Here is a 53,887-nt window from a genome sequence, read left to right on the forward strand (position 1 = left end):
CGCGCTGTCACCCGAATTTCGCCGCCCGAGGTCAGCGCCCGCGAGCGATGTCCAGCGCAGCCTTCGGGCGCGACAGGAGGTACTCGCGGGCCAGGTTGCGGACCCAGGCGCGGTCGGTGACCAAGCCCGTGCTGCTGCCGGACGGCAGCGTGGACTGTGCGAAGAGCAAATGCGTGGCGCTGACCTTCTCCGGCGGCCCCGGCCCCGTGACCCGGCAGTTCCTGCAGACCCTCGACGCGCACGGAGGCAAGGGCACGTTCTTCGTCACCGGCGCGCAGGTCAACCTGAACCCCGACATCATGACCGCGATCGCCGGCACCGGCAACGAGGTGGCCAACGGGACCTGGACGCAACCCGACATGACGACGCTGTCGGACGCCGACGAGACCGCCCAGCTGCAGCAGACCAACGACGCGATCCGCGCCTCCGTGGGCAGTACTCCCACGCTGTTCCGGCCGATGGGCGGGCACACCTCGCCCGCGGTCGTGGACGCCGGCAAGCGACTGGGGCTCACGCAGATCCTGTGGGACCTGGACTCGATGGACTACAACTACCAGGCCGATCCGGACGGCCTCACGCAGGTGCTGATGACGATGAAGCCGGGGCAGATCGTCATGCTGCACGACACCTTCGTCTCGTCCGCGACCGCGCTCGACCGCGCGATGTCGGCGCTCTCCGACCAGGGGTACGCCTTCGTCACCGTCAGCCAGCTGCTCCGCAGTCGCGCCGGGTAGCCGCGAGTACGGACCCCGCGCACGCGAAAGCGGGCCCGTCCCCAGGGGGCGGGCCCGCTTCTCGTTCGGCCGGAGCCGGACCTAGGAGTGGTACGGCTCCGCGCTGACCAGCGTGACCTTGACGGTGGCGCCGCTGGGGATGGTGTACTCGCGGGTCTCGCCGACCTTCGCGTTGATGAGCGCCGCGCCGAGCGGGGAGTTCGGGGAGTAGATCTCCAGCTCGTTCTCCTGCGCGCCCTCCTCGCGGGTGGCGATGAGGAAGGTCTCGACGTCCTTCTCGTCACCGTCGTAGTAGACCTTCACGACCGAGCCGGGCAGCGCCACGCCGGACTGGGTGGGCGCCTCGCCGACCTTCGCGTTGTTGAGCAGCTCCTGCAGCTGGCGGATACGCGCCTCCTGCTGACCCTGCTCGTCGCGCGCAGCGTGGTAACCGCCGTTCTCCTTGAGATCGCCCTCTTCGCGGCGCTCATTGATCTCGGCGGCGATGACGGGGCGGTTGGCGATCAACGCGTCCAACTCGTTCTTGAGGCGCTCGTGGGACTCGGGGGTCAACCACGTCACCTGAGTGTCCGTCATTTCTCTGTCCTTCGTCGTAGTCGGCGGGGCCCGCTGCGGGACATCGTTCCGCAGCCGAGCCGACCCTGGAACGGTGCCCAGGGCCCGCAAATGCAGCAATACACGGCTCCATACGGAACCGTGTATCCGCTCACCTTAGCACGAAAGCTGCAACCGGGTTGGCCGGGTCAGGCCGCCAGCAATGCCTGCTGGTACGACGGCTCGCGCCGCTTGAGGAACGCGCAGAGGGCGTAGCTCAGCGGCATGATCACGATCTCGACCAGCGTCTTCCACACGAAACCGAGGATCGTGTAGTTGAGGAACTGGCCGGGACTGGTGAACCCGAGTGCCGGCGCGGCGATCGAGCAGAACACCAGGGTGTCGAAGAACTCGCCCACGACGGTGGATCCGAGCAGGCGCGACCAGAGGTGCTTCTCGCCCGTCCAGGCCTTCATGCGCACCAGCACCCAGGAGTTCATGAACTCGCCCACGAGGTAGCCGGCCAGGCCCGCGATGAGGAACCGCGGGACGACGCCGGCCACGGTCCGGAAGGCCTCGTCGTTGGGCCAGTCGGGGGCGGCGGGGAGGGTGGTGGTGACCCAGAAGCACAGCGCGGCCAGCGCGAGGATCGCGAAACCGGTGAGGATCACGCGACGCATCGCGCGGAAGCCGTACACCTCGGAGATCACGTCGCCGAGGACGTAGGCGAGGGGGAAGAGGTAGAAGGCGCCGTCGGTGGCGATGCCGTCGACCTTCAGGCCGAGGAACTCGAGGTGCAACGACGGGGCGAACATCACGGCCTTGGTGCCGGTGATGTTGCTGATGATCATCACGCCGACGAACAGGCCGACCAGCAGCGGGAAGTAGGGGGACGAGACGGTGGCGAAAGCCGGCCGCGCGCGTTCGCGGACCGGCCGCCCAGACAGGGGAGAGGAATCGTCAGTGTTCACGCACGGTCAAGATACGCGGGCACGTCCGTTCCGCAACCGAAGACATCGCCGACGGCGGGGGGCTCGGTGGTGCGCACCTCACTGCTGACCACGACGACGGTGTCGGACGACGGGGGCACGTAGAACTCGCGCCGGCCGATCTCGTCGCCCGCCTTGTTCTTGACGTACACGATGCAGCTGACCGCCTTCGAGGGGTCCGTCCGCGTGACGGTGACCTGGACCTGCGCGGCGGAATCCGAGAGCACGCTGTACCCCGCCGTCTCGCCTGTCACGGGTTGGCGGGAGAACTTCTGATAGCCCAGCCACGCGATGAGCACGCCGAGGATCACGACCACGACCAGCCCGATGATGCCGATCCGGCGCGCGCGGGCCGGATCGCGCTCGTCGGGGTAGCGATCGGAAGGACGGACGGGGTCGGTCGACATGGATCCATCGAAGCACACTCGAGCGCGGCGGTCCCACGGCCCGCGCGGGGTCCGCGCCCGGCCCCTCGCGCCGGGCGGGCCCGGTCGGGTGCACCCGGCGCGCGCCCGGCCGCGCGGATCGTGGACACTGGACGGCATGACCGGATACCGCCTCCTCGCCGTTCACGCGCACCCGGACGACGAGTCGAGTAAGGGCGCCGCCACGATGGCGCGGTACGCGGCCGAGGGGAACGACGTGCTGGTCGCGACGTTCACGGGCGGCGAACGAGGGGACATCCTCAACCCGGCGATGGATGTCCCCGGGATCCAGGACCGGCTCCCGGAGGTACGGCGCGAGGAGATGGCCAAGGCCGCCGCGATCCTGGGCGTCGAGCACCGCTGGCTCGGTTTCGTCGACTCGGGGCTCCCCGAGGGCGATCCGCTGCCCCCGCTGCCCGAGGGCTGCTTCGCGCTCGAGCCGGTCGAGGTGCCGACGGAGACACTGGTGCGGTTGATCCGCGAGTTCCGCCCGCACGTGATGATCACGTACGACGAGAACGGCGGCTACCCGCACCCGGACCACATCATGACCCACACCGTCTCGATGGCGGCCTACGAGGCCGCGGCCGATCCGGCGCAGTTCCCCGACGCCGGCGAGCCCTGGCAGATCTCGAAGGTCTACTACTCGCACGGCTTCCTCCGCGGCAAGTTCCAGGCCTTCGCGGACGAGTTCGAGAAGCACGGTCTCGAGAATCCCTACACCGAGTGGCTCGCCCGGTGGAAGGACGAGCGCAACGACATGATGGCCCGCGTGACCACGCAGGTCGAGTGCGGCGAGTACTTCCCGGTCCGCGACGACGCGCTCCGCGCCCACGCCACCCAGATCGACCCGAACGGGCCGTTCTTCGTGGTGCCGATGGAGTGGCAGCAGCGACTGTGGCCCACCGAGGAGTACGAGCTGGCCAAGACCGTGGTCAGTAGCAGGATGCCCGAGAAGGACCTGTTCAGCGGGATCGAGCTGTGATGGCACCGCTGCTGCAGCTGGCCTCCGACGTGGCGGTGCTCGTCGCCGATCCGGAGAAGCCCAAGGGCGCCGAGTTCGGTAAGTCCGGCCCCCTCGGTCTCGCGGTGATCGTCGCGCTCCTGGCGGTCACCTTCCTGCTCATCCGCTCGATGAACAAGCACGTCAAGAACCTCCCCGAGTCCTTCGACGACGAGGCGCCGGGCGAGGGCGACGAGGCCGGCGGCACGGACCACGCGGGCATCGAGGCCGACGAGGCCTCGCCGGCGGAGGGCGACGGCGCACCGTCGGACAGCGCCGACGGTGCCGGGGGCGACGGGCCCCGATAGGTCCCGACGCGACCTCCCGGGCTCGGGACGGCTGGTGGCGCAGTCACGGCTCACGCATCGAAGGGCAGCAGCCGGAATGTCGAGCCGCCGCCGAGTGGCCTGATCGCGCGGAAGTGACGTTGGTCGACGGTGAACAGGTCGAGTGTTGTGAAGTCCTGCGCGTGGACGACGAGAGTGGCGTCGGTCAGGCCCAGCGGGAAGCCCCCGTACGTTCCCGCGACTCTCGCCGAGCGGACGGCGACCTCGTGGTCGAAGGGGAGGACGTTCGCGGTCTGGAGGACGTCGTCGATGACGGTGGCCCGGGCCTTCTCGCCGAGTCTGGCGCCGACGAGGTGGTCGAGCTCGGCGAGGACGAGGGCGGGGACCCACAGTCTCTCGGTGAGGTGTTGGAGGAAGGCCGCGGTAGCTGCGTGATGATCATCTGAGCGGTCGTAGGCGGCGTACAGGGCGCCGGTGTCCGCGATGATCGTCATGCGAGCCCGAACCCGGTCTCGGTCAGGACGTCATCGACATCGGCGGACGTGGTGGACGTGCCGCTGTGGAACAGGCCGAACTTCATGTCCTGCGCCGTCTTTCCGTGATCGCGGAGCTTCTCGGTCAGAGCCTCACGGATGACGTCCGACTCCGTGCGGCCGTCTGCCCGCGCGCGTGCTTCGAGCGCGGCCTTGAGCTCCTCGGGCAGATAGATCGTGGTGCGGACCATGCCGTCACAGTACGCCATATATGTATGGCGTGGCAGAGCTGAGGCGTCGTCGGCGGTCTGAGGCAGGATGGGGTCATGAACCGTCTCGGCGCGTCCACCAGCCCGTACCTGCGCCAGCACGCCGACAATCCGGTGCACTGGCAGGAGTGGTCCGACGCCGCGCTCGCGGAGGCGGCGGAGCGGGACGTGCCGATCCTGCTGTCCATCGGCTACGCCGCCTGCCACTGGTGCCACGTCATGGCCCACGAGTCCTTCGAGAACGAGGCGATCGCGGCCCGGATGAACGCGGGCTTCGTGTGCATCAAGGTCGACCGCGAGGAGCGTCCCGACCTGGACGCGATCTACATGAACGCCACCGTCGCCATGACCGGCCAGGGCGGCTGGCCCATGACCTGCTTCCTCACCCCGTCCGGCGAGCCCTTCTACTGCGGCACCTACTACCCGCCGGAACCCCGGGGCGGGCAGGCGAGCTTCCCGCAGCTCCTCGAGGCCATCTCCGACACGTGGCGCGAGCGCCGCGACGAGATCGGTCGGGTCTCCGCGCAGGTGGTCGCGCACCTGACCCAGGCCGCCGCCGGGCTGCCCGACGGTGCCGCTCCCTCCGCCGAGGATCTGGCCGCGGCGGTCCGGGCGATCTGCGCCGACGAGGACCCGTCGGGCGGCTTCGGGCGCGCCCCGAAGTTCCCTCCGTCGGCGACCTTGGAGGCGTTGCTGCGGCACCACGAGCGCACCGGCGATCCCGCGTCCTACGGCGTGGCCGTGCGCTGTGCCGAGGCGATGGCCCGCGGCGGGATCTACGACCAGCTCGGCGGCGGCTTCGCCCGGTACGCCGTGGACGCCGACTGGGTGGTGCCGCACTTCGAGAAGATGTTGTACGACAACGCGCTTCTGCTCCGGTTCTACGCGCATCTGGGCCGCCGGACCGGTTCTCCGCTGGCGCTGCGTGTGGCCGACGAGACCGCCGACTTCCTTCTCCGGGACCTGGGGGTCGACGGCGGTGGGCTGGCGTCCTCGCTCGACGCGGACACCGTGGTCGACGGGTACGGCGTGGAGGGCGCGACCTATGTGTGGACGCCGGCGGAGCTGGTCGAGGTGCTCGGCGAGGCCGACGGCGCCTGGGCCGCGGAGGTTTTCGCGGTCACCCCGGGTGGAACCTTCGAGCACGGTACGTCGACGCTGCAGCTGCGCGGCGAGCCGGATCCGGTGCGGTTGGCGGACGTTCGGCGGCGATTGTTCGAATCGCGTTCGGGGCGAGCGCAGCCGGGGCGCGACGACAAAGTGGTCACCGTCTGGAACGGGCTCGCGATCACCGCGTTGGCGGAGGCGGGCCGGGTCGACGAGGCCGAGGCGGTCGCGCGCTACGTGCTCGGAACGCATTGGGACGGTGAGCGTCTGCGCCGCAGTTCGCTGGGCGGGATCGTCGGCGCCGCCGACGGGATGCTCGAGGACTACGCGGCGCTGGTGACCGGCCTGCTGGCGCTGGTCCAGCGGGCCGATGGATCCGACTGGGCCGCAGCGGCGGCCGCGATCCTGGACGCCGCGATCGTCCGCTTCGCCGACGCCGACGCGGACGGCAGCTGGTACGACGCCCCGTCGGACGGGCAGGCCCTGCTGACCCGCCCGCGCGACCCCGCGGACGGGGCGACGCCGGCGGGCGCGAGCCTGATGGCCGAGGCGCTGACCTACGCAGAGGTCCTGCTGGGGGAGCGGTACGCCGGGCTCGCCGCCGCCACGCGGGCGCGGTCCGGGGAGCTCGTCCGCCGAGTTCCGCGGGGAGCGGGTCACCACCTGGCCGTCGCCGAGCAGGCCGCAGCGGGGCTCCAGATCGCCGTCGCCGACGGTGCCGGCACCGCCGCCCTCGAGGCGGAGGCGCGCCGTCTGGCCCCCGGCGGCGCGGTAGTCATTGCGGGAGCGCAGGATTCGCATCCGCTGCTGGCGGGGCGGGGGCCGGTCGACGGCCGGGCCGCGGCCTACGTGTGCCGGGGCAGCGTCTGCTCCCTGCCGGTGACCGGGGGTGAGGCGCTCGCCGCGGAGCTCGCGCCGTGAACAGGGGCGGGGGCGCTCGCGGGCCCGCCCCCGAGGGGTGTGCTATGTTCGCTGCGTGGGTATGAACGCGTATTGGCGCTTTACCGAGGCTCCGGGTGGGGCCGTCGGTGAGGCGCGTGTGCGCTAGTACCGAACAGCACGACCCGGAGCCGAAGGCAGCGAGAGCACTCGCTGCCTTTTTCTATGGCACCGGACGTCCCCGCTGGTGCCGCCACCTGAAGGAAGGCATCACATGACCATCGAACTCGATTCGCCGGCGTCCACCTCGAACCGTCGGGTCTCGGCGTTCCATGCCATTCCCTCGCCGGTGCAGCTGCGCGACGAGCTACCGCTCGCTCCGCGCCTGGCAGCGCAGGTCGAGGCCGACCGCGCCGCCGTCGCCGATGTCATCGCGGGCCGCGATCAGCGGCTCCTCGTGGTCGTGGGGCCCTGCTCCGTGCACGACCCCGAGGCCGCGCTCGACTACGCCCGGCGGCTCAAGCCCATCGCCGATGAGCTGGCGGACCGGCTCCTCATCGTGATGCGGGTGTACTTCGAGAAGCCGCGCACCACCGTCGGGTGGAAGGGCCTGATCAACGACCCCGGCATGGACGAGTCCTACGACGTGCCCCGCGGCCTGCGCACCGCCCGGCAGCTGCTGCTCGACATCCTGGAGATCGGGCTGCCCGTGGGCTGCGAGTTCCTCGAGCCGACCAGCCCCCAGTACATCGCCGACACCGTCGCGTGGGGCGCGATCGGCGCCCGCACCACTGAGTCGCAGGTGCACCGCCAGCTCGCGTCCGGTCTGTCGATGCCGATCGGCTTCAAGAACGCGACCGACGGGAACGTCCAGGTCGCGATCGACGGTGCGCTGTCGGCCGCGTCGCGGCACGTCTTCTTCGGCACCGACGACGAGGGCGCGGCCGCGGTCGTCGAGACCGTCGGCAACGAGAACTGCCACATCATCCTGCGCGGCGGCCGCGGCGGGCCCAACTTCGACGCCGCGTCGGTGTCCGCCGCCGTCGGTGCGCTGGAGAAGGCGGGCCTCGCACCGTCGGTGATGGTGGACTGCTCGCACGCCAACTCCGGCAAGGACCATGTGCGCCAGGCCGAGGTGGCCCGGGAGATCGCCGGCCGGATCGCCGCGGGCGAGACCGGCATCTCCGGCCTGATGCTCGAGTCCTTCCTGGTCGCGGGCGCGCAGCAGCCCGGGCCGGGCCCGCTCGTGTACGGCCAGTCCGTGACCGACAAGTGCATGGACTTCGCCACCACCGACTCGGTCTTGCACGATTTGGCAGCGGCGCTGCGCTGAGGCCCACGGATACGCCGTTGCGCGCCGGTCGCGCGCCTCGTATGGTTGGTGAGGTAGCCGCCCCATCGCGGTGGGGTTGGAAGTGAGCCGCAGGATTACTCGCCGGATGACGAGGCCTGCGGCTCGCGCCTTTCCCGATCAGATCTCGTGGAGGTCCACGCTGCCGCCCAGGAGGTCGAGATAGCGCGACTGTCCGATTCGGCTTTGGACGACTGCACCGCAAATGATGTCTGAGATCCAGAGGACCGGTTCGAGTCTTCCGACCGCATGCGCGATCCGGAGGGTGTTACTGATCGCTCGGCGATTGCGCAACAGCTGCATCGTTGCGAGGTCGCTCGCGTCCAATGAAGATCGTGACTCGAAGGTGATCTTCGAGCACGGAACGTCGGCGAGGTGCGGCAGGAGGTGCTCAAGGCACTTGCGGCGGTGTCGTCGGTCGGTGGCGTCCGTGTCGTGGTGGACGACCACGATCGCTGCAACCGGCAGTCCGATCACGGCTTCGACCAGCTCGATCCGCCGGGTCTCGCTACTGCCGTGCCAGTGGACTTTCGGTTCCTCGATCCGGAGCGATTCCATGGCGTCGCGTGCGGCAGATACGTCGTTCTCGTCGAGCAATGCTGCCGCGAGAAGGTAGGTACCCGGGTCGAGGTCAGGCCTCGACCCGCTCTCGTCTCCCCACGCCGTGAGCATTCTCGGACGATAGCGGCCGGGTCCGACACGCAATCACCGAGTCCTGCGGCACTGGAAGAGTGCTCTGAGCAACTCCAGTGCCGAAGAAATCGACAGCGGGAAGTAGATTCGACCCGTGGCGATCGAACCGGATAGCAAGGACTGGACGTGGGTCATCGAGCGGGCGTGTCCCGCCTGCGGATTCGACCCGTCGACGGTCCGCCGCGAGGACGTCGCCGACCGCATCGCGCGCTCGGCCGTCGGCTGGGACGCGGCGCTCGCCCGCCCCGACGCCCGCGACCGGCCGAACGATGAGACCTGGTCGGTGCTCGAATACGGCTGTCACGTGCGCGACGTGAACCGCATCATGCGCGAGCGCCTGGACCTGATGCTGGCGCAGGACGGCGCGGCCTTCGCGAACTGGGACCAGGACGTGACGGCCGTCGAGGACGCGTACGGCGAGCAGGACCCCGCTACCGTCGCCGCGGAGCTGGCGGCCGCGGCCGCGGCCTTCGGCGCGGCCTATCGCACCGTCGGCGATGATGACTGGGCGCGCACGGGATTGCGCTCCAACGGCTCCGCCTTCACCGTCGAGTCCTTCGCCGTCTACGCCCTGCACGACCTGGAACATCACCGCATCGACGTGGGAATGGAGAACACGCATGGCTGAAGTCGCCGTCGTCACCGGAGCGAGCAGCGGGATCGGGGCCGCCACGGCGCGGCACCTCGTGCGCGCGGGATTCGACGTCGTGATCGGGGCGCGCCGCGTCGATCGGCTCGAAGCCCTCAAGGCCGATCTCGAGGCGCAGCACCCCGAGCGGATCGTCACGGCGCTGCCGCTGGACGTCTCGGACCCCGCCTCCGTCACGGCCTTCACCGACGCGATCGAGAAGGTCGACGTGCTGGTCAACAACGCCGGCGGCGCGCTCGGCGTGGACCGGATCGAGACCGCCGACGAGGCCGACTGGTCGCGCATGTACGACATCAACGTCCTGTCGATTCTGCGGGTCACCCAGGCGCTACTGCCCAAGCTGCGGGCGTCCCCGGCGGCCTCCGTCGTGACCATCGGGTCCGTTGCCGCGCTGGAGGCCTACGAGACCGGCGCCGGTTACAACGCCGCCAAGCACGGTGCCCGCGCCGTGACCCGCGTGCTGCGCCTGGAACTCAAGGGCGAGCCGATCCGCGTCATCGAGATCGATCCGGGCCTCGTGGAGACCGAGTTCTCCGTGGTGCGGCTCGGCGGCGATCGGGCCGCGGCCGACAAGATCTACGAGGGCGTCGACAACCTCACCGCCGACGACATCGCCGACGCTGTGACCTGGACCGTTACCCGCCCGCCGCATGTGAACATCGACTCGATACAGATCATGCCCCGGGACCAGGTAGCCGCTCGGAACGTGCACCGTCGGACCTAACGATCAGCGAGATTCGAACGGTTCCCGTGCGAGCCTCCTCCTGACAGGGTCAACTGTTCGTGTGCCCGACAGGGCGCCGGAGAGGAACCCATGGCCGGAGAGCCCCCGCTGCTGCGGGTGAAGAACGCCGTCATCGAGCCACTGCCGCAGGCGGTCCGCTCGTGGCTCGTCCGCATCGTCGCCCTCGTGGTGTTCGTCGCGGTGTGGTGGCTGATCAGCGGACTGCACCTGATCGACGAGAAGTTCCTGCCCACCCCGAAGTCGGTGTGGGACGCGGCCGTCCGAGCCAGCACCTGGCATCAGGTCGCCCCCGGCGTCCCGCGCGAGGTCCTCGGCGAGCAGAACTACTTCCTGTGGGAGCACCTGGTCGCGAGCCTGCAGCGGATCTTCGCGGGCGTCGGCGCCGCGATCATCGTGGGGCCGATCCTCGGCTTCGCGATGGGCACCTCGAAGACGGTCAACACGATCATCGAGCCCTACCTGAACTTCCTGCGCGCGCTGCCGCCGCTCGGCTACATCGGACTGCTCATCGTCTGGTTCGGCATCGGCGACACCAGCAAGATCTGGCTGCTGTTCCTCGCGGCCTTCCCGGCGATCGCGATCTCCACCGTCAACGGCGTGCAGGGCGTGAGCGTCGATCAGATCAACGCCGCCCGCGCCCTCGGCGCCAACCGGCTGCAGACCATCCGCGGGGTCATCGTCCCGGCCACGCTGCCCGAGGTCATCAACGGCATTCGCATCGCCGTCGGGTTCGCGTGGACCACCGTCGTCGCAGCCGAGCTCAACAACGGCATCCCCGGCATCGGCGGACTCGCCTACCTCGCCGGCCAGCAGCTCAACACGCCCCTGACCATCGCCTGCATCATCGTCATCGGCATCACCGCGCTCCTGCTGGACTCGCTCATCAAGTGGATCGGCCTGCTGGCCGTCCCGTGGAAGGGGAAGGCATGAACCGCCTGAGGCGCCTCGCGCGCACGACGCTCGTGGTCGGCACCGTCGCTCTGCTCGCTTCCGGCTGCATCGTGGAGTCCGGCAGGGCCGAACAGTCCCGGTCGATCGGCGGGAGCACGCCGTGCCCCGTCGCCCCGGATTCGACGGTGCGCGGCACCGTCCGGATCGGTTGGCAGGAGATCCCGAACGGCGACCTGATCGTCAAGGACACCAGCCTGCTCAAGACGTGCATGCCCAACGTGAACGTCGTCTGGAGCAAGTTCGCCTCCGGCGGCGATGTCATCCAGGCCTTCGGAGCGAACAGCCTCGACGTCGGACTGCTGGGCAGCGCGCCCGCGGCGAAAGCGCTGAGCGCCCCACTGAACATCGACATGAAGGTCATCTGGATCCAGGACCGAATCGGCGCGGCGGAGTCGCTCGTCGCGCGTGATCGCAGCATCAAGACCATCGCCGACCTGCACGGCAAGCGGATCGCGGTGCCCTTCGCCTCCACCGCCCACTACAGCCTGCTGACGGCGCTGGACAAGGCGGGCGTCACCGACGCGCAGGTCATCAACCTGGCCCCCGACGCGATCCGCGGCGCCTGGGGCGGCGGGCAGATCGACGCGACCTACATCTGGGAACCCACGCTCAGCCAGCTGGGCGGCACCGTCCTCACGACGAGCGCGCAGGTCGCCGAGCAGGGCGCACCCACCTACGACCTCGAGGGCGCGCGCAGCGACTTCGTGCGCGACAACCCGGCCTTCCTGAAGATCTGGACCGCCGCGCAGGGATGGGCGGCCAACCTGCTGAACACCGACCCGAACAAGGCCGCCGAGCACATCGCCGGCCAGCTCGGTGTACCGCTCGACCAGGTCCTCACCCAGATCAAGGGCTACGCCTACTTCGACGCGAGGACCCAGGCCGGGCCCGACCACCTCGGTGGACAGCTCGGCGCCGACATCCGGAAGACGGCCGAGTTCCTGCTCCAACAGGGGCAGGTGCAGGGGGTCGGGCCGGCGCAGCACTACACGGACGGCGTGTACGCGTCGGCGGCACAGGAGGCGAAATGAGCGGCACCGAGCGCGTCCAACTCACGGGCGTCGGCAAGACCTACGACACCGCCAGCGGGCAGACCGTCGCGCTGCAGCCCACGGACCTCACCGTCGAGCCGGGCGAGTTCGTCTCCATCGTCGGGCCCTCGGGCTGCGGTAAGACGACCCTGCTGCGGCTGGTCGCGGGCTTCGAGGACCCGACGGCCGGGGTCGTCGAGGTCGGTGGCGAGCGGGTCACCGCACCGTCGGCCGACCGGGGCGTGGTCTTCCAGGCCCCGACCCTGTACCCCTGGCTGACGGTGCGCGGCAACGTCGAATTCGGGCCCAAGGTGAGCGGCGTGGGCCGGGCGGAGCGGCGCGAGCAGGCGCAGAAGATGCTGGAGCTGGTGGGACTCGGCGATTTCGGCGACAAGCGGCCCTACGAACTCTCCGGCGGCATGCAGCAGCGCGCGCAGATCGCCCGTGTACTCGTCAACGACCCGGCGATCGTGCTCATGGACGAGCCCTACGGCGCCCTCGACGCGCTGACCCGCGAGCGGTTGCAGGTCGATCTACTGCGGATCTGGCGTGAGGCAGGGAAGACGATCGTCTTCATCACCCACTCGGTGGAGGAGGCGGTGTTCCTCAGCACCCGCGTGCTGGTGATGAGCGCCCGCCCCGGCCGCGTCGTGATCGACCGGAAGGTCGAGCTGCCGGGCGACGGGCCCGACACCGTCCGCGACCCGTCGGTGACGGCGACCCCCGAGTTCCAGGCGCTGCGCACCGAGCTCGCGGAGGCGATCTACGCCGCCCACGGCTGAACCTCAGCTGTCGCACAGGTCGCGCGGCGTAGTCTTGCACGCGTGGTGAGCGTGCCGAAACTGCCAGTGTCGCTGCCGTCCGGGCCTGCGCGGACGATCGCGTCCCCCGTGTACGCGATCTACGAGCGCAGGCTCGCCAACGAGCTGGCGAACGCCTATCGCGACGGCGCGCAACGCCCGCGGCACGTGGCCGTGCTCTGCGACGGCAACCGGCGCTGGGCCCGCGCCGCAGGGTTCTCCGATGTCAGCCACGGCTACCGGATGGGCGCCAAGAAGATCGCCGAGATGCTCGAGTGGTGCGACGAGGCCGGCATCGAGCTCGCGACCATCTACCTGCTCTCGACCGAGAACCTGCAGCGCGACCCCGACGAGCTGTCCGCGCTGCTCGAGATCATCACCGATGTCGTGGAGGAGATCTCCGGACCGGACAAGAACTGGTCGGTGAAGATCGTCGGCGCGATGGACCTGCTGCCCCCCGACGCCGCGCGCCGGCTCACGGCCGCCGCCGAGGGCACGAAGGGCCGCACCGGCACCCACGTCAACGTGGCGGTCGGCTACGGCGGCCGCAAGGAGATCGTCGACGCCGTGCAGTCGCTGCTCAACGACCGGCTGGCGGCCGGGATGTCGGCGGAGGAGCTGGTGGACGCGGTCACCGTCGACGGGATCGACCAGCACCTCTACACCAAGGGACAGCCCGACCCGGACCTCGTCATCCGCACCTCGGGCGAGCAGCGGCTCTCCGGATTCCTGCTGTGGCAGAGCGCCTACAGCGAGATCTGGTTCACCGAGGCCTACTGGCCCGAATTCCGCCGCGTCGACTTCCTCCGCGCGCTGCGCGACTACGCCGCCCGGCACCGTCGTTTCGGGGCCTGAGCCGGCGCACCGTCAGAGCTTGCGCAGCCGGACCCGGTTGATCGAGTGGTCGGAGTCCTTGCGCAGCACCAGGGTTGCGCGCGGGCGGGTCGGCAGGATGTTCTGCACCAGGTTGGGGCGGTTGATGCCCGCCCAGATGCCCTCGGCGCGGTCGCGGGCCTCCACGTCGGACAGCCCCGAGTAGTGGTGGAAGTGCGAGGACGGATCGGCGAACGAGGTGGTCCGCATCGACAGGAACCGGTCGACGTACCAGCGCTCGATGTCCTCGATCCGCGCGTCCACGTAGACGGAGAAGTCGAACAGGTCCGAGACCATCAGCCGCGGCCCGGTCTGCAGCACGTTGAGCCCCTCGACGATGAGGATGTCGGGCCGCCGGACATGGATCGTCTCGCCGGGCACGATGTCGTAGAGCTGGTGCGAGTACATCGGCGCGGTCGCGTCCTCCGCGCCCGACTTCACCGTGGTCACGAAGCGGAGCAGCGCGCGCCGGTCGTAGGACTCGGGGAAGCCCTTGCGGTGCATGATGCCGCGCCGCTCGAGCTCGGCGGTGGGGTAGAGGAAGCCGTCGGTGGTCACCAGGTCCACCCGCGGGTGCGAATCCCACCGCGCGAGCAGCGCCTGCAGCACGCGCGCGGTCGTCGACTTGCCGACCGCCACCGACCCGGCGACGCCGATCACGAAGGGCACCTGCGCGTCGTGCCGCTGCTCGCCGAGGAAGGTCGCGGTGGCCGCGTAGAGCCGCTGTCGCGCAGCGACCTGCAGGTGGATCAGTCGGGAGACGGGCAGGTAGACCTCGGCGACCTCGGCCAGGTCGACCTGTTCGCCGAGGCCGCGCAGGTGGGACAGGTCGTCCTCGGTGAGCGAGAGCGGGGTGGACTGTCGCAGTTCTCGCCACTGCGCTCGGTCCATCTCGATGTACGGACTCGGCTCGCTCACGCGGCGACTCCGTGACACACCGGGGATGGCATATCCCTAGTCTGGCATGTATGGATGAGCTCAGTCTCACTGACCGCTACCTGCGGCTCGGCCTGCGGTTCGACCGCATCGAATCCGGATTCGTCGACGCGTACTTCGGTGACCCGGCGCACCGTCGGGCCGTGGAGGCCGAGGACGCCCCCGAACCGGCGCGCCTCGCCGACGAGGCCCGCGCGCTCCTGCGCGACCTCGCCGCCGACACCTCCCTCACGGCCGCCCGCCGGGAGTTCCTGACCGGGCACGTCGCCGCGCTCGAATGCTCGGCCCGGAGGTTCGACGGTGCGCCGATCGGTTTCGTCGACGAGGTCCGGGCGTACTTCGACGTGGACATCGCGATGCACGACACCGCCGACTACGAGGCGGCGCACGCGAGGCTCGACGAGCTGCTGCCCGGCGCCGGTCCGCTGCAGCCCCGGATGCAGGCGCAGCGCGAGCGGTTCGCGGTGCCGCCAGAGCGAGTGCCCGAGGTCGTGGACGCGCTGGCCGGCGCGCTGCGCGATGTCGTGCGCGAGCGGTACCCGCTGCCGGAGGCGGAGACCGTGGCCTTCGAGATCGAGCACGACAAGCCCTGGTCCGGCTTCAACTACTACCTCGGCGACTACCGCTCGCGGGTCGCCGTGAACGGCGATCTGCCGCAGTACCTGTCGTCGCTGCCGCACCTCATCGCGCACGAGGCCTACCCCGGCCACCACACCGAGCACTGCCGCAAGGAGCAACTGCTCGTGCGTGGCGACCAGCAGCCCGAGCAGACCATCTTCCTCGTCAACACCCCGCAGTGCCTCATGGCGGAGGGGCTCGCCGATCACGCACTGGGCGCCGCGATCGGGCCGGGATGGGGCCGCTGGGCGCAGGAGATCTACGCCGACCTGGGCCTGTCCTTCGACGGGGACCTCGCCGAACGGATCGCGGCGGCATCGTCGGGCCTGCTCCACGTACGCCAGGACGCCGCGCTGCTGCTGCACGACCGGAACGCGGGGGAGGACGCCGTGGCCGCGTACCTGCAGCGGTGGGGGCTGATGGCCGAGCGCAGCGCGCGGCAGGCGCTGCGCTTCGTGGGGTCGCCGCTGTGGCGCGCCTACATCTCCACCTATGTCGAGGGGTACGCACTCCTCGGAACCTGGCTCGATGCGGCGGAGCCGGGACCGGCACGACTGGATCGGTTCGGCCGCCTGCTCGACGAGCCCCTCACCCCGTCGGCGCTGCGGCGGGAGATGGCGGCCGCCGCGTGAGGTGAGCGCACCGCCGCTTAGGATGACCGCATGAGCGATTCCAGCGTGAACTCCGCGTCCCTGGCCGAACTCGACCCCGAGGTCGCCGCCGCTATGAACGGCGAGCTCGCGCGCCAGCGGGACACGCTGGAGATGATCGCCTCGGAGAACTTCGTGCCGCGTGCGGTGCTGCAGGCGCAGGGCTCCGTGCTCACCAACAAGTACGCCGAGGGCTACCCGGGGCGCCGCTACTACGGCGGCTGCGAGTACGTCGACGTGGTGGAGGATCTGGCCCGGAGCCGGGCCAAGGAACTGTTCGGCGCCGAGTTCGCGAACGTCCAGCCGCACTCGGGTGCGCAGGCGAACGCCGCGGTGCTGCAGGCCCTGATGGAGCCGGGCGAGACGCTGATGGGCCTCGACCTCGCGCACGGCGGCCACCTCACGCACGGCATGCGCCTGAACTTCTCCGGCAAGCTCTACGAGAACGTCTTCTACGGCGTGTCCAAGGAGGACCACCGCGTCGACATGGACGAGGTGCGCAAGATCGCCCTCGACACCAAGCCGAAGGTGATCGTCGCCGGTTGGTCCGCGTACCCCCGCCACCTCGACTTCGCCGCCTTCCGCTCGATCGCCGACGAGGTGGGCGCGCACCTCTGGGTCGACATGGCGCACTTCGCCGGCCTCGTCGCCGCGGGCCTGCATCCGAGCCCCGTGCCGCACGCCGATGTCGTGTCGAGCACCGTGCACAAGACCCTCGGCGGGCCCCGTTCCGGCATCATCCTGGCCAAGCAGGAGTGGGCCAAGAAGCTCAACTCCGCGGTCTTCCCCGGCCAGCAGGGTGGCCCGCTCATGCACGTGATCGCCGCCAAGGCCGTCGCGCTCAAGGTCGCGGGCACGGAGGAGTTCCGGGAGAAGCAGCAGCGCACGCTCGACGGTGCGCGCATCCTCGCCGAGCGCCTGAACGGCAAGGACGTGGCGGACGCGGGCGTCACCGTGCTCACCGGCGGCACCGACGTGCACCTGGTGCTCGTCGACCTGCGCAACAGCGACCTGGACGGCCAGCAGGCGGAGGACCTCCTGCACGAGGTGGGCATCACCGTCAACCGCAACGCCGTGCCCTTCGACCCGCGCCCGCCGATGGTCACCTCCGGCCTGCGGATCGGTACGGCCGCCCTGGCCAGCCGTGGCTTCGGGGACAAGGAGTTCACCGAGGTCGCCGACATCATCGGCATCGCGCTCGCGCAGGGCAAGGCGGCCGACACGGCCGCGCTGCGCGCCCGGGTCTCGGCGCTCGCGCTGGAGGTCCCGCTGTACGAGGGTCTCGAGGATTGGGGTCTACTCTCTCGCTGAACCCGGGTTTCGGGTTCGTCAGCCGTCCTACCTGGGATTTGAAGGCCGAGCGGGGACTGCTTTAGAGTGACCGGGTGACTTCCAGCATCTCCGAGGACCTGACGCTCGCCATCGATAAGGCGCTGCCGGACATCCGCGCGGCCTACGTCGAGGCCGGCGATGCGTGGCAGCCGCACGATTACATCCCGTGGGACGACGGCCGCAACTACGCCTTCCTCGGCGGCGAGGACTTCACCCCCGGTGACGTCAAGGTCGACGAGGTGGTCAGCAACGGCCTCATCCTGGGCCTGCTGACCAAGGACCACCTGCCGTCCTTCCACCGCCTGCTCGCGCAGCACCATCTCATCGAGTCGGACTGGGGCAAGTTCGTCGGCCACTGGACCGCGGAGGAGAACCGGCACGGCATCGCGCTGCGCGATCACGTCGTGGTCAGCCGCACGTGCGATGTCGAGCAGCTGGAGATGTGGCGACTCGAGTCCGTGACTCGCGGGTACCGGCAGTACGAGGGCACTCGCGCGGAGATCCAGGTCGCCGAGCAGATCGCCATGGTGATCGTGCACGAGGCGCTGTCGGCCGACTACTTCGACCGCCTCGCGGACTACGCCGAGAAGGTCGAGGGCACGCCCGCCGGCCTCGTCACGACGCTCCGCAAGGTGGCGAACGACGATCGCGTCCAGCAGCGGTACTGGACGGAGCTGCTCACCGTCGCGCTCGACGTCAACGAGGGGCACGTCAAGGAGGCCCTGCTGGGCCAGGCGCGCGCCGTGTCGCCGATCGGCGCCGAGACCGCCGACGGGCTCGACGAGGCCCGCCGCATCGTCACCGAGGCCGGCATCAGCTCGCCCGAGCGGGACCGCGAGATCCTCAGCGGGCTGCTCTCGACGTGGGGCCTCGCGCTCTAAGTCGTCACGAACTGTTAACGAACGCGCCGCCCCGGGTCCCGCCCGGGCGGCGCGTTCGGCGTTAGTTTGACGGTGACGGATTGCGGGGAAGCAGTTCGTCCCGGGAGGTTCCAACCGTGACAACACTCATCGTCGCGAGAGGGCCGGCCCCGGTCCTCGTCGTCGGGGCGTAGACCGCGCACCGAGACGTTTGGACCGGCCGGCCGCAGCTACACGCGTGCGTGGGCGCCGCGCAGGCTAGGAGCGTCACCGTGTCTTTCCGCGAGACCCCCCGCACGTACGTGCTCGACACCTCCGTCCTGCTGTCCGATCCCTGGGCCATCACCCGCTTCGCCGAGCATGATGTCGTGCTCCCGCTCGTGGTGATCAGCGAACTCGAGGGCAAGCGCCACCACGCCGAACTCGGCTGGTTCGCCCGCGAGTCGCTGCGCATGCTCGACGACATGCGCCTCGAGCACGGCCGCCTGGACCAGCCGATCCCCACGCCGGGCGGCGGCACGGTGCAAGTGGAGCTCAACCACATCGACCCGTCCGTCCTGCCGGTGGGCTTCCGCACCGAGACCAACGACTCCCGCATCCTCGCCTGCGCGCTGAACCTGCGCGCCGAGGGCCGGGACGTGGTGCTGGTGTCGAAGGACATCCCGCTGCGGGTGAAGGCGGGCGCCGTGGGCCTGCCCGCCGACGAGTACCGGGCGCAGGACGTGGTGACCTCCGGGTGGACGGGCATGGAGGAGCTCGAGGTCTCGCGCGAGGTGATCGACGCGCTGTTCGCGGGCGGGGTCGTCGATCACGACGCCGCGCGGGAGCTTCCGTGCAACACGGGCGTGCGCCTGCTGGGCGGCACGTCCAGCGCGCTGGGCCGGGTGACCGCCGAGAAGCAGCTGCAGCTGGTGCGCGGCGACCGCGAGGCCTTCGGGCTGCACGGGCGCAGCGCGGAGCAGCGCGTCGCGCTCGATCTGCTGCTCGACGAGTCGGTGGGCATCGTCTCCCTCGGCGGCAAGGCCGGCACCGGCAAGTCCGCGCTGGCGCTGTGCGCGGGGCTCGAGGCCGTGCTGGAGAAGCGGACGCAGCGCAAGGTGGTCGTCTTCCGCCCCCTGTACGCCGTCGGCGGCCAGGACCTCGGCTACCTGCCCGGTTCCGAGAACGAGAAGATGGGGCCGTGGGCGCAGGCCGTCTACGACACCCTCGACGGCCTCGCCTCGCCCGAGGTGATGGACGAGGTGATGGACCGCGGGATGCTGGAGGTGCTGCCGCTCACGCACATCCGCGGCCGGTCGCTCCACGACTCCTTCGTCATCGTCGACGAGGCGCAGTCCCTCGAGCGCAATGTTCTGCTGACGGTGCTCTCCCGGCTCGGCTCGGGTTCGCGGGTGGTGCTCACGCACGATGTCGCGCAGCGCGACAACCTGCGCGTCGGGCGGCACGACGGGGTCGCCGCGGTGATCGAGAAGCTCAAGGGCCACCCGCTGTTCGCGCACGTCACGCTCACCCGCTCCGAGCGCTCGCCCATCGCCGCCCTGGTCACCGAGATGCTGGAGGAGTTCGCGCCCGGAGCGTAGGCCCCGGTCCGTCGGGCCCGACGGTGCGCCGCGCACCGTCGGGCCCGACCCTCCGCGGGTAGGGCAGCCTAAGCCGGACACGGATGCGCAGGGGGAATACCCTCGAAGGCGTGACTTCGAACAGCCCCGAATTCATCTACTCCGATCTGCTGCCCATCGGCCCGGACACCACGCCGTACCGATTGCTGACCACCGAAGGCGTGTCGACCTTCGAGGTGGACGGGCAGAAGTTCCTCAAGGTGGAGCCGGAGGCGATCCAGAAGCTGACCGCCGAGGCGATGCACGACATCAGCCACTACCTGCGGCCCGCGCACCTGCGGCAGCTGCGGAAGATCATCGACGACCCCGAGGCGTCGGGCAACGACCGCTTCGTGGCGCTCGACCTGCTCAAGAACGTCAACATCTCCGCCGGCGGCGTGCTGCCGATGTGTCAGGACACGGGCACGGCGATCGTGATGGGCAAGAAGGCCGAGGGCGTGCTGACCGGCGTCGAGGACGGCGAATGGGTCTCGCGCGGCGTGTTCGACGCGTACACCAAGCTGAACCTGCGCTACTCGCAGAACGCGCCGATCACCATGTACGAGGAGCGCAACACCGGCACGAACCTGCCTGCGCAGGTGGAGATCTACGCCACCGAGCAGGGGCCGAAGGGGCCGGAGTACAAGTTCCTGTTCATGGCCAAGGGCGGCGGCTCGGCCAACAAGTCCTTCCTGTTCCAGGAGACGAAGGCGATCCTCAACCCGGACCGCATCCTGAAGTTCCTCGACGAGAAGATCCGCTCGCTGGGTACGGCGGCCTGCCCGCCGTACCACCTGGCGATCGTCATCGGCGGCACCTCGGCGGAGTTCGCGCTCAAGACCGCGAAGTACGCCTCCGCGCACTACCTCGACGAGCTGCCGGAGACCGGATCCATTGCGGCGCACGGATTCCGCGATAAGGAGCTCGAGGAGAAGGTCTTCGAGCTGACGCAGTCCTTCGGTATCGGTGCGCAGTTCGGCGGCAAGTACTTCTGCCACGACGTGCGCGTGGTGCGCCTGCCCCGGCACGGTGCGTCGCTGCCCGTCGCGATCGCGGTGTCCTGCTCCGCGGATCGGCAGGCGCTCGGCAAGATCACCGCCGACGGTGTCTTCCTCGAGCAGCTGGAGACCGACCCCGCGCAGTACATGCCGGATGCCGGTGTGGCGGAGGACATCGAGGGCGGCGCGGTCGTCGAGATCGATCTGAACCGGCCGATGCCGGAGATCCTCGCCGAGCTGTCGAAGTACCCGGTGAAGACGCGCCTGTCGCTGACCGGGCCGCTCGTCGTCGCGCGCGACATCGCGCACGCCAAGATCAAGGACCTGCTGGACTCGGGCGCGCCGATGCCCCAGTACCTCAAGGACCACCCGGTCTACTACGCCGGCCCCGCGAAGACCCCGGAGGGCATGGCGTCCGGTTCCTTCGGGCCCACCACCGCCGGTCGCATGGACAGCTACGTCGACCAGTTCCAGGCCGCGGGCGGCTCGATGATCATGTTGGCCAAGGGCAACCGGTCCAAGCAGGTCACCCAGGCCTGCGATGCGCACGGCGGCTTCTACCTCGGCTCCATCGGCGGCCCCGCGGCGCGGCTCGCGCTGGACTGCATCAAGTCGCAGGAGGTCATCGAGTACCCGGAGCTCGGGATGGAGGCGGTGTGGAAGATCGAGGTCGAGAACTTCCCCGCGTTCATCGTCGTCGACGACAAGGGCAACGACTTCTTCACCGACCCGTCGGGTGAGGTCGCCCTGCCGCTCAGCGGCATCCGGGTGCGCTCGAAGGAGCGGTAGCGCCGGTCCCGGTCAGGCCGGGCGGAGGATGGTCACCGCGAAGTCGGCGTCATCGTGCCAGGGCTTGACGTCCCAGGTCGCGAGGCGCAGATCGGTGCGCAGCCCGGCGTCCGTCGCGTAGGCGTCGAACCGCTCCGGGGTGAGCCCGCGGTTCGTGTGGAAGCCCACCACGGCGAAGCCGTCGTCGGTCAGGTGCTCCCGGAAGTTCCGCAGCACCGTCGTCTCCGTCCCCTCCGCCACGAAGACCATGACGTTCCCCGCGCAGACGATGGCGTCGAAGACGCCGTCCAGGTCCAGCTCGGCCAGGTCCTGGACCAGCCAGCGGGGACCCGGATGATCCTGCTCCGCCGCGGCGATGAGGACCGGGTCCACGTCGACGCCGGTCACGTCGTGGCCCACGGAATGCAGGTAGCCGCCGATCCGCCCCGGCCCGCACCCCGCGTCCAGGATCCGTGACCCGCGGCCCACCATCGCGTCCACCAGCCGCCCCTCGCCGGCCAGGTCCGCGCCCTCGCGCGCCATCGTCCGGAAGCGTTCGACGTACCACTCGCTGTGGCCGTCCTTGGTGTCGGTGAACCATCGCGGCGTGCTCATGCTCATACCCTCGAACCTACTTGCAAGGATTCGCGGCCTCTCCTGTGCCTGTGCCGTTGCGGAGAACACGAACGTAGACGCCGCGGTGCTGCAGGCCGTTGCACGCTGCCACGCTCGACGTGCCGTAGTCGACGTAAGGAGTGTAGAAGGCCTCGCCGTTGTCGTCGGCGGAGCGGATCGAGCCACAGTTCAAGGCACCGCTGTAGAAGTACTCGGCGCCGGGATTTGTCGACAACTGGTCGTTCACGAGGGTCCTGACGGCGGGGTTCGACTGCTCGATCGAACCCAGGACCAGGATGAACCGCCCGTCGCACGGTGGCCGGCTCACAGGTCGGGTGAGCCCGAGGTCACCGGAGCCGCGCGGCGGCGCAGACGACGCGGGGGCGACCGTGGTCGCCGGGGCGATCGCGGGCGCGGTCGGCGGCGCGGCCCTGACGGTCGACGAAGACATCGACGGAACGGTGCTCGATTCGATGGCCGGGGAGGCGGAGGTTCCCACGGAATCGGAGCGGCTGAGCATCACGGCCGTGCCGGCGACGACGGCGCCGACCACGAGGGCGGCGGCGACCGCGGTGGGGAGGCGCCACCTGAGCCGGCGGTGCTGCTCGGGGCGCGGCGACGGCAACGGAGTCGGCGCGATCATGGTCGGAGCATCGTGGGCGCCCGACGTGGGCGGTACGGCGCGGATGACCGTCGCCTCTGCCGGAGCCTGGGCGAGTTCGGCCGCGAACTCTCCAGCGCTCTGTGGGCGGTCGGCCGGGGAGGCGGCCATACCGCGGGCGATGGTGCGATCGACCGAAGGCGGGATGTCGGGGCGTCTGGTGGTCACCGGAACGACAGCGCCGTCCAGTGCAGCGGCGATCACGGCGGCGGGGCTGCTCCGGTCGAACGGTCGGGAGCCCGTCAGCAGCGCGTACGCGGTCGCGGCGAGCGAGTAGACATCCGCCCGCGAGTCGACCTCGTCTCCCCGGAGCTGTTCCGGCGCGGCGTAGGCGACGGAACCGATGGTCGTCCCGGTGGCGGTCAGATCGGACGTGTCGTCGGCCGCGCGCGCGATCCCGAAGTCGGACAGCAGTGCACGCGAGGTGTCGAGCATGATGTTCGCGGGCTTCACATCCCGATGGAGGATGCTCCGCTGGTGAGCGAAGTCGAGAGCCGCAGCGGTGTCACGAACGATAGCCACGACCGTGTCGTACGGCAGGCCGCCGGGCGACTGCGCGAGACGAGCCGCCGCGTCGATCCCGTTGATGTACGGCATCGACAGCCACAGTCGCCCGTCTTCCTCGCCCCGGTCGAGAACCCCGACGATGTTGGGGTGATTGAGCGTGGCGGCGAGATCGGCCTCGCGGAGAAAGCGTTGCCGGAAGGACTCATCGGCCGCGAGGTGTGGTGGAAGGACCTTGATCGCATCGTGGCGAGGCAGCCGCGGATGCTGCGCCAGGTACACCTCTCCCATTCCGCCCACGCCGAGGCGACGCACGATCGTGTACCCGGCGAAGACCTCGCCCGGAGAAAAGGACATCTCGCACCTCCCGGGAGGAATCTACTATCCGAACTGCGTGCACGAACGTCGGGCTCAGCGACATGGGCCATCGGTGACCTGCGGAAACCGGAATCCGGCACAGTCTGGGTTGAGTGTCGTGCGGGCATCGCGCGTACGCCGGCGCGACCCTCAGGTCTACTACGCCCAGTAGTGGGTACTGTCGAAGCCATGACGAACATCATCGACCGGATCGGAACGGCGCCGATCGCGGCTGCGGGGCTCGTGGGGGGCTACTACGTGGCGCGGGAGACGGGGAACCGTCCGCTCGGCGGCGTCGTGCTCGCGGCGGCGGGCGCCGCGGTCGCGCAGGGCTGGTACGCGAAGGGCGGGGCGGGCACGGCCGCCGCTCTCGGTGCGATCTACCTGGGCGGATTCGGCGCGTCGCACCCGCTGGCGAAGAAGATCGGCGCGTGGCCGTCGGTCCTGGGCGTGGCGGCGGTCGCCGCGGGCGCGTCCTACGTGCTCGTCGATCGTCGCTGACCCGAGGTGCCCGGGCTCGGCGACGGGCTATCCTCAGCGAGTGAGATTGAGAACAAGTTTCACTGCACTGATCTGTACAGCCGCTGTCGCGATCGCCGGCTGCGGCGCACGGGCGGCCTCCTCGAACGACGCGCACCCGGGCTCGCTCAGCGTGGCGGCGGCGACACTCACGCCCGCGGAGTACGCCGGCGCGACGCCCACGGGCACGCCGCTCTACGCCCGCCTGGCCAGCTCCAGCGCCGTCGGCGACACGGGTCAGGCCCTGACCGCGACCCTCGCGGGCACCACCTACCGCAGCGCGACCGGCGTCTGGATCGGCTGCGAGGGCACCGCGGCGGCCGCCGTCTACCGGCTCGGCGGCGAGTTCGCGAAGCTCACGGGAGTCCTGGGGCTCCAGCCGCACACCCCGCGGGCCCTGCGGGTGCGCGTCCTGGTCATCGTCGACGGCGCGACGAAGCTGGCCACCACCCTCGCGCGCGACGACGCGCCGCAGACCGTCTCGATCCCGCTCGACGGTGCGCGATCGGTCACCGTCTCCGCCTTGGCCACCGGCGGCGAGTGCGCGCCCGCCCCGGCGCCCTACGGCGCCATCGGCGCCGCGAGCCTCACCTGACCCGGTCCACGTTCGCCATCGCCAGCACGTCCAGTCGCCGATCGAGCTCCTCGAGGGAGAGCTTGTCGCCGATCAGGCCACGGTCGATCACCGTCTGTCGAATGGTCTTGCCCTCCTTGAGCGCCTGCTTCGCGACGGCCGCCGCCTCCTCGTAGCCGATGAGCGAGTTGAGCGGCGTGACGATCGACGGTGACGACTCGGCGAGCGTACGCAGTCGGTCCTCATGGGCGACGAGCCCGTCGATGCAGCGGTCCGCGAACAGCCGGGACACGTTCGCCAGCAGCGCGATCGACTCGAGCACGTTGCGGGCCATCATCGGGATGTAGACATTGAGCTCGAAGGCGCCGTTGCCGCCGCCCCACGCGACCGCGGCGTCGTTGCCGATCACCTGCGCGGCCACCTGCGTCACCGCCTCCGGGAGCACGGGGTTCACCTTGCCGGGCATGATCGAGCTGCCGGGCTGCAGGTCGGGCAGGGCGATCTCGCCGAGACCCGTCAGCGGCCCGGAACCCATCCAGCGCACGTCGTTGGCGATCTTGGTCAGCGAGATCGCGACCGTCCGCAGCGCCCCCGACAGCTCGACCAGCCCGTCGCGCGCGGCCTGCGCCTCGAAATTGTCCTTGGCCAGCCGGATCTCGTCGACGCCCGTCAGCTTGACCAGCTCGGCCACGACCAGCGAGCCGAATCGCTCCGGCGCGTTGAGCCCCGTGCCGACGGCGGTGCCGCCGATCGGGACCTCGCCGACCCGGGGGAGCGTGGCGCGCACCCGCTCGACGCCGGCCTCGACCTGCCGGGCGTAGCCGCCGAACTCCTGGCCCAGCGTCACCGGGACCGCGTCCATCAGGTGCGTGCGACCGGACTTCACCACCGCCCGCCACGCCTCCGACTTGGCGGCGAGCGCCGACTGCAGGTGCTCGAGCGCGGGGATCAGGGAGGTCACCGCCGCCTCGGTCGCGGCCACGTGCGTGGCCGTCGGGAAGGTGTCGTTGGAGGACTGTGACATGTTGACGTCGTCGTTCGGGTGCACCTGCACGCCCGCGCGGGCCGCGAGCGAAGCGATGACCTCATTGGCGTTCATGTTGGAGCTGGTGCCCGAGCCGGTCTGGAACACGTCGATGGGGAACTGCTCGTCGTGCAGCCCGTCGGCCACCTCGCGCGCCGCGGCGATGATCGCGGCGGCCTTCTCCGGCGCGAGCAGTCCGAGATCCTGATTGACCTGTGCCGCAGCGGCTTTGAGTAGCCCCATCGCCCGGATCTGCGCCCGCTCCAGCGGGCGGAAGCTGATCGGGAAGTTCTCGACGGCGCGCTGCGTCTGTGCGCGCCAGAGTGCGTCCACCGGCACCCGGACCTCGCCCATGGTGTCGTGCTCGATGCGGTACTCGGTCTCCGGGGTATCAGCGGTGTTAGCCATACCTTAGAAACGTACTCGGGCCCCGAGAATGTTCCCAGGGCCCGAGAAGAAGATCGACGTCTCAGTCGAAGATCTGCGCGTAGGTCTTGAGCTTGGTCAGGCGGTGCGTCGCGTCCACGATCCGGACGGTGCCCGAGCGGCTGCGCATGACGATCGACTGGGTGGTGGCGCCGTCGGCGCGGTACCGCACGCCGCGGAGCAGGTCACCGTCGGTGACGCCGGTCGCGGCGAAGTAGACGTGCTCGCCCCGCACGAGATCGGTCGTGCCGAGCACGACGCTCGGGTCGATGCCCAGGTCCGCGAGCCGCTGGTGCTCGGTGTCGTTCGACGGTGCCAGGGTCGCCTGGATCTCCCCGCCCATGCACCGCAGGGCCGCGGCGGCGATGATGCCCTCGGGAGTGCCGCCGATGCCGACGAGGATGTCGGTCTTGGCCTCGGGACGGGCGGCGGCGATGGCGCCGGCCACGTCACCGTCGGAGATGAGGCGCACGATGGCGCCGGTGGCGCGGATGTCGGCGATGAGCTGGTCGTGCCGGGGGCGGTCGAGCACCGTCAGGGTGACATCGCTGACCTTGATGCCCTTGGCCTTGGCGACCTTGGCGATGTTGTCGGCGATCGGGGCGTTGATGTCGATGACGCCGGCCGCTTCGGGGCCCACGGCGATCTTGTTCATGTAGAACACCGCCGACGGGTCGTACATCGCGCCGCGTTCGGAGACGGCGAGCACGGCGATGGAGCCGGGCATGCCCTTGGCCATGAGGGTGGTTCCGTCGACGGGGTCCACGGCGACGTCGGTGGACGGGCCGAAGCCGTTGCCGACCTCCTCGCCGTTGTAGAGCATGGGGGCTTCGTCCTTCTCGCCCTCGCCGATCACCACCACGCCGCTCATCGAGACGGTGGAGACGAGCTGGCGCATCGCGTCGACCGCGGCACCGTCGCCGGATTCCTTCTGGCCGCGGCCCACCCAGCGGCCCGCGGCGAGCGCACCGGCCTCGGTCACGCGCACCAGCTCCATGGCGAGGTTCCGGTCCGGGGCGATGGGATTCGCGTCGGTGTTGCTGTCGGACATGGGGGATCCTCCATTGATCTCGATGCGCGCGGCGGGCGCGGCGGGGCCTCGACGCCGATTCTTCCATGCCGGGCCCGGCCGGGGTTCGGCTATGCCGCCTCCGACGGTGCGCGGCGCCTTCGGGATACTGGACGGCGTGGCTGAGAAACCCCGCATCCTGCAGAGCCGTCGCGACCTGGTGTTCACGATGGTCCCGTTGCTGGTGCTGTGCCTGATCGTGTTGTTCGCGTCGGGCAACTTCAAGCTCGGCTTCGGCGCCGATCCGAAGGACGAGACGGTCCCGGCCATCAACCCGCAGGGCGTGTACGAGGTCTCGGCCCAGTCGCTCGGTTTCCCCGTCCGGATGCCCGGTGGTGCGGGTGTGGTCGACGGGGTTCCCGACGGCTGGAAGGCGACCGCCACCCGCGACGACGACGTGACCGGCGGCACGGTCTTCTCCGTCAACTACCTGACGCCCGAGAAGAACTCGCTGCAGCTCTCGCAGTCCGGATCGCCCGTCGAGGCGGTCGTCGCGTCCGTCTACGGCTCGAAGGCCAAGCCCTCGGGCAGCGTCCCCGTCGGGGATCGGACCTGGGAGGTCTACGGCCCGAACGACAAGAACCGCAGCGCCTGGGTGCTCCAGCTCGACGGTGCCGTGATCGTCGTGTTCGGCAGCGGCACGGTGCCGCGGTTCACCGAGCTCGCGTCCGCGGTCCAATCCCAGGCGCCGCTGCCGCGCACCCGGGAACAGGCCCCCGCGGCACCGTCGGCCGGGCCGAAGTAGGTCACTGCTCGCCGTCGGCGATGGCCCTCTCGATCCGGGCCCGCGCGCCGGCGAGGTGCTCCTCGCAACGCTTGGCCAGCGCCTCGCCGCGCTCCCACAGCTGCAGCGACTCGTCGAGGTCGATCCCGCCCTGTTCGAGCAGCTTCACCACGACGGTCAGCTCGTCGCGGGCCTGCTCGTAGCCGAGCTCGGCCACCGGTGTCTCGTCGCTCATCCCTCATCCTCGGTTCGTACGGAGATCTTCGTCACGCCCATCACGGCCGTGTTGGCGGCACCGTCGGGCACCCGGACCCGCAGTTGCGAGCCGGGCGCGAGGTCGTCGATGCTGCGCACGACGGGGTTCTCGCCGTCGGGCGTGATCTTCTGGACCACGGCGTAGCCGCGGGCCATCGTCGCCGCGGGGCCGAGCGTCGTCAGGCGCGCGGCCAGGTGCCGCACCCCGTCGGATTCCCGGTCGACGGTGCGCCGCACGTCCCGCCGGGCATCGCGCAGCAGGCGCTCGATCTCGGCGGACCGGTCGTCGACGAGCCGCATCGGGTGCGCGAACACCGGCCGCGAGCGCAGCGCCTCGAGGGTGTGCGCCTCGCGCGAGACCCAGCCGCGCAGGGCCGCGGCCGCGCGGGAACGCAGCTCGGCGATCCGCGCGAGCTCGGAGACGACGTCGGGCACGACGCGCTTCGCGGCGTCGGTGGGGGTCGCGGCGCGCACGTCGGCGGCGAAGTCGCACAGCGGGTTGTCGGGCTCGTGGCCGATCGCGGAGACGATCGGGGTCCGGGCCGCGTGCACGGCCCGGCAGAGGGCCTCGTCGGAGAAGGGCAGCAGGTCCTCCACGCTGCCGCCGCCGCGGGCCATGATGATGACATCGACCTCGGGGTCGGCGTCCAGCGTGCGCAGCGCCGTGACCAGCTGCGGGACCGCGGTCGAGCCCTGCACCGTGGCGTACTCGGCGCGGATCCGCACGTCGGGCCAGCGGCCCTCGGCGATCGACCGCACATCGCGCTCGGCCGCGCTGGCCCGGGCGGTGACCAGGCCGACGGTGCGCGGCAGGAACGGTAGGGGCCGCTTGAGTCGCGGGTCGAACAGGCCCTCGGCGTGCAGCAGCTGCCGCAGCCGTTCGATGCGGGCCAGCAGCTCGCCCACGCCGACGGCGCGGATCTCCGTGATCCGCAGCGAGAGGCTGCCACGTCCGGCCCAGTAGGTGAACTTGCCGCGCACGATCACCTGCGTGCCCTCGTTCAGGGGCACCTCGGACCGGTCCAGCACGGCCGGCAGGCAGGTGACCTGGAGCGAGACATTCGCCGACGGGTCGCGCAGGGTGAGGAAGGCGGTGCCGCCGCCGCGGCGGTTGAGCTGGGTGATCTGGCCCTCGACCCAGACCTCGCCGAGCCGGTCGATCCACTGCCCGATCTTCATCGAGACCACGCGCACGGGCCACGGGTGTTCGGCGGTCGACGGTCCGCCGGAGGAGGGGCCTGCCGTCGCGCCGGTTCCGGGTGCGGTCACCGAGTGATGCGGTTCTCGAGCATCGTCAGGAAGGGGGCCCGACCCTTGTGATCGCGCTCGTACGCGACGAGCGACTCGACCTCGGCCGTGGTGAGGCCGGGCAGCCGGCCGCGCAGCTGGGCGAGCGTCAGCTCGGGGTAGTCGATGCGACGGGCGGCCGCCGGCAGATCGTCCGGTGCCTCGGCGCCGCTCTCGGTCTCCGACGGTGCCGGGGCGGGCGAGCTGTAGAGGGCGTACCGTCCGGCGCCCGAGGGGGCCTGTTCGGCCCCGGCGGACTCACCGGCGGGTTGCGCGGCGGCGACGGGTGCCGGAGCCGCGGCGGGCGCATCGTCGGGATCCGCGGCGGGGGCCGCGGGCTCGGAGGCGGGGCGGACCTCGCCGTACGCGGCCCGGGGCGGGGCCGGTAGGTCCACGTCGACGTCCTCGTCGTCGTCGAAGGTCGCCCAGGAGGCCTGCTCCTCCTCCTTGGCGGGGAAGACGGACTCGATCGCGCGATCGCCGCGGACCGCCAGATCGGCGAGGTCCTGCTGGACGGCGATGAAGGCCTGTGCGGACTTGCTGCCCAGCGTGAGCGGCGCGCTGACGGCGCCCGTCACGATCTCCTGGCCCTTCTCGGCGGCCAGCGACACGGCCCCGACGGCGACGCGGACCACGAACGGTAAACGGCTCATGTGTCCAGGGTGCCTCATCGCGGCCGCGGAGTCTCCGTCAGGTGCCGTAGCCTGGGAGCATGAGTTCTGGCAAGCGAGTCCTGCTGGCCGAGCCGCGCGGCTACTGCGCGGGCGTCGACCGTGCGGTGGAGACCGTCGAGAAGGCCCTGGAGAAGCACGGCGCGCCCGTGTACGTGCGCAAGGAGATCGTGCACAACCGGCACGTCGTCGAGACGCTGCAGGACAAGGGCGTCATCTTCGTGGACGAGACCGACGAGGTGCCCGAGGGCTCGCTCCTGGTGTTCTCCGCGCACGGCGTGTCGCCCGCGGTGCACGAGGGGGCGGCGCAGCGCAGCCTGCGCACCATCGACGCGACGTGCCCGCTGGTGACGAAGGTGCACCAGGAGGCCAAGCGTTTCGCCCGCGACGACTACGACATCCTGCTGATCGGCCACGAGGGCCACGAGGAGGTCGAGGGTACGGCCGGTGAAGCGCCGCAGCACGTGCAGCTCGTCGACGGCCCGGATGCGGTTGAGAAGGTCGTCGTGCGGGACGAGGAGAAGCTGGTCTGGCTCTCGCAGACCACGCTCTCGGTCGACGAGACGATGGAGACGGTGCGTCGCCTGCGGGAGAAGTTCCCCAAGCTGCAGGACCCGCCCAGCGACGACATCTGCTACGCCACGCAGAACCGTCAGGTCGCGGTGAAGGCGATGGCCCCCGAGTGCGATCTGGTGATCGTCGTGGGCTCGCGGAACTCGTCGAACTCGGTCCGCCTGGTGGAGGTCGCGCTGCAGGCCGGCGCCCGCGCCGCGCACCTCATCGACTTCGCCCGGGAGATCGACCCGGCGTGGCTCGAGGGCGTGAACACCGTCGGCATCACCTCCGGCGCGTCGGTGCCGGAGATCCTCGTCAAGGGCGTCGTCGAATACCTCGACGGTGAGGGCTTCGAGGACGTGCAGTCCGTCACCACCGCGAACGAGACGCTGGTGTTCGCGCTGCCGCGTGAACTGCGCCCCCGCGCGAAGGCCTGACCGGTAAGCACGTCATCGCACATGCGATACAGTATCTGCATGAGGTACCTGACGCCCGATGACGTGCACAACGTCGCCTTCGCCAAGCCCTCCATCGGACGCCGCGGGTACAACGAGGACCAGGTCGACAGCTTCATCGACGATGTCGAGGCGACCCTGCGCGACCTGTACGCCCGGCTGGCTCGCTACGAGGGCACTGCCCCCGCACCGCAGGCTCCGCTCCCGGAGCGACCCGAGGATCGGGGCTTCCGCAGCTTCTGAGCCGGAGTCTCGCCGTCGCTGACCGAGCCGATCAGTCCTTGTAGCGGTGCCGGCGGATCTGCCGAGGTGCCTCTTCGACGGGCTCGGCGAAATCGTCGCGGAAGTTCGTCTCCACGGCCCTGTCCTCGCTCTGGGGCCGGTAGCGCGGCGCCCGGTAGTGCTCGTAGCGGCCCGGGCTCGACGGTGGCTCGGCCCGTCGGGAAGGACGCTCGACGTCACGGGAGAGGCTCGGCAGATCGGGCTGGGCGGAGCGGTCACCCGAGAGGCGGGGGAGTGAGGCGAAATCGTCGCGGGGGATCCGCGGTCGCTCCCGCTCGATCCGCGGGGCGGCGGGCTCGGCGACGCCCCGGGCGCGGTCGATGTCGCGCGCCTCACGCCGGTAGTCGCGGGAATCGGCACGTGCTGCGGCGCGGTGCGGTCCCGACGGTGCGTCCGGCCGTGGCGCCTCGGGGACGCCGCGCCACCGGGGCTGCGGGTCGAGGGAACGCCGATCGCCGTCGCGGCGCAGCTCCCGGGAGTCGTGCGGGCCGGGCCGCGGGCGGTCGCCCTGGGCGACGGCGGGCCGGGGTCGGGCCCCGCGCGGCAGGTCGCGACGGTCCGCGTCGACGGGGCGCCGCCGCATGGGCTCGGGCCGACGGATCGGCGCGGAGTCGGGACGCACCACGTGATTGATCTGGGTGGCGGGCGCGCCGGCATCGCGCGCGGCGATCTCCTCGCGCCGGGTGCGCTCGCGGCGCAGGTCCTCGCGCCGGACGCCCTCGCGGCGGGGAGCCTCGCGGCGCACGTCGTCGCGCCGGACCTCGTCGCGCCGGACCTCGTCACGTCGGGCCTCATCGCGCCGGGCGGCGGAGCTGCGGCCACGTGCCGCGGACTCGGTGGCCGCGGTCTCCGGGCGCTCACGGCGCTCCGCACGGTCCCGGACGGCACGGCTGGACCGGTGCGATGAGCCGCGCTGATGGCGTTCGGACCGCGCGGCACCGTCGGCGACGAGGGCAGCCGCGCCCGCCGCTGCGGGGGCGGCGGCCGGACCGGGACGCAGCCGGGTGAACGCCGCACGGAGTCGTTCGCCGAGGGTGGGACCGGACGCCTCGGCCAGCTGCTTCGCCGCGCCGGACCGCGTGGTGGTGCCGGACTTCGCGGTGGCACCGTCGGCCGTGGCGGTCGACGAGGCCCGCCGCGCGCCGGCCCTCGAGTCGCTCTTCGAACCCACGCGCTGCACGCTGCGCGCGGTCGAGGTGAGCCGCCGATACACCATGAACCGGGCACCGCCGATCGCGATGACGACCACCGAGATCCAGAACATCCACGGGAAGAGTGCGATGAGCGGGAAGAGGACGTCCGTGAGGATCTTGCTGGTGCTGCGGGGACTGGGGAGGGAGAACCACTTGTACACCGGGATCGCGGTGGCGATCACCAACGGTGGTTGCACGATCGCGGTGAACAGTGCGCGATTGCGCACGGCGAGCACCGCGACGATAGCCCCGACCGCCATCGCGAGGACCCCGGCGTTGACCCCGGTGTACTCGCCCGCCGCAAGGGCGCCGACCCCGGTGAACACCAGCAGGGTCAGGACAGCACCCCACCAGGGCAGTCCGGGGACGGTCGCGAGCACGGATCGCTCGTCGACCGGCACCTGGGAGCGGGACGGTTGGAACTTCGACACAAGGTGAACCGTACCGGTTAAGGCTGTGAGAACCGAGAATCCGACCCGGTGGGGACCGTTCGCGGCGTGAGCGTGAGCTCCAATGGCTCCTCGCGCGCGCCGTCCGGCATGGATGCCAGATCGGACAGCCGGCGCGCCGTGACGCCGACGCGCGCGTTGTACGACCCGACGGTGGCGTTGAACGCCTCGACCGTTCTACCCAGGGCGGACCCGAGCACGGAGAAGTGATTGTTCAAAATGTCGAATCGTTCGTTCAGCTCGCGACCGAGTGCCTGGATCCGGCCGGCGTCCTCGCCGAGGGCGTGCTGCCGCCACGCGAGCGCGACCGCCCGCAACATCGCGACGAGCGTGGTGGGTGTGGCGAGCACCACATTCCGATCGAGCGCGAACTCCAGGAGGTCGGGGTCGGCCTGCAATGCCGCATCGAGGAAGGCCTCCGCGGGCACGAACATCACCACGAGCTCCGGCGAGCCCACGGCCTCCCAGTACCGCTTGCCCGACAGCTGCACGACATGGGAGCGGAACCGGCGGGCGTGGTCGGACAGGAGCGCCGCGTGTTCCGACGGCGGCGCCTCGAGCAACTGGAGGTACGCATCGAGCGGCACCTTCGCGTCCACCGCCAGATTCCGGCCGCCGGCCAGGTGCACCACGAGATCCGGCCGGACGCGCGCCTCGCCCACCGTGGCCCCGTACTGGGTGGAGAAGTCGCAGTGCCTGCTGAGCCCCGCCAGTTCGACGACCCGCTCGAGCTGGAGCTCACCCCAGCGGCCACGCACGGTGGACGACTTCATCGCCGACCGCAGGGTCGCGGTCTCGGCGCGCAGCGCCTCGCTGGTGCGGGCGACGGTGCCGATCTGTTCCCGCAGTCCCGCGAACGCGGCCACGCGGCTGCGCTCGGCGACGGCGAACTCGTGTCCCAGCGCGTCGAGGGTCTGCCGTAGCGGCGCCAACAGCGCGTTGACGGGCCCGGCGAGGGCGTCCGGCGCGGGGGCGGCATCGCCGGGCGAGCCGAGCCGGGTGGACGCGACCCTGGCGAGGATCACTCCGACGGCGACGCCGACCACCAGCGCGAGCAGCGCGACGATCAGGTGCGAGAGGTCCATGCCGACAGCATGGACGAACCCCCTGACAAGTTCGTCAGGCCGCGTCGGCGGCGGGCTCCTCATCGGCGGGTTCGGGCGCCGACTTGCGCCGGAGCCGGTCCCGGAGACTCGGCTTGGCCGGCTCGTCGTCGGGGGGAGGTGTCTCGCCCGTCTGCTCGTCGATCAGCTCGCCGAGGTAGCGGAACAGCACGGCGACGGCCGCCGCGACGGGGACCGCCAGGAACGCGCCGATGATGCCGAACCGCGTGCTGCCGAACGCGATGGCCAGCAGCACGACCGCCGGGTGCAACTGCATGGAGCGGGACTGCAGGATCGGCGAGAGCACGTTGCCCTCGAGCTGCTGGACCGCGACGACCACCGCCAGCACGGCCAGTGCGGTGCCGAGGCCGTTGGTCACCAGCGCGACGATCACCGCGAGCGCGCCCGCGACGAACGCGCCGACGATCGGAACGAATCCGCCGAGGAAGGTGATCACCGCGAGGGCCCCGGCGAGCGGCACCTGCAGCAGCACCAGGCCGAGGCCGATGAACAGCGCATCGATCAGGCTGACCAGCGCCTGTGTGCGGATGAACCCGCCCAGCGTGCCCCACACGCGGGTGAGCAGCTCCGCGAAGTGCTCGGCGAGCGGAGTGCCCGTGTGGCGCCGCAGCCACGGCATGAACTTGTCGCCGTCCTTGAGGAGGAAGAAGGTGAGCATCGCCACCATGACCAGCGTGACGACGAACGACCCAGCGGCACTCACGCCGGTGAACACGCCCGAGGCGATGCTCTCGGCGCTCTCCTGCAGCTTCTTGGTGATCGACGCGACGAACTTGCTGATCTGCTCGTCCTGCAGGTTCAGCGGCGGACCCTGCGCCCACTTCTGCACCTTGCCCACGCCCTCGACCGCCTTGTCGGCGATCTCCTTGGACTGCCCGCCGATCGACGGGGCGATGAGCCCGATCACGCCGGCCAGCAGGCCGAGCGAGATCAGGAGCGTCACCGCCGTGGCCAGCGCGGGCGGCAGCCCCTTGTCGCGGAGCCAGCGGACGGGCGGCCACAACACGGTGCACAGCAGGATCGCCAGCAGTACGGGCAGCAGGACCGACCAGAACTCGGCGAGCACCCAGGTCACCACGTACAGCATCGCCGCGATGGCGACGATCCGGAGACTCCACAGCGCCAGCCACGTACCCGCGGCGCCGTACACCTCGCTGCGGGTCCGCTTGCCCGGCGGGTTCGTCATCTCATCGCTCACGTCGCGATCGTATGTGCCTCGTGCGTCAACAGCCACTCCTTGACCGCGATTCCCCACCGGAAGCCGCCGAGCGAGCCGTCCAGGCGCAGGACCCGGTGGCAGGGCACGAACAGCGCCGCGGCGTTGCGGGCGCAGGCCATCGCCGCGGCCCGCACGGCCGCGGGCCGTCCGGACAGATCGGCGTACTCCGTGTAGGTCACGGTCCTGCCGGGTTCGACGGTGCGCAGCACGTCCCAGGCGTGCTCGACGAAGGCGCCCGAGCGCTGGCGGACGACGATGTCGTCGATCGCGGTGACCTCGCCGGCGTGGAAGGCCGCGACGGCGCGGGTCACCGCGCCGAGGTCGGCGCGCTCCTCGACGGCCGGGGGCCGCAACGCGGAGTGGATGACGGGGAGAAGGGTCGAGAGGTCGGCGGTCCAGCCGGAGGCGAGGACGGCACCGTCGACGTCGACGACGGTGGTGAACGGCCCGATGGGGGTCTCGGTGGTCGAGCTGTATGCGGTCACGGGGTGATCCTCCGGTCGGTGGTGAGGGCGTGGTTCCACAGGTGCAGGGAGACGTAACTGCCCCAGGGGCTCCAGCGATTGGTGGTGATGTCGAGGTCGAGGTGCTGCGCGCCCTTGGCGACCACGAGGTCGGACGCGAGCAGTGTGTCGGGGTCGGCGAGCAGGCGCATCGCGACGTAGTCGGCGGTCCACGGGCCGATCCCCTTGAGGCGGAGCAGTTCCGCGCGGGCCTCGGCGCGGGGCATGCCGGGGTGCAGTCGGAGTCGCCCGTCCGCGAGTTCCGCCGCGACCCCGACGATCGCGGCGATCCGCGCCCTCGGTCCGGTGAGAACGTCGGCGCCGTGGGCGGCGACCGCGGCCGGGGTGGGGAAGGCCCGCGTGACTCGACCCGAGGGATCGTCCACCTCCGCGCCCAGCGCGTCGACGAGCCGCGCCTGATGGGTCGCCGCCGCCGCGATGGATATCTGCTGCCCGATCATGGTGCGTAGCAGCAGCTCCGCCGGGTCGACGCAGCCGAACAGCCGGATGCCCGGCGTGGCCGCGACGAGTGGCGCGAGTCGTGGATCGGCCGCGAGGGCCTCGTCCACGGCCACCGGATCCGCGTCCAGGTCCAGCAGGTGCCGCAGCCGGGCGACCGCCGCGCCGAGGTCGCTCATCGTGGCGAGGGAAAGGGTGGTACGGACGTACCCGTCCGCTGCGGTACTCAGGTCGACGGTGGCGATTCCGTTCCCGCCCGGCAGGTTCAGGACCCGGGTGTAGCGGTCACCGTCGGCGTGCTCGAGGCCCGCAACCGCGTGCGCGGTGAGGAACCACCGCACCCACCCGGTGGCGTAGGGCCCGCGCAGCGCGAGGCGGAGGGTGAGTTCGCCTGTGGCGCCGGCCCGGTCGGGGCTCCGGTGGGCACGCAGCTGCGACGGCGTGCGGGCGAAGACCTCGCGGACGGTGTCGTTGAACTGCCGGATGGAGGTGAATCCCGCGGCGTAGGCGATGTCCGAGAAGGGCATCGAGGTGCTCGTGATGAGGATCCGCGCCGTGGTCGCGCGGTGGGCGCGTGCCAGGGCGAGGGGGCCGGCGCCGAGCTCCGCGGTGAGGACGCGGGTGAGCTGTCGCTGGCTGTACCCCAGTCGCTCCGCGAGGCCTGACACGCCGGTGCGGTCGACGACACCGTCGGCGATCAGGCGCATGGCCCGCGCCGCGAGGTCGGACTCGAGGTTCCACCGGGGCGAGCCGGGCACGGCGTCGGGGAGGCACCGTCGGCACGCCCGGTACCCGGCCGCCTGCGCGGCGGCGGCCGTGATGTGGAAGCTCACGTTCTGCGGCTTCGGGGTCGTGGCGGGGCAGGACGGCCGGCAGTAGATGCCGGTGGTCGCGACGGCGGTGTAGAACTGCCCGTCGAACCGCGCGTCCCGGCCGGCGATCGCCCGGTAGCACCGGTCGAAGTCGAGGAGGGCTGATCCGTTGGTCACGCCCTCGACTCTCGCACCGCCGGGGCGATCCCGCTAGCGGGTTTCGGACACGGTCGTCGGTGCGCCGGTCAGCAGCAGCGGACCTGGACGGTCGCGCCGTCGTGGCGCGCCTTCCAGTACTCCCGCTCGGTCATGACCGGCTCGTCCGGATGGGTGGCCCGACGGTGCGCGACGTACCGCTGGTAGTGGTTGTCGCCCATCACCGACCCCACGTACCAGCGGATCGTCTTCAGTGCCCGGATGATCGGGTCACGCCCAGTTCGTCCCATTGCTCCTGCACCTTCCTCTCCGCCGCGGTGGGGATGAGCCCCTTCGGCGCGAACAGCTTGCTGGGCACCGGTTCCTCCTCGGTGAGCGGGCGGCCGTTGCCGGACACGGTGCGGTAGATCGTCCAGGCCCCCATGATCACCACGATCAGCACCATGAGCGCGAACACGATCGACAGGGTGCCCTGGATGAAGGTGTTGCGCACCACCGCGTCGATCGCCTCGGGTGTCTTCGCGGATCCGTACTTCTGCAGGCCGGCCTCGGCCGCGGCCTTGAAGTTGCTGTGCTGCTTCCAGTAGCCCACCGCAGGGTCGGCGCTGAAGATCTTCTGCCACGACGCCGTCATGGTGACGATCAGGTCCCAGACGAGTGGGATGGCCGGTATCCAGACCCACTTGTAGTAGCCCTTCTTGACCACCACCACGACCACCACGGTCAGCGCCATCGCGGCGAGCAGCTGGTTGGCGATGCCGAAGAGGGGGAAGAGCGTGTTGATGCCGCCGAGCGGATCGGTGACGCCCATCAGCAGGATGCTGCCCCACGCCGCGACGACGAGCAGCGAAGCGACCCATGCGCCCACCCGCCAGCTGGGATCCTTGAGCCGCTGGAACGGGCCGCCCAGGTTGCTCAGCGCGTCGGAGACCAGGAAGCGGGCGACGCGGGTGCCGGCATCGACGGTGGTGAGGATGAACAGCGCCTCGAACATGATCGCGAAGTGGTACCAGAAGGACTTCATCGACGATCCGCCGAACACCTGGTGCAGCACCTCGGACATGCCGAGCGCCAGCGTCGGGGCACCGCCCGTGCGGGAGACGATGCTCTCCTCGCCGACGTCCTTGGCGGCCTGCGCGATCTGCTGCCCGGTGATCGGATCACCGCTCAGGCCCAGCGAATTGACATAGGTGGCCGCGGTCTCGGCGGTGCCTCCGGTCTTCGCGAGCGGTGCGTTCATCGCGAAGTAGAAGTGCTGGTTGATGATCGACGCGGTGATCAGCGCCATGATGGCCACGAACGACTCGGTGAGCATGCCGCCGTAGCCGATCAGCCGCATCTGCCCCTCCTTCTCCAGCAGCTTCGGAGTGGTGCCGGAGCTCACCAGGGAGTGGAAGCCCGAGAGCGCGCCACAGGCGATGGTGATGAAGAGGAACGGGAACAGGGAGCCGGCGAAGACGGGGCCGTCGCCGCGGGTGGCGAAGTCGGAGACCGCCGGGGCCTCCATGAGCGGGCGGGCGATGATGATGCCCACGGCCAGCAGCGCGATGGTGCCGACCTTCATGAAGGTCGAGAGGTAGTCGCGCGGAGCCAGTAGCAGCCACACCGGCAGCACCGACGCCGCGAATCCGTAGATGATGATGGCCCAGCTGAGTTGGACGGGCGTCAGGGTGAACAGGTCCTTGCCCCAGCCGCTTTCGCCGACGTAGCGACCGCCGATCACCGCTGCCAGCAGCAGCACACAGCCGATCAGCGAGACCTCGGACACCCGGCCCGGTCGCAGGTAGCGCAGGTAGACACCCATGAACAGAGCGATCGGAATGGTCGCCGCGATGGAGAACACGCCCCACGGGCTGTGGCCCAGTGCCTGCACGACGACCAGCGCGAGGACCGCGATGAGGATCGTCATGATCGCGGCGATGCCGATGATCGCCGCGGCGCCGCCGACCGCGCCGAGCTCGTCGCGGATCATCTGGCCCAGTGACCGGCCACGGCGCCGGGTCGCGATCCACAGCACGAGGTAGTCCTGGACGCAGCCCGCGACCAGGGCGCCGACGATGATCCAGATCGTGCCCGGCAGGTAGCCCATCTGCGCCGCGAGGACGGGGCCGACGAGCGGCCCGGCGCCGGCGATGGCGGCGAAGTGGTGACCGAACAGGACCCTGCGGTCGGTCGGCATGTAATCCGTGCCGTTGTCGAGGATCTCCGCCGGGGTGGCGTGGTCGTCGCGCGGGCGCACGACCTTCAGCTCGATGAGCCGCGCGTAGAAGCGGTAGCCCACGACATAGGTGCACACGGCCGCCAGCACGAACCACACCGCGTTGACGGTCTCGCCGCGGGCGAGGGCGATCATCGCCCAGGCCACGGCGCCGATGATCGCGATGACGCCGAAGATCACCTTGTGCTTCGTCGTGATCGGCGACCGGTCGATGATCGCCACGGGTGGCAGGGACGGGTCGGTCCGGACGTAGGTGATGTCGCCGTCCGTCTCCGTGTTCGACGGTGCGGTGGGAGCTGACACGCTGCCTCCTCGAAGGTCGGGAACCACGGTGGTGATTCGCAAGGGCCATCGTGTCACCCGCGGGGCTCGGGCGCGGGGGATTCGCGCCGGATCCGGACACGTAGAATGAGGCCCCGTGAGCCTTACCCTCGGAATCGTCGGACTGCCCAACGTCGGCAAGTCCACCCTGTTCAACGCCCTCACCAACAGTGAGGTCGAGGCGGCGAACTACCCGTTCGCCACCATCGAGCCGAACATCGGTGTGGTGAACCTGCCGGACCCGCGCCTGAACCGGCTCGCCGAGATCTTCGGCTCGGAGCGGATCCTCCCCGCCACGGTGTCCTTCGTCGACATCGCCGGCATCGTCAAGGGCGCGTCCGAGGGCGAGGGTATGGGCAACCAGTTCCTCTCCAACATCCGCGAGGCCGACGCGATCTGCCAGGTGGTGCGCGTCTTCGCCGACGAGGACGTCGTGCACGTGGCCGGCAAGGTCGACCCGCTCGCCGACATCGAGACCGTCGCCACCGAGCTGATCCTCGCGGATCTGCAGACCATCGAGAAGGCCCTGCCGCGACTGGAGAAGGAAGCGCGCAAGAACAAGGAACTGGTCGAGACGCTCGAGGCGGTGAAGGCCGCCGAGGCGGTCCTGACCGACGGCAAGACGCTGTTCGCGGCCGGCTTCGACACCGCGCCGATCCGCGAGCTGCACCTCATGACCGCCAAGCCCTTCCTCTACGTCTTCAACGCCGACGAGGGCGTCCTCACCGATGCCGCGCGCCGCGCGGAGCTGGCCGCCGCCGTCGCGCCCGCGGATTCGGTGTTCCTCGATGCCAAGATCGAGTCCGAATTGCTGGAGCTCGACCCCGAGGACCAGGCGGAGATGCTCGAGTCCATCGGCCAGGACGAGCCGGGCCTCGACTCGCTCGCCCGCGCCGGCTTCCACACCCTGGGCCTGCAGACCTACCTCACCGCGGGCCCGAAGGAGTCGCGCGCCTGGACGATCCGCCAGGGCGACACCGCCCCCAAGGCCGCCGGCGTGATCCACACCGACTTCGAGAAGGGCTTCATCAAGGCCGAGGTCGTCTCCTTCGCCGACCTCGACGCCAACGGCAGCATGGCCGCCGCGAAGTCCGCCGGCAAGGTCCGTATGGAGGGCAAGGACTACGTCATGAACGACGGTGACGTCGTCGAGTTCCGCTTCAACGTGTAGATCTGCAGGTCAGGCCCGGTACGCGAGGCCCAGTCGGCGGGTCGCCGGGGCCTCGGTAGCATGGTCGGCCATGGCGGACGTGGCGATCGAGTACTGCCCCCGATGCGGGTGGCTCCTGCGCGCAGCGTGGATGGCGCAGGAACTGCTGACGACCTTCGAGACCGACCTGCGTGAGGTGGCCCTGCGACCCGCCCCGAAGGGAACCTTCCGCATCACGGTGGACGGCACGCCGGTCTGGGACCGCGCGGTGGACGGCGGTTTTCCCGAGATCACGGTCCTCAAGCAGCGGGTACGAGACCGCGTCGCCCCGGGGCGCGACTTGGGCCACGCGGATCGTCGAGCGACGGATACGAACCGATAAACTCCTCCGCATGAGTGAGAACCTGCCCCCGTGTCCGGAATGCGCGGAGGCATACACGTACGAACAGGGCGCGCTGCTCGTCTGCCCGATGTGCGGGCACGAATGGTCGGCATCGGAGGCGGGCTCCTCGGACGCAGTGAGCGGCACCGGTGAGATCAAGGACGCGGTGGGCAACGTGCTCGCCGACGGCGACACGGTGTCGATCACGAAGACCGTGAAGGTCAAGGGCGGCGGCGGTGGCGTCATCAAGGTGGGAACCAAGGTGCGCGGCATCCGCCTCATCGACGACGGTGTCGGCGACCACGACATCGATGCCACCGTTCCTGGATTCGGCCGGATGCAGCTCAAGTCGAGTGTCGTCAAGAAGGTCGCGCCCTGAGGTGAGCCGCTCCGTCCGGCATCACGCCTGACGCGACACCGGTGGACCCACCTGTGGGCTCCGGTGGACGCCGGGAACATTCACGACCCTCGGTTGTTGAACTACGCAACGAATCCTGACGATGTGCCGCCCGTGAGGGGGCACGCGACCCTGGAAGGGCTGTGTAGCAATGACCTCTCTGTACACCGCGATGGGCGGCTCCGATCGTATCCGGCTGGCGACGGAACTGTTCCTGCGCAAGGCGATGGAGGACGATCTTCTCGCCGACATGTTCGCGGGCAAGTTCGACCACGCCGAGCACATCGCCGCGTTCTTCAGCGCCACGTTCGGTGGCCCGCAGGACTACGTCCGCGAGCGCGGCGGGCTGGCCGATGTGCTGGCACGCCATGTCGGCCTGAACATCACCGAGGAGCAGCGCCTGCGTTGGAAGGCGTACATGATCGAATCCGCCCGGGAGGCGAAGATTCCGGAGGAGGCGGTGGCGGTGTTCGCCGGCTACCTCGAGGGCCCGAGCCGCAATACGGCGGCGATCTCGAACCTGCCTGCGGCGGAGGCGTACGCGCGTCTCGGCCGGGATCCGCAGGGCCGTACCTCGGCGCCGGTCTGATCAGAGCTTGCTCAGCAGATCGCGCAAGGTCTGCTTCTGCGCGGGGGTCAGCCCGGCGGCGAACGGCGCCTGGGCGGCCACTGCCGCGGTGATGTTCTCCCGTAGCGCGGAGCCCTCCGCGGTGAGTTCGAGCATCTTGATCCGTCGGTCGGTTCCGGGGGAGCGCACCGCCAGACCGCGCGTCTCGAGCTCGTCCGCGATGCCGGTCACGTGCGAGGGATCGCACGACAGCTCCGACGCGACGGTGCGCATGGACTTGGACTGGTCCAGCAGGAACAGTGCGCGGGCCACATGCGCGGGTAGCCCGAAGGGCTTGACGGCCTCTGCGAAGTCGGCCCGCGCCCGCTCGGCGACCCCAACGATCATCCCAGCTAGATCCTGCGATTCGAGGACCTCCGATGTGTTGTCAGCCATGAGGAAATAATACCTGACTCCACAATGGTTGACTAGTCCAGTATCGTCGAAGGCGTTCACGAGACGTCGAAGGAGAGAAACGATGAGGACCAAGACCATCGCAGTGATCGGTGCCACCGGGCAGCAGGGCGGTGCCGTCGTCGACGCGCTGCTCGAGCGCGGCACCGTGGCCGTCCGGGCGCTCGTCCGCGACCCCCTGAGCGAGAAGGCGAAGGCGCTCGCATCCAGGGGTGTGGAGCTGGTGACCGGTGATCTGACCGAGTCGGCGACCATCGATGCCGTTCTCGAGGGCGCCGACGCGGCCTTCGCGATGACGACGCCGAGCTTCACCGAGGGCGCCGGGATCGAGATCGTGACCGGCAAGGCCATCGCCGATGCGGCGCAGCGCACCGGCCTGCCGCACCTGGTGTACAGCTCTGTGGGCGGTGCGGAGCGCAGTACGGGAATCGAGCACTTCGAAAGCAAGCGTCGCGTCGAGGAGTACATCGAATCCCTCGGTCTGCACGCCACTTTCGTGCGACCGGTGTACTTCATGGAGAACCTGTTGGCCATGGGGGTCAGCGTCGAGGACGGCACGGTCGTCGTGCGCCAGCCGCTGCCCGATGGCATCCCGCTGCAGATGGTGTCGGTGCGCGACATCGGCCGCGTAGCGGCATCGATCCTGCTGGACGGCACAGCCTTCGAGGGGAAGAGCATCGAGATCGCGGGCGATGAGCTGACCGGAACGCAGATCGCGGCGGCCTTCGGTGCCGCCGCCGGGCTCGCGTCGCGGTACGAGGCACTGCCGCTCGCAGCGGTCGCCGAGATGGGCGATACCGCAGTGATGTTCGACTGGTTCGCGAAACTGCCGGCCTATCGAGCGGACTTCGCCGGCACCCGCGAGCTCTCGCCGGGGACGCTGGACCTCGCGCAGTGGATCAAGGCCGTCGGCTGGAGCGTGGCGTGATGGCATCGACGAAGACCGTCGCCCTCGTCGGCGCCACGGGGCATCTCGGCGGACTGATCGCCGCAGAGCTGCTCGCCGATCCTACTGTGCACCTCCGGATCCTGGTCAGGGCCGACAGTCGCGCGAAAGCCGCAGGGCTCGAGGAGCGGGGCGCCGAGGTCGTGGTCGGTGACCTCACCGATGAAGCGGCGCTGCACGCCCTGGTTCAGGGTGCGACCACGGTGATCTCCGCGGTCCAGGGCGGGCCGGACGTCGTCATCGACGGGCAGCGCCGGCTGTTGGCCGCGGCGCGCGCCGAGGGGGTGCGCCGGTTCATTCCGTCGACCTTCTCGGCCGACCTGTTCACGGTGCCCGAGGGTGCGATCCTGACCGGAGACATGCGCCGCCAGTTCGCCCGGATCGCCGATGAGGAACGCGGCGATGTGGAGGTGGTTCATATCCTGATCGGCGGATTCCTTGACCGTACAGTGCTGTTCGGCTTCATCCGGGTGATCGACCCGCAGACCAAGACCGCGTACGTCTGGGGCGACGGGCGCTTTCCGATGGACTGGACCACGTACGCCGACACCGCCCGGTACACCGCCGCCGTGGCCGTCGACGACGAGCCGGTGGGCCCGGTCTTCGCCGCCGCCGGCGATACGCTCGACTTCCAGGGCATCGTTGCGGCGTACGAGAAGGGCAGCGGCAGTCCCGTCACCGTCGAACGCCTCGGCTCGCTCGAGGATCTCGATGCGCGGATCGACGAGCTCCGCTCCGTTCCCGGTGCGAGCATGTTCACCTACCTGCCGCTGATGTACTACCGCGCCCAGATGCGGGGGCAGGGCCGCCTCGACCCGCTGATGAACGACCGCTACCCGCAGATCCGGCCGACGACGATCGAGGAGTACGTCCGCTCCGAGGGGCTCTGAATCGCGTTCTTGATACGCGAGGTGCGGATCTGCAGCAGCATGGAGGCATGTCTCCGCAGATCCGCACCGCGCTCGAACCCCGCGCCCCGCGCCCAGCAGGTAGGGAAGGCCGCATCGCGCCGATGCTCGGCTACCGGCGGAAGTCCTAGGAACTGGGTCGAACCCCATGTCTCACTGGACCTCGCGACTCGATCCGTCCGGCACTGCGCCCGCGCTTCCGCGCGGATCGGCGGTCCTGGACGCGGAGGCGGGCCTGGTCGCCGGGGCCGTGGGCGACGGTGCCGTCGCCTGGTCGACCGAGGTCGGGTGGCGGATCGCGGATCGGATCGGGCAGACGCTGCCGCGGGTCGGTGCGGCGCCGGGGCTCCTGGACGTGTTGAGGTCGTCCGCGACCACCACGACCTTGCGCTCGGTGCGCCTGGTCGCGGGGGTCGCAGGTACAGGAGAACTGGACGAAACGGACCTCACCACCGCCGATCAGATCGAGACGGTCCGCGAATTCGCCCGGATCGGCGTCGATCGCAGCGACACCCTGCGTGCGATCCGGGTGGGGTACGCCGTCCTCGCGTCCGCCCTGCTGGACGGCGCCTCGACGCTCGCCCCGGATCCGCGCACGGAGCTGCGCCGCATCTCCGTCCTGCTGTTCGAGCAGATCGACGATTTCACGCGCAACGCCGAGGCGGCGTTCCTGCAGGAGCGGGACCTGTGGGCACGGTCGTCGGCGGCACGACGATTCGAGTTGCTGCGAAGGATGATCGACGGCGAGGTGGTGGATGCGTCCTGGGCACAGGACGTGCTCGGCTACCGGTTCGCCGGGCCCCATCTCGCGATGATCTTCTCCGCGGCCACGGATCACACCCGATCCACCCAGCACTGGGAGCGCCAGTCCCGGGCGATCGCAGCCGCATGGGGCGACCCCGGCGCTGCGCTGACCGTGCCCTCGGGCTCGCGGACGGTGTGGGCGTGGGTCACCCTCCGGGGCCCCGCGGCGCCGGGCTCGGGCCCGCCGGAACCGCCGGACCCGGGCGTCACGGTCACCGTCGGGCAACCGGCCGCGGGGCTCGAGGGCTTCATCGCCGGCCACCGGGATGCCCTTGCGGCGCACCGCGTGCTGCAGCTGCGGGACGCCCGCTCCGACCTGCCGTGCGTCGTGCCGCACGCGGACGTCGATCTGCTCGAGCTGCTGCTCGCCGATCCGGCCGCCGCGCGCCGGTACGCTGCACGACACCTGGGGGCGTTGGGCGTCGATGGTCCGCGGATGACCGAGTTGAGGGGCACGTTGGCCCGGTATCTCGATGCCGACCGCAGCGTCGCGGAGGTGGCGGCGGCGGAGAACATCTCACGGAACACGGTCAGCTATCGCGTGAATCAGGCGTTGGAGGCCGCCGGACACGTGCGCGGTACGCCGAGTACGGCCCTGCGTGTGGCGCTGATCATCCGCGATTGGCTCGGCCCCGCGTGAGTCTAGGCGCCGGTCAGCACCTCGGTGGCGACCGGCTCCCACCGCACCTCACCTGCGGAATCCCGCAGCACGCGCCCGAAGGGCTGATCGCCGAAGTGTGTGCCGAAGGCGTACGTGTCCGGTTCCAGCAGTTCCTCGAGCAGACGGTGCCGCGCCCCGAGCACGGCATCCACGTCGCTGTCCGGGGCGGAGCCCCACTCGGGATGGCTCAGCTGCAGCGGAGCGTGGAAGGCGTCGCCGAAGGCGATCAGCCGGCGGCCGCCGGAGGTCTCGATCACGTACGAGGCGTGCCCCGGCGTGTGTCCGGGCGTGACGATCGCACTGATCCGTCCGGCGAACCGCTGACCGTCGCGGACCCGCTGCACCTTCGGGTGGTGCAGCAGCGGGTCCACGGCGCCCGACGGGTCGGGCATGTCCACCGGCATCAGGCCCTGGGTGATCGGCTCCCATTCCTGTTGTGACAGAACGTAGGTGGCGTTCGGGAAGAACGGAGTGCGAACCCCGTCGCCGGTGTCGATGAACGCCCACCCGACATGGTCGATGTGGATGTGGGTCAGCAGGAAGTGGTCGACGTCCGAGGGCTCGACCGCCAGCCTGGCGAGGTTGGGCGGGAAGGCGCCTCCCTCCAAGGGGCCGTACGGCGAGGTGACGCGCGGCATGGGACCGAGCCCGGCGTCGATCACCACCCGCCTGTCGTCGTAGGTGACGAGCAGGCCCCCGGCCGTCATCGCCACGCTGCCGTCGGCGTCGATGCTCTCGGGGTGGGCGGCCCAGTAGTCCTGCGGCACGCTCGGGAGGAACTTCGCGGCCGCGAGCGCCATCGGGCCGTCCACGACGTAGGTGAAGGTCACGTCGTCCACGTGGAGCCGCCGCATGGCGGACTGGTCGCTGAGTCGTCCTATGGTTTCCGTGGTCATGCGCTCTCCTCGTCTCGGTGAATCCGGCTGTTCATTCATCCTCCACCTCGCGGTATCACCGGCAGAGCACGGTGCCCACCGCCTCGACGAGCACCCGCTCCGCATCGGCCGCCGGTCCGGATGCCCGCCATGCCACGTGGTTGTCGGGGCGCACCAGAATCGCTCCCGTAGCGCCGATCTCGCCGATCTCGGCCCACCGGCCCTCGGCATCGAGCGCGTCGACCCCGAGGCGCACGGGCTCGATCCGGATCCCGTACTCCTGCGCCGCGGTCGACGCTGCCGCGATCCAGGGCCCGGCATCGGACCCCGCGATCAGGGCGAAGGCTCCGTCGCCTCCGACGAGGTCGTGGGTCGAGACGCGGCGCCCGTCGGCGTCGAGCCAGGCGTGCGGCAGCAGGTGGCCGGGGCGGCTGGTCGGGTGGTAGATGTCGCCCGTGGCCGACCGAGGGGCTGGATCGGTGCCGTCCGGCACCACCGAGGCACTCGTGTAGTGGTAGCCCAGTTCCAGGTCGTGGGCTTGGAACTCGAACTTCTGCAGATCGATCGCGTGGCGGGCGCGCTCGCGCCGGGCCTCCCCGAGCAGGCCCTCGCTGAACAGGGCGTGGAAGGCCGCTCGGTTCGCCTCGACGGGAGCGGCCGCCACCAGTCCGATGCCGGCGTCGATGAGGTCGTGGTTGAACGCCATCAGCGCCCAATCGGCCACCTCGGTGGCCACCGGCTTGCGCTCGTGCTCGTAGGTGTCGAGCAGCGCGTCGGTGGCCGTGCCCGCGAGGACCTGGGCCAGCTTCCACGTGAGATTGTGCGCGTCCTGGATCCCGGTGTTGAGCCCGAGGCCCGTGGTGGGCGGTTGTCGGTGTGCCGCGTCGCCGGCGAGGAACATGTCGCCCACCCGCCACTTGTCGGCCACGATGCGGTCGAGGATCCAGTGGCTCACCTTGTGCACCTCGACCTCGAGCTCGGGCAGCCGCAGCAGCTCTCGCAGTCGGGGAATGATCGCCTCCTCGTTGAAGCGCTCCGGATCGTCCGGGCGGAAGGCGAAGTGGATCACCCACTCCTCCGAGTTGCGGCCCCACGTGGGGCCCACCTGGACGAGCGCGCCGGCCTGCCACGAACTCACCCCCTCGGGATTGCTGAACCACGTGATCAGGGTGTTGTCGTCCCAGTACTCGGAGAGGTCGGCGGAGAAGTGAGTACTGACCATGTCGACCATCCCGGTCGGGCCCTCCATCGTCACGCCCGACGCGGGCCCCACCGTCTTACCGCCGTCGGCGACGATGACGTACCGGGCGTGCACCGTGAGCTCGTCCCCGGTGGCTCGGTCGAGAACGTGCACCAGCACCCCGTCGTCCTGCTGTTCCCAGGAGGTCACCTCGTGGCTGTAGCGGATCTTCCCGGGTGCTCGCCGCTCCGCCTCCGCTCGCAGCAGCGGTTCCAGGCGCAGTTGCGGGTAGTTCGTGGCCAGGACGGGGCCGTCGGCCTCGTACCTCGAGCGCAGCGCGCCTCCGCCGAAGGCGTCCAGGCGATGGATCTCCCGGCCGTCCAGCGGACCGTCGCCCCCGAGTGAGGTGACCCAGCGGATCTGACCGAAGTGCTCGAGCGGCGCGCCCACCTCGTAGACCGCGTCCGCGAGGTCGTGCTGGCGGAAGATCTCCATCGTGCGCTGGTTCAGGTAGTGCGCCTTCGGCAGGATCGAGGTTCCTGCGTGGCGTTCCACCAGAAGGTGTTCCACCCCGAGGTCGGAGAGGAACAGTGAGCTCGAGAGGCCGCAACCTCCACCGCCGATGATGAGGACCGGGACTGTGATGGTCGGCATTGATCCGAACCCTTCGTGAGAGGTCTGGGGGAGGCCGCAGCGGCCTGGTTCCGACTCTCATCGCTCCGGACCGCTGACGCCACGGGTCCGAACCCAATAGACTGTGTACACTTTGGGTGCTGGCCCAATTCGCCTCGGCCGTGTCCAGTCGGTGCGTGGCCGCTGCCCGGCCTACGATCCGAGGATGTTGATCGCCACGGCCCCGCAGCGCCGCCTGGGTGTGCCGCACGACGAAGCGAGGCTTCGCATCGGCCCGATCGATCCGGAGATACCGACCTCGTCCCGGCAGTTGTTCATCGAGGGAGATCCGTCATTCGAGTTGTCCTTCTGGTGCGGTACCTGTCCGTTCCTGTTCGAGCGCAAGACCATGGGCTACGACATCTCGGACGAGAGGGAGCCCCTCGGCAAGCTCGAGCGCGGGCTCGACCTGATCGACGACGAGGTCGTGACCGCCTTCTCCAGGCTGCTTCCCGACGGTGCGTACCTCCCGCTCCTGGTGGAGGTCACGCCGGAGCTGGTGGCGCCCTACGACGACCGTGACTACTTCACGCACGTGCAGATCGCGACCTGGGGAATCGACCCGAACTGGGGTCTTCCGCAGAACCCGTTGACCCACTACTACCGGACGTTCGAGACCGAGGTCGGGCCCGACGAGCACCTCTTCGAGTTCGTGGTCCCCATGGTGCAGCCCAGTTGGAACGACGAGAAACGCGTCGAGCACTACGTCGACCTGCTCGCCGGCGGCACGAAGCCCACGGCGGTCGCACTGTCGATCCTCGATCGCCGAGCACCCGCGGTCGCGAGCCCCGAGGCGGATTGGTACGCGCACCGCGCCGTGACCCACTTCCTCCTCGACGGCCATCACAAGTTCGAGGCTGCAGCACGAGTGGGCGCGCCGCTGCGGCTGCTGGCTCTCCTCAGCATCGACGAGAGCCTCGCCGGCGCCGAGGCCGTTGCAGGGCTCCCGGACCTGCTGCGCCGAGCCCCGTCTCAGCGCCGACGAAAGGAATGACCGTGGACCTGTTCACGCGCATCGCCGTGACCGACCTACCGCGGGCGATCGCGTGGGGCGATCAGCTCTTCGGCGATGTCGGGGCCTTCCTCGCCGCGCAAGGCCGTCTTCATCGACCCCGACGGCAACGAGGTCGGCATCGGCGGCGGTGCCGTCTGATCGACTCCCTCTAGGATCGCGGGAAAGCCGCCGAGACCTCCAGGAGAGACCACGATGACCCACTTCCGGGCGCTGATCGCCGACCTCGCCGACGACACGGTGACCACCCGCGTCGAGACCCGCGACCCGGCGCCGCTCGAGCCGGGACAACTTCGTATCGCCGTCGAGTTCTCCGGGGTGAACTTCAAGGACGCCCTGGCCCTGACGCCCGGCGGCGGTGTGGTGCGCCGGTACCCGATCGTCCCCGGCATCGATATCGCCGGCACCGTCCTGGAGTCCACCTCGGACCAATTCGCCGAGGGCGACCGCGTCGTCGCGCACGGTTACGAGATCGGCACCGCCCGCGACGGCGGCTACGCCGAACAGGCGGTCGTCCCTGCCGAGTGGGCCGTCAAGCTGGACGCGTTGAGCACCCGTGAGGCCGCCGCGGTCGGCACCGCGGGCTTCACCGCGGCCCTGAGCGTCGCCGCGATCGTCGACGCCGGGATCACCCCGGGCGACGGCCCCGTCGTGGTCACCGGCGCGACCGGAGGCGTCGGCTCCACCAGCATCGACCTGCTCGCCGGCCTCGGCTACGAGGTCGTGGCCTCGTCGGGCAAGCCCGCCGCAGCGGACCGCCTGCGCGAGCTCGGCGCCGCAGAGATCATCGGCCGGCTCCCGCTCGACCCCGACGCCAAGCCGCGGCCGCTCGGGAAGAGCCGCTGGGCCGCCGCCGTCGACTGCGTCGGCGGGGCCGCGCTCGCCGACGTCATCAGCACCCTCGACTACGGCGGCGTCGTCGCCGCCAGTGGCCTCACGGGCGGCGCCGGCCTCAAGACCACGGTCATGCCCTTCATCCTCCGCGGCGTCACTCTGGCCGGCATCGATTCGGTGTTGCTGCCGATCGAACCCCGCCGCGCCCTGTGGCAGCGGATCGAGACCGACCTGCGGCCGCGGCATCTCGACCTCGTCGCCAACGACATCGGGATCGACGGTGTCGGCGCCGTCGTCGAGGCCCTCCGCGCGGGCGAGTACACGGGCCGCGCCGTCGTCGACCTCGGCCGCGGCTGGTGATGCTCACGCCGCGGCGATGATCTCCCGCATCGCCACGCCGGTCAACGCCCGCCACTGATCGCGCGGCGGTGCCGCGGGCGCCCAGGACCCCGCCAGGTGCGCGAGCGCGACGCCGAGAATCGGGGCATGCGCCGGGAAGGCCTCCCGGGCGCGGCGCGCACCGTCGGCCTTGCTGACGACGGTGCCCGTCATGGTCGTGACCAGCATCCGGGCCGGTCCGGTGAGGCACCAAGCGACCCGGCCCGCGGAAAGGGGACGGGAGCCGCCGGCGACTCGGTCCGCGAGCGGAAGCCAGTAGTCCCGCAGGTTGGCTCGGGTCCAGGCGGCGAGCAGGTCGGGTTCGGGATCGAGGCCCCACGCGGCGACATCGGGGCCGCGGACCGTCACCCCGCCGTGGATGAGCTCCGCCCAGACAACCGGATTCACGTCGAAGGCGCGCCGCGCCTCGAAGATCTCGCCGACGTGGGAGGCGACCGGGTCGATCCGGGTGACCGGGCGGCGCAGGTCCGACGCCCACACGAACGAGGTGTTGACCGTCGCGCTGAACCCGAGCCCGCGCGCGATCCGGCCGGCCACCCGCGGGACTTGGGAGAGGTGCAGCAATCGGAGTCGGCGCATCAGACCGGGCCGCCCGCGCGAGGAATCGTCGAGTACCGCGACCAGATCCAGATCGCTCGCGCCCGGGCGGTACGCGCCGAGTGCCACCGAGCCGCCGAGGGCGGCAGCCGTCACCGAGCCGGGGAGTAGGCGGTCGGCGGCGGTGAGATATCGCCGCACGGCGTCGTCGATCTCCGGATGCGCGTTCGGGTTCACACTGCACGGTACGTGCGATCAGGCAGGCACCGCCGCATCGCGAGAATCAGGTCATGAATCGACCGGAACGATGGCTACGGTGAATCCATGACTGTGAGGCAGATCCAGGTCACCTTCGACTGTGCGGATCCGAAGCGCGTTGCGCTGTTCTGGTGCGAGGTGCTCGGGTACGTCGTGCCGCCGCCCCCGCCGGGGTTCGACGATTGGGACGCCTTCGAGGCGTCGCTGCCACCGGAGGCGCACGGCTCGGCCTTCGCATGTGTCGACCCGAACGGTGCCGGCCCGCGCCTGTTCTTCCAGCGCGTGCCCGAGGGCAAGAGCGTCAAGAACCGCGTCCACCTCGACGTCCGTGTCGGCACGGGAATGGTGGGCGCCGAACGGCTCGCGGCCCTCGAGGCGGAGTGCGCGCGATTGGAGAAGCTCGGTGCGACCCGCCTCTACCTGCAGGAAGCCGACGGCGCGAACGAGTCCTGCCTGACGATGGCCGACGTCGAGGGCAACGAGTTCTGCCTCGACTGACGTGTTCGCCCTGGACGAAGGGGTGGCCGTGGCCCCCTCCGGTGTGGACACTGGAGTCACGTGGGTCCCTACGGCTCGAGGAGTCAAGTCATGGCAGGTAACGACAACCCGTTCGGGTTCGGTCCGGGCGAGTTCGATGACCTCGCGCGCGAGGCCCGGGACATGATCGGCCGGTTCGTGGGCGGAACCGTCGGCCGGGAGGCCTTCTCCGGGCTGTTCGACGATGCCGTCCGCCGCCCGAAGCGCCAACCGGAGACGGCGGGCGAGACCGGCGACGGGGTCTGGGCGATCATCGCCACCGCCGAGGACGGGGGCGCCCGCGTCGAACAGGTCTACGCCACCGAGATCGACGCGCTCCGCTCGAACCAGCACAACACCGATGTCACGCGGAAGGTCCGGTTCCTGCCCTACGGCATCGCGGTGACCGCTCTGGACGACTGACCACCTCGTCGGCCTCACCGGCGCCGGTCGGCCCGACCAGCGCGCGGGTCAGGCGTCGCCGTGCTCGACCAGCCAGTCCAGCAGCGCGGAGGTCTCGCGCCAGTGCTTGCGGATCTGGGGCACCAGCTTCGGCGTGTGGATGATCTCCTCGAAGCCGTAGTCGCGCATCACGCTGAGCGACTTGTGCCGCAGCAGCTCGATCCGCGGATGATCGGCGTCCCAGCCGCGCGGCGAGGTCTTGAGCGTCTCGCCGCCGATCTCCCAGCCCTTGCGGCGCAGCTTCGCGATGGCCTGCTCCAGGGCGGGGCCGTACAGGTCGTTGTCGATCGCCTTCCGGAAGGCGGCCAGGCGGGTGGGGCTCGCCTCGTAGAAGCCGGCGCCGACCCGCACCCCGGGCGCGCCGATCTGCAGGTAGTAGCCGGTCGCGGGTCCGACGCCGATGAACGCGCCCTGATGCGTCTTGTACGGCGTCTTGTCCTTGGAGAACCGGACGTCGCGATAGGGGCGGAAGATCTTCGCGGCGCCGAACTCGTCGGCCAGTTCCTCGGTCAGCGCGGCCATCGGCGCGGCGACGGCGGTCTTGTAGACCTCCTTGTGCGCCTCCCAGAAGACCTTCGAGTTGTCGGCCTCGAGGTCGTCGTAGAAGTCCAGCGCCGCCTCGGGGAATCCGGTGAAACTCATGTTCGCCAGGCTAGCCTTGTGGCATGAAACCCGGTGAAACCGCGCCCGACTTCGAACTCCCCGATCAGGACGGAACCCCGCGGAAGCTGAGCGACCTGCTCGCCGCCGGCCCCGTCGCCCTGTTCTTCTACCCGGCCGCGTTCACGCCGGGCTGCACCAAGGAGGCGTGCCACTTCCGCGACCTCGCCGCCGAGTTCTCGGCCGCCGGCGTCCAGCGCGTGGGCATCAGCCGCGACGCGGTCGCCA

The 53,887-nt window shown here is 70.3% G+C and carries 58 protein-coding genes and 1 pseudogene (1 of these 59 cut by a window edge); 33 read left to right on the plus strand and 26 right to left on the minus strand.

The features are described 5' to 3' along the window. Nucleotides 1-116: 116 nt before the first annotated feature. Nucleotides 117-734: a polysaccharide deacetylase family protein gene (locus HF999_RS16785; RefSeq protein ID WP_168546994.1), complete on the plus strand. Its 618-nt coding sequence runs from the start codon at nucleotides 117-119 to the stop codon at nucleotides 732-734. An 81-nt stretch (nucleotides 735-815) separates the two neighbouring features. Here HF999_RS16785 and greA read toward each other — a convergent pair whose 3' ends face one another. From greA to HF999_RS16800, 3 genes are all read right to left on the minus strand, one after another. Then, a complete protein-coding gene (gene greA, locus HF999_RS16790) occupies nucleotides 816-1,310 on the minus strand; it encodes a transcription elongation factor GreA (RefSeq protein ID WP_168546995.1) in 495 nt (164 codons plus the stop codon). A 167-nt stretch (nucleotides 1,311-1,477) separates the two neighbouring features. Further along, a complete protein-coding gene (locus tag HF999_RS16795) occupies nucleotides 1,478-2,239 on the minus strand; it encodes a queuosine precursor transporter (protein ID WP_312854176.1) in 762 nt (253 codons plus the stop codon). Beyond that, a complete protein-coding gene (locus tag HF999_RS16800; protein WP_168546996.1) occupies nucleotides 2,236-2,664 on the minus strand; it encodes a DUF4307 domain-containing protein in 429 nt (142 codons plus the stop codon). Before HF999_RS16800 ends, HF999_RS16795 begins: the two co-directional genes overlap by 4 nt. A gap of 136 nt (nucleotides 2,665-2,800) precedes the next feature. On the opposite strand from HF999_RS16800, the gene mca reads away from it, so the two are divergent. Together mca and HF999_RS16810 are read left to right on the plus strand one after the other, a co-directional pair. Beyond that, nucleotides 2,801-3,667: a mycothiol conjugate amidase Mca gene (gene mca, locus HF999_RS16805; RefSeq protein ID WP_168546997.1), complete on the plus strand. Its 867-nt coding sequence runs from the start codon at nucleotides 2,801-2,803 to the stop codon at nucleotides 3,665-3,667. Continuing rightward, a complete protein-coding gene (locus tag HF999_RS16810; protein WP_168547060.1) occupies nucleotides 3,667-3,993 on the plus strand; it encodes a hypothetical protein in 327 nt (108 codons plus the stop codon). Before mca ends, HF999_RS16810 begins: the two co-directional genes overlap by 1 nt. A 50-nt stretch (nucleotides 3,994-4,043) precedes the next feature. Here the strand turns inward: HF999_RS16810 and HF999_RS16815 are convergent, their stop codons facing one another. Together HF999_RS16815 and HF999_RS16820 are read right to left on the minus strand one after the other, a co-directional pair. Continuing rightward, complete coding sequence (locus tag HF999_RS16815; RefSeq protein WP_168546998.1) at nucleotides 4,044-4,466, minus strand: PIN domain-containing protein; 423 nt, start codon at nucleotides 4,464-4,466, stop codon at nucleotides 4,044-4,046. Continuing rightward, the gene (locus tag HF999_RS16820; protein WP_168546999.1) at nucleotides 4,463-4,696 is read right to left on the minus strand and encodes a ribbon-helix-helix domain-containing protein; all 234 of its coding nucleotides are present in this window, start codon (nucleotides 4,694-4,696) and stop codon (nucleotides 4,463-4,465) included. The genes HF999_RS16815 and HF999_RS16820 overlap by 4 nt, the downstream gene beginning before the upstream one ends. A gap of 75 nt (nucleotides 4,697-4,771) precedes the next feature. Between HF999_RS16820 and HF999_RS16825 the strand changes: the two genes are divergently transcribed. After that, the gene (locus HF999_RS16825) at nucleotides 4,772-6,742 is read left to right on the plus strand and encodes a thioredoxin domain-containing protein (RefSeq protein ID WP_168547000.1); all 1,971 of its coding nucleotides are present in this window, start codon (nucleotides 4,772-4,774) and stop codon (nucleotides 6,740-6,742) included. A 232-nt stretch (nucleotides 6,743-6,974) separates the two neighbouring features. After that, complete coding sequence (locus HF999_RS16830) at nucleotides 6,975-8,033, plus strand: 3-deoxy-7-phosphoheptulonate synthase (protein ID WP_210733900.1); 1,059 nt, start codon at nucleotides 6,975-6,977, stop codon at nucleotides 8,031-8,033. A 138-nt stretch (nucleotides 8,034-8,171) separates the two neighbouring features. Here the strand turns inward: HF999_RS16830 and HF999_RS16835 are convergent, their stop codons facing one another. Beyond that, entirely contained in the window at nucleotides 8,172-8,723 is a 552-nt protein-coding gene (locus tag HF999_RS16835) for a hypothetical protein (protein ID WP_168547001.1), read from the minus strand. Nucleotides 8,724-8,838: 115 nt separating this feature from the next. Here HF999_RS16835 and HF999_RS16840 point away from each other — a divergent pair, with 115 nt between their 5' ends. The 6 genes from HF999_RS16840 to HF999_RS16865 all read left to right on the plus strand — a co-directional run bounded on the left by HF999_RS16840 (nucleotide 8,839) and on the right by HF999_RS16865 (nucleotide 13,775). After that, nucleotides 8,839-9,372 carry a DinB family protein gene (locus HF999_RS16840; protein WP_168547002.1) on the plus strand — a complete coding sequence of 178 codons (534 nt, stop codon included), beginning with the start codon at nucleotides 8,839-8,841 and terminating at the stop codon, nucleotides 9,370-9,372. Next, entirely contained in the window at nucleotides 9,365-10,117 is a 753-nt protein-coding gene (locus HF999_RS16845; protein WP_168547003.1) for an SDR family NAD(P)-dependent oxidoreductase, read from the plus strand. The genes HF999_RS16840 and HF999_RS16845 overlap by 8 nt, the downstream gene beginning before the upstream one ends. A 90-nt stretch (nucleotides 10,118-10,207) precedes the next feature. After that, nucleotides 10,208-11,068, plus strand: a complete 861-nt coding sequence (locus HF999_RS16850) for an ABC transporter permease (protein ID WP_168547004.1) — start codon at nucleotides 10,208-10,210, stop codon at nucleotides 11,066-11,068. Continuing rightward, a complete protein-coding gene (locus HF999_RS16855; protein WP_168547005.1) occupies nucleotides 11,065-12,120 on the plus strand; it encodes a taurine ABC transporter substrate-binding protein in 1,056 nt (351 codons plus the stop codon). Before HF999_RS16850 ends, HF999_RS16855 begins: the two co-directional genes overlap by 4 nt. Further along, on the plus strand, nucleotides 12,117-12,902 hold the full coding sequence (locus HF999_RS16860) for an ABC transporter ATP-binding protein (protein ID WP_168547006.1): 786 nt from the start codon (nucleotides 12,117-12,119) through the stop codon (nucleotides 12,900-12,902). Before HF999_RS16855 ends, HF999_RS16860 begins: the two co-directional genes overlap by 4 nt. Nucleotides 12,903-12,998: 96 nt before the next feature. After that, entirely contained in the window at nucleotides 12,999-13,775 is a 777-nt protein-coding gene (locus tag HF999_RS16865) for an isoprenyl transferase (RefSeq protein ID WP_376766499.1), read from the plus strand. A gap of 12 nt (nucleotides 13,776-13,787) precedes the next feature. Here HF999_RS16865 and coaA read toward each other — a convergent pair whose 3' ends face one another. Beyond that, nucleotides 13,788-14,729 carry a type I pantothenate kinase gene (gene coaA, locus HF999_RS16870; protein ID WP_312854177.1) on the minus strand — a complete coding sequence of 314 codons (942 nt, stop codon included), beginning with the start codon at nucleotides 14,727-14,729 and terminating at the stop codon, nucleotides 13,788-13,790. Between the two features lie 32 nt (nucleotides 14,730-14,761). Here coaA and HF999_RS16875 point away from each other — a divergent pair, with 32 nt between their 5' ends. From HF999_RS16875 to HF999_RS16895, 5 genes are all read left to right on the plus strand, one after another. Continuing rightward, complete coding sequence (locus HF999_RS16875) at nucleotides 14,762-15,979, plus strand: DUF885 domain-containing protein (RefSeq protein WP_168547008.1); 1,218 nt, start codon at nucleotides 14,762-14,764, stop codon at nucleotides 15,977-15,979. A 30-nt stretch (nucleotides 15,980-16,009) separates the two neighbouring features. Then, entirely contained in the window at nucleotides 16,010-17,308 is a 1,299-nt protein-coding gene (gene glyA / locus HF999_RS16880; RefSeq protein WP_168547009.1) for a serine hydroxymethyltransferase, read from the plus strand. A gap of 74 nt (nucleotides 17,309-17,382) precedes the next feature. Beyond that, nucleotides 17,383-18,210 carry an acyl-ACP desaturase gene (locus HF999_RS16885; RefSeq protein ID WP_312854178.1) on the plus strand — a complete coding sequence of 276 codons (828 nt, stop codon included), beginning with the start codon at nucleotides 17,383-17,385 and terminating at the stop codon, nucleotides 18,208-18,210. A 281-nt stretch (nucleotides 18,211-18,491) separates the two neighbouring features. Further along, nucleotides 18,492-19,769: an RNA 5'-3' helicase PhoH2 gene (gene phoH2, locus HF999_RS16890; RefSeq protein ID WP_168547064.1), complete on the plus strand. Its 1,278-nt coding sequence runs from the start codon at nucleotides 18,492-18,494 to the stop codon at nucleotides 19,767-19,769. Nucleotides 19,770-19,852: 83 nt separating this feature from the next. After that, nucleotides 19,853-21,574, plus strand: coding sequence for a fumarate hydratase (locus tag HF999_RS16895; RefSeq protein ID WP_168547010.1), 1,722 nt, complete (start codon nucleotides 19,853-19,855; stop codon nucleotides 21,572-21,574). A 12-nt stretch (nucleotides 21,575-21,586) separates the two neighbouring features. On the opposite strand, the gene HF999_RS16900 is transcribed toward HF999_RS16895, so the two are convergent. Both HF999_RS16900 and HF999_RS16905 read right to left on the minus strand, forming a co-directional pair. Continuing rightward, the gene (locus tag HF999_RS16900; protein ID WP_210733901.1) at nucleotides 21,587-22,168 is read right to left on the minus strand and encodes a class I SAM-dependent methyltransferase; all 582 of its coding nucleotides are present in this window, start codon (nucleotides 22,166-22,168) and stop codon (nucleotides 21,587-21,589) included. Between the two features lie 16 nt (nucleotides 22,169-22,184). Beyond that, nucleotides 22,185-23,690: a serine/threonine-protein kinase gene (locus HF999_RS16905; protein WP_168547012.1), complete on the minus strand. Its 1,506-nt coding sequence runs from the start codon at nucleotides 23,688-23,690 to the stop codon at nucleotides 22,185-22,187. 189 nt (nucleotides 23,691-23,879) lie between these two features. On the opposite strand from HF999_RS16905, the gene HF999_RS16910 reads away from it, so the two are divergent. Both HF999_RS16910 and HF999_RS16915 read left to right on the plus strand, forming a co-directional pair. Then, nucleotides 23,880-24,191 carry a hypothetical protein gene (locus tag HF999_RS16910; protein WP_168547013.1) on the plus strand — a complete coding sequence of 104 codons (312 nt, stop codon included), beginning with the start codon at nucleotides 23,880-23,882 and terminating at the stop codon, nucleotides 24,189-24,191. A 40-nt stretch (nucleotides 24,192-24,231) separates the two neighbouring features. Then, nucleotides 24,232-24,804 carry an NPCBM/NEW2 domain-containing protein gene (locus HF999_RS16915; protein ID WP_168547014.1) on the plus strand — a complete coding sequence of 191 codons (573 nt, stop codon included), beginning with the start codon at nucleotides 24,232-24,234 and terminating at the stop codon, nucleotides 24,802-24,804. Here the strand turns inward: HF999_RS16915 and HF999_RS16920 are convergent. Both HF999_RS16920 and glpX read right to left on the minus strand, forming a co-directional pair. Then, nucleotides 24,797-26,215, minus strand: coding sequence for a class II fumarate hydratase (locus tag HF999_RS16920; protein ID WP_168547015.1), 1,419 nt, complete (start codon nucleotides 26,213-26,215; stop codon nucleotides 24,797-24,799). The genes HF999_RS16915 and HF999_RS16920 overlap by 8 nt on opposite strands. 61 nt (nucleotides 26,216-26,276) lie before the next feature. Beyond that, nucleotides 26,277-27,284: a class II fructose-bisphosphatase gene (gene glpX / locus HF999_RS16925; protein WP_168547016.1), complete on the minus strand. Its 1,008-nt coding sequence runs from the start codon at nucleotides 27,282-27,284 to the stop codon at nucleotides 26,277-26,279. A 136-nt stretch (nucleotides 27,285-27,420) separates the two neighbouring features. On the opposite strand from glpX, the gene HF999_RS16930 reads away from it, so the two are divergent. Then, nucleotides 27,421-28,047: a DUF4245 domain-containing protein gene (locus tag HF999_RS16930; protein WP_168547017.1), complete on the plus strand. Its 627-nt coding sequence runs from the start codon at nucleotides 27,421-27,423 to the stop codon at nucleotides 28,045-28,047. Nucleotide 28,048: 1 nt separating this feature from the next. On the opposite strand, the gene HF999_RS16935 is transcribed toward HF999_RS16930, so the two are convergent. Genes HF999_RS16935 through HF999_RS16945 form a run of 3 tightly spaced genes read right to left on the minus strand, consistent with a single transcriptional unit; the run spans nucleotide 28,049 to nucleotide 30,221 of the window. Continuing rightward, the gene (locus HF999_RS16935) at nucleotides 28,049-28,261 is read right to left on the minus strand and encodes an exodeoxyribonuclease VII small subunit (RefSeq protein WP_168547018.1); all 213 of its coding nucleotides are present in this window, start codon (nucleotides 28,259-28,261) and stop codon (nucleotides 28,049-28,051) included. Beyond that, nucleotides 28,258-29,550, minus strand: a complete 1,293-nt coding sequence (gene xseA / locus HF999_RS16940) for an exodeoxyribonuclease VII large subunit (protein ID WP_168547019.1) — start codon at nucleotides 29,548-29,550, stop codon at nucleotides 28,258-28,260. The genes HF999_RS16935 and xseA overlap by 4 nt, the downstream gene beginning before the upstream one ends. Next, entirely contained in the window at nucleotides 29,547-30,221 is a 675-nt protein-coding gene (locus HF999_RS16945) for a lipid droplet-associated protein (protein ID WP_168547020.1), read from the minus strand. Before HF999_RS16945 ends, xseA begins: the two co-directional genes overlap by 4 nt. Before the next feature lie 59 nt (nucleotides 30,222-30,280). On the opposite strand from HF999_RS16945, the gene HF999_RS16950 reads away from it, so the two are divergent. After that, nucleotides 30,281-31,231, plus strand: a complete 951-nt coding sequence (locus HF999_RS16950) for a 4-hydroxy-3-methylbut-2-enyl diphosphate reductase (protein ID WP_168547021.1) — start codon at nucleotides 30,281-30,283, stop codon at nucleotides 31,229-31,231. Nucleotides 31,232-31,270: 39 nt separating this feature from the next. Continuing rightward, nucleotides 31,271-31,390, plus strand: a pseudogene (locus HF999_RS23240) (DivIVA domain-containing protein); the annotation flags it as partial. 133 nt (nucleotides 31,391-31,523) lie between these two features. Here HF999_RS23240 and HF999_RS16960 read toward each other — a convergent pair. From HF999_RS16960 to HF999_RS16990, 7 genes are all read right to left on the minus strand, one after another. After that, nucleotides 31,524-33,155, minus strand: a complete 1,632-nt coding sequence (locus HF999_RS16960) for a DUF6542 domain-containing protein (RefSeq protein WP_168547023.1) — start codon at nucleotides 33,153-33,155, stop codon at nucleotides 31,524-31,526. A gap of 17 nt (nucleotides 33,156-33,172) precedes the next feature. Continuing rightward, entirely contained in the window at nucleotides 33,173-34,258 is a 1,086-nt protein-coding gene (locus HF999_RS16965) for a DNA recombination protein RmuC (protein WP_168547024.1), read from the minus strand. Nucleotides 34,259-34,292: 34 nt separating this feature from the next. Then, complete coding sequence (locus HF999_RS16970) at nucleotides 34,293-35,483, minus strand: AI-2E family transporter (protein WP_168547065.1); 1,191 nt, start codon at nucleotides 35,481-35,483, stop codon at nucleotides 34,293-34,295. Nucleotides 35,484-35,491: 8 nt separating this feature from the next. Then, on the minus strand, nucleotides 35,492-36,001 hold the full coding sequence (locus tag HF999_RS16975; RefSeq protein WP_168547025.1) for a methylated-DNA--[protein]-cysteine S-methyltransferase: 510 nt from the start codon (nucleotides 35,999-36,001) through the stop codon (nucleotides 35,492-35,494). Further along, nucleotides 35,998-37,467, minus strand: coding sequence for an AlkA N-terminal domain-containing protein (locus tag HF999_RS16980; protein WP_168547026.1), 1,470 nt, complete (start codon nucleotides 37,465-37,467; stop codon nucleotides 35,998-36,000). The genes HF999_RS16975 and HF999_RS16980 overlap by 4 nt, the downstream gene beginning before the upstream one ends. Before the next feature lie 68 nt (nucleotides 37,468-37,535). Next, nucleotides 37,536-37,736 carry a YbdD/YjiX family protein gene (locus HF999_RS16985; RefSeq protein WP_168547027.1) on the minus strand — a complete coding sequence of 67 codons (201 nt, stop codon included), beginning with the start codon at nucleotides 37,734-37,736 and terminating at the stop codon, nucleotides 37,536-37,538. Next, nucleotides 37,697-39,967 carry a carbon starvation CstA family protein gene (locus HF999_RS16990; protein ID WP_168547028.1) on the minus strand — a complete coding sequence of 757 codons (2,271 nt, stop codon included), beginning with the start codon at nucleotides 39,965-39,967 and terminating at the stop codon, nucleotides 37,697-37,699. Before HF999_RS16990 ends, HF999_RS16985 begins: the two co-directional genes overlap by 40 nt. A gap of 115 nt (nucleotides 39,968-40,082) precedes the next feature. Between HF999_RS16990 and ychF the strand changes: the two genes are divergently transcribed. The 4 genes from ychF (at nucleotide 40,083) to HF999_RS17010 (ending at nucleotide 42,503) form a co-directional block, all read left to right on the plus strand. After that, nucleotides 40,083-41,156, plus strand: coding sequence for a redox-regulated ATPase YchF (ychF, locus tag HF999_RS16995; RefSeq protein ID WP_168547029.1), 1,074 nt, complete (start codon nucleotides 40,083-40,085; stop codon nucleotides 41,154-41,156). Nucleotides 41,157-41,226: 70 nt separating this feature from the next. Beyond that, the gene (locus HF999_RS17000) at nucleotides 41,227-41,517 is read left to right on the plus strand and encodes an Rdx family protein (protein ID WP_168547030.1); all 291 of its coding nucleotides are present in this window, start codon (nucleotides 41,227-41,229) and stop codon (nucleotides 41,515-41,517) included. Between the two features lie 10 nt (nucleotides 41,518-41,527). Then, nucleotides 41,528-41,896 (plus strand): zinc ribbon domain-containing protein YjdM, encoded by a 369-nt coding sequence (locus tag HF999_RS17005; RefSeq protein ID WP_168547031.1) that lies wholly within the window; start codon nucleotides 41,528-41,530, stop codon nucleotides 41,894-41,896. A 169-nt stretch (nucleotides 41,897-42,065) separates the two neighbouring features. Beyond that, nucleotides 42,066-42,503, plus strand: coding sequence for a group II truncated hemoglobin (locus HF999_RS17010; RefSeq protein WP_168547032.1), 438 nt, complete (start codon nucleotides 42,066-42,068; stop codon nucleotides 42,501-42,503). On the opposite strand, the gene HF999_RS17015 is transcribed toward HF999_RS17010, so the two are convergent. Continuing rightward, nucleotides 42,504-42,917: a MarR family winged helix-turn-helix transcriptional regulator gene (locus HF999_RS17015; RefSeq protein ID WP_168547033.1), complete on the minus strand. Its 414-nt coding sequence runs from the start codon at nucleotides 42,915-42,917 to the stop codon at nucleotides 42,504-42,506. It lies immediately after the preceding gene. Nucleotides 42,918-42,999: 82 nt separating this feature from the next. Between HF999_RS17015 and HF999_RS17020 the strand changes: the two genes are divergently transcribed. The 3 genes from HF999_RS17020 (at nucleotide 43,000) to HF999_RS17030 (ending at nucleotide 46,233) form a co-directional block, all read left to right on the plus strand. Next, a complete protein-coding gene (locus HF999_RS17020) occupies nucleotides 43,000-43,863 on the plus strand; it encodes an NmrA/HSCARG family protein (protein WP_168547034.1) in 864 nt (287 codons plus the stop codon). Beyond that, on the plus strand, nucleotides 43,863-44,771 hold the full coding sequence (locus HF999_RS17025) for an NmrA family NAD(P)-binding protein (protein WP_168547035.1): 909 nt from the start codon (nucleotides 43,863-43,865) through the stop codon (nucleotides 44,769-44,771). The genes HF999_RS17020 and HF999_RS17025 overlap by 1 nt, the downstream gene beginning before the upstream one ends. 166 nt (nucleotides 44,772-44,937) lie before the next feature. Next, a complete protein-coding gene (locus HF999_RS17030; RefSeq protein WP_168547036.1) occupies nucleotides 44,938-46,233 on the plus strand; it encodes an RsbRD N-terminal domain-containing protein in 1,296 nt (431 codons plus the stop codon). A 2-nt stretch (nucleotides 46,234-46,235) separates the two neighbouring features. On the opposite strand, the gene HF999_RS17035 is transcribed toward HF999_RS17030, so the two are convergent. Both HF999_RS17035 and HF999_RS17040 read right to left on the minus strand, forming a co-directional pair. Then, nucleotides 46,236-47,150, minus strand: coding sequence for an MBL fold metallo-hydrolase (locus tag HF999_RS17035; RefSeq protein ID WP_168547037.1), 915 nt, complete (start codon nucleotides 47,148-47,150; stop codon nucleotides 46,236-46,238). Between the two features lie 55 nt (nucleotides 47,151-47,205). Next, a complete protein-coding gene (locus HF999_RS17040) occupies nucleotides 47,206-48,963 on the minus strand; it encodes an FAD-dependent monooxygenase (RefSeq protein ID WP_168547038.1) in 1,758 nt (585 codons plus the stop codon). A gap of 184 nt (nucleotides 48,964-49,147) precedes the next feature. On the opposite strand from HF999_RS17040, the gene HF999_RS17045 reads away from it, so the two are divergent. Both HF999_RS17045 and HF999_RS17050 read left to right on the plus strand, forming a co-directional pair. Beyond that, the gene (locus HF999_RS17045; RefSeq protein WP_168547039.1) at nucleotides 49,148-49,975 is read left to right on the plus strand and encodes a hypothetical protein; all 828 of its coding nucleotides are present in this window, start codon (nucleotides 49,148-49,150) and stop codon (nucleotides 49,973-49,975) included. Between the two features lie 213 nt (nucleotides 49,976-50,188). Next, nucleotides 50,189-51,187, plus strand: coding sequence for an acrylyl-CoA reductase family protein (locus tag HF999_RS17050; protein ID WP_168547040.1), 999 nt, complete (start codon nucleotides 50,189-50,191; stop codon nucleotides 51,185-51,187). A 3-nt stretch (nucleotides 51,188-51,190) separates the two neighbouring features. Here the strand turns inward: HF999_RS17050 and HF999_RS17055 are convergent, their stop codons facing one another. Then, nucleotides 51,191-52,000: a nucleotidyltransferase domain-containing protein gene (locus HF999_RS17055; protein WP_168547041.1), complete on the minus strand. Its 810-nt coding sequence runs from the start codon at nucleotides 51,998-52,000 to the stop codon at nucleotides 51,191-51,193. A gap of 87 nt (nucleotides 52,001-52,087) precedes the next feature. Between HF999_RS17055 and HF999_RS17060 the strand changes: the two genes are divergently transcribed. Beyond that, the gene (locus HF999_RS17060; RefSeq protein ID WP_168547042.1) at nucleotides 52,088-52,519 is read left to right on the plus strand and encodes a VOC family protein; all 432 of its coding nucleotides are present in this window, start codon (nucleotides 52,088-52,090) and stop codon (nucleotides 52,517-52,519) included. 90 nt (nucleotides 52,520-52,609) lie between these two features. Then, complete coding sequence (locus HF999_RS17065; protein WP_168547043.1) at nucleotides 52,610-52,960, plus strand: Rv0313 family protein; 351 nt, start codon at nucleotides 52,610-52,612, stop codon at nucleotides 52,958-52,960. 48 nt (nucleotides 52,961-53,008) lie between these two features. On the opposite strand, the gene HF999_RS17070 is transcribed toward HF999_RS17065, so the two are convergent. Next, complete coding sequence (locus HF999_RS17070; RefSeq protein WP_168547044.1) at nucleotides 53,009-53,641, minus strand: DUF2461 domain-containing protein; 633 nt, start codon at nucleotides 53,639-53,641, stop codon at nucleotides 53,009-53,011. Between the two features lie 23 nt (nucleotides 53,642-53,664). Between HF999_RS17070 and HF999_RS17075 the strand changes: the two genes are divergently transcribed. After that, nucleotides 53,665-53,887, plus strand: the 5' portion of a protein-coding gene (locus HF999_RS17075) for a peroxiredoxin (RefSeq protein WP_168547045.1). Its footprint extends 236 nt past the window's final position; the window shows 223 of its 459 coding nt (coding positions 1-223); its start codon is at nucleotides 53,665-53,667; the stop codon falls past the right edge of the window.

It is taken from the genome of Tsukamurella spumae (genome assembly GCF_012396015.1).
Taxonomy (GTDB): domain Bacteria; phylum Actinomycetota; class Actinomycetes; order Mycobacteriales; family Mycobacteriaceae; genus Tsukamurella; species Tsukamurella spumae.

What these genes read in the sequence shown, in the direction of transcription:
- greA (WP_168546995.1), bottom strand. Translation starts at nt 1,310, where the DNA reads ATGACGGACACTCAGGTGACGTGGTTGACCCCCGAGTCCCACGAGCGC.
- HF999_RS16800 (WP_168546996.1), bottom strand. Translation starts at nt 2,664, where the DNA reads ATGTCGACCGACCCCGTCCGTCCTTCCGATCGCTACCCCGACGAGCGC.
- mca (WP_168546997.1), top strand. Translation starts at nt 2,801, where the DNA reads ATGACCGGATACCGCCTCCTCGCCGTTCACGCGCACCCGGACGACGAG.
- HF999_RS16810 (WP_168547060.1), top strand. Translation starts at nt 3,667, where the DNA reads ATGGCACCGCTGCTGCAGCTGGCCTCCGACGTGGCGGTGCTCGTCGCC.
- HF999_RS16815 (WP_168546998.1), bottom strand. Translation starts at nt 4,466, where the DNA reads ATGACGATCATCGCGGACACCGGCGCCCTGTACGCCGCCTACGACCGC.
- HF999_RS16820 (WP_168546999.1), bottom strand. Translation starts at nt 4,696, where the DNA reads ATGGTCCGCACCACGATCTATCTGCCCGAGGAGCTCAAGGCCGCGCTC.
- HF999_RS16825 (WP_168547000.1), top strand. Translation starts at nt 4,772, where the DNA reads ATGAACCGTCTCGGCGCGTCCACCAGCCCGTACCTGCGCCAGCACGCC.
- HF999_RS16830 (WP_210733900.1), top strand. Translation starts at nt 6,975, where the DNA reads ATGACCATCGAACTCGATTCGCCGGCGTCCACCTCGAACCGTCGGGTC.
- HF999_RS16835 (WP_168547001.1), bottom strand. Translation starts at nt 8,723, where the DNA reads ATGCTCACGGCGTGGGGAGACGAGAGCGGGTCGAGGCCTGACCTCGAC.
- HF999_RS16845 (WP_168547003.1), top strand. Translation starts at nt 9,365, where the DNA reads ATGGCTGAAGTCGCCGTCGTCACCGGAGCGAGCAGCGGGATCGGGGCC.
- HF999_RS16850 (WP_168547004.1), top strand. Translation starts at nt 10,208, where the DNA reads ATGGCCGGAGAGCCCCCGCTGCTGCGGGTGAAGAACGCCGTCATCGAG.
- HF999_RS16855 (WP_168547005.1), top strand. Translation starts at nt 11,065, where the DNA reads ATGAACCGCCTGAGGCGCCTCGCGCGCACGACGCTCGTGGTCGGCACC.
- HF999_RS16860 (WP_168547006.1), top strand. Translation starts at nt 12,117, where the DNA reads ATGAGCGGCACCGAGCGCGTCCAACTCACGGGCGTCGGCAAGACCTAC.
- HF999_RS16875 (WP_168547008.1), top strand. Translation starts at nt 14,762, where the DNA reads ATGGATGAGCTCAGTCTCACTGACCGCTACCTGCGGCTCGGCCTGCGG.
- glyA (WP_168547009.1), top strand. Translation starts at nt 16,010, where the DNA reads ATGAGCGATTCCAGCGTGAACTCCGCGTCCCTGGCCGAACTCGACCCC.
- HF999_RS16895 (WP_168547010.1), top strand. Translation starts at nt 19,853, where the DNA reads ATGCGCAGGGGGAATACCCTCGAAGGCGTGACTTCGAACAGCCCCGAA.
- HF999_RS16900 (WP_210733901.1), bottom strand. Translation starts at nt 22,168, where the DNA reads ATGAGCACGCCGCGATGGTTCACCGACACCAAGGACGGCCACAGCGAG.
- HF999_RS16905 (WP_168547012.1), bottom strand. Translation starts at nt 23,690, where the DNA reads ATGTCCTTTTCTCCGGGCGAGGTCTTCGCCGGGTACACGATCGTGCGT.
- HF999_RS16910 (WP_168547013.1), top strand. Translation starts at nt 23,880, where the DNA reads ATGACGAACATCATCGACCGGATCGGAACGGCGCCGATCGCGGCTGCG.
- HF999_RS16920 (WP_168547015.1), bottom strand. Translation starts at nt 26,215, where the DNA reads ATGGCTAACACCGCTGATACCCCGGAGACCGAGTACCGCATCGAGCAC.
- glpX (WP_168547016.1), bottom strand. Translation starts at nt 27,284, where the DNA reads ATGTCCGACAGCAACACCGACGCGAATCCCATCGCCCCGGACCGGAAC.
- HF999_RS16935 (WP_168547018.1), bottom strand. Translation starts at nt 28,261, where the DNA reads ATGAGCGACGAGACACCGGTGGCCGAGCTCGGCTACGAGCAGGCCCGC.
- HF999_RS16945 (WP_168547020.1), bottom strand. Translation starts at nt 30,221, where the DNA reads ATGAGCCGTTTACCGTTCGTGGTCCGCGTCGCCGTCGGGGCCGTGTCG.
- HF999_RS16950 (WP_168547021.1), top strand. Translation starts at nt 30,281, where the DNA reads ATGAGTTCTGGCAAGCGAGTCCTGCTGGCCGAGCCGCGCGGCTACTGC.
- HF999_RS16965 (WP_168547024.1), bottom strand. Translation starts at nt 34,258, where the DNA reads ATGGACCTCTCGCACCTGATCGTCGCGCTGCTCGCGCTGGTGGTCGGC.
- HF999_RS16970 (WP_168547065.1), bottom strand. Translation starts at nt 35,483, where the DNA reads ATGACGAACCCGCCGGGCAAGCGGACCCGCAGCGAGGTGTACGGCGCC.
- HF999_RS16985 (WP_168547027.1), bottom strand. Translation starts at nt 37,736, where the DNA reads ATGGGACGAACTGGGCGTGACCCGATCATCCGGGCACTGAAGACGATC.
- HF999_RS17000 (WP_168547030.1), top strand. Translation starts at nt 41,227, where the DNA reads ATGGCGGACGTGGCGATCGAGTACTGCCCCCGATGCGGGTGGCTCCTG.
- HF999_RS17005 (WP_168547031.1), top strand. Translation starts at nt 41,528, where the DNA reads ATGAGTGAGAACCTGCCCCCGTGTCCGGAATGCGCGGAGGCATACACG.
- HF999_RS17010 (WP_168547032.1), top strand. Translation starts at nt 42,066, where the DNA reads ATGACCTCTCTGTACACCGCGATGGGCGGCTCCGATCGTATCCGGCTG.
- HF999_RS17015 (WP_168547033.1), bottom strand. Translation starts at nt 42,917, where the DNA reads ATGGCTGACAACACATCGGAGGTCCTCGAATCGCAGGATCTAGCTGGG.
- HF999_RS17020 (WP_168547034.1), top strand. Translation starts at nt 43,000, where the DNA reads ATGAGGACCAAGACCATCGCAGTGATCGGTGCCACCGGGCAGCAGGGC.
- HF999_RS17025 (WP_168547035.1), top strand. Translation starts at nt 43,863, where the DNA reads ATGGCATCGACGAAGACCGTCGCCCTCGTCGGCGCCACGGGGCATCTC.
- HF999_RS17030 (WP_168547036.1), top strand. Translation starts at nt 44,938, where the DNA reads ATGTCTCACTGGACCTCGCGACTCGATCCGTCCGGCACTGCGCCCGCG.
- HF999_RS17035 (WP_168547037.1), bottom strand. Translation starts at nt 47,150, where the DNA reads ATGACCACGGAAACCATAGGACGACTCAGCGACCAGTCCGCCATGCGG.
- HF999_RS17040 (WP_168547038.1), bottom strand. Translation starts at nt 48,963, where the DNA reads ATGCCGACCATCACAGTCCCGGTCCTCATCATCGGCGGTGGAGGTTGC.
- HF999_RS17045 (WP_168547039.1), top strand. Translation starts at nt 49,148, where the DNA reads ATGTTGATCGCCACGGCCCCGCAGCGCCGCCTGGGTGTGCCGCACGAC.
- HF999_RS17050 (WP_168547040.1), top strand. Translation starts at nt 50,189, where the DNA reads ATGACCCACTTCCGGGCGCTGATCGCCGACCTCGCCGACGACACGGTG.
- HF999_RS17060 (WP_168547042.1), top strand. Translation starts at nt 52,088, where the DNA reads ATGACTGTGAGGCAGATCCAGGTCACCTTCGACTGTGCGGATCCGAAG.
- HF999_RS17065 (WP_168547043.1), top strand. Translation starts at nt 52,610, where the DNA reads ATGGCAGGTAACGACAACCCGTTCGGGTTCGGTCCGGGCGAGTTCGAT.
- HF999_RS17070 (WP_168547044.1), bottom strand. Translation starts at nt 53,641, where the DNA reads ATGAGTTTCACCGGATTCCCCGAGGCGGCGCTGGACTTCTACGACGAC.